The following is a 42394-nucleotide window of genomic DNA, read 5'->3' as shown; positions in this document are numbered from 1 at the left end:
GGCTGCGATCTTTTGATGTTGCTTTTAAGATCAAGATCAAAAGATCGCAGCCTGCGGCAGCTCCTACAGTGGAGTTAAGGCCATGCTACTCCATAGGTTTGGAGGATGGCGTCAAAAAGCCTTGTCGAAGGTGATTTTCGGTTCTTTCCACGGTCCCTTGACGGTGTACTTCACGCTGGCGAAGCGCGCCACACGGTCACCGATCAACTTGTCGATCAGGAACAGTGCCCCACCGATCGCCGGTGCGCCGACGATCAGCGCGGCGATGGGCAGGTTGTTGGTCACTGGCAGGGTCACCAGCAGTTTCGCATCGATCTGATCGGCCACCATATTCAGGGTGCCGTCGAGCTCGATCGTGCTCGATGGACCGGTCAGGCGGATTGGCTCCCGTGTCACGTACACCCCGTTGGTCGCCACCAGCAGGCCCTTGACCCGGTCATAGCTCAGGCCTTTGCCGAACAGGTCGGAGAAGTCCAGGCGCAAGCGGCGGCCAATGGAGTTGAAGTTGAGCAGGCCAAATACACGCAACGCCTGGGCACTGCCTTCGACCTCGACAAACTGGCCTTCCTTGAGCGACGCATCGAGGGTGCCAGAGAGACGCTTGGTCCCCATCCATGCCGGCGAGCCCGGCCAGCGGGCGTCGACATCCATGTGAAATTCCTGGCTGGTGACGCTCGGCGCGTAGCCCCAGCCCTTGAGGACATCCGCCAGGTTCTTGCCGCTGATCCGCCCCTTGTACCAACTGGTGCTGGCACCAGGTGGACCTTCCCATCCGCCGCTGCCTTGCAACAACATGCCCTTGAGGCCCATGTCCAGCGAGTTGAGCGCGATACCCCTGGCCGTCGGACGCACCTTCAGCGACCAGGCGCCCACCAGGTCGTTGCCCTGATATAACTGATTGATGATGATATCCAACGCCGGGATCTTGGTCGGGTCCACCGAGGCCAGGGGATCCGGCGAGTTTTCGTCGGCCAGAACCTTTGGGTCCGGGGCGGGCAGGCGCACCGTTTGCAGGTTGATCACCATCGGCGCAGCCTTGGCATCGGGGATGCTGGCGGCGCCCTTGACCTGCTGGCTGTCGAGTTGCAGGGCCCACGAGGACGGCTTGCGCGTCAGCTGCACCGCTGCCTGATCCAGGGTGGTACCGAAGGCGCTGAGCTTGCCGACCTTGATGTCCGCTCCGCTGAGCAACTGCTTGGCGTTGCCACCGGGGTCTTGGCCGGCATACTTGCTCACCAGGTCCTGCCAGGGGCCGACATCCAGTTCCGAGAGCACGCCACGAATGCGCAAACCCTTGGCCCCGGGCAGCGCGGCCGTGCCATTGCCGAGGAACAATTCACCGCGGCCCCCGGCAAAATTGCCGGCCGGTGCAGCAAACGTGAAGCTCGCCAGCTCCCCGTAATTTGCCCAGTAGCGCCGCTCCGCTCCTTGCAGGGTCATGCGAAACGAAGTGTCGCGCCCAACATCCGCCGCCAGGCCAAAGGGCGCCGGCAGATCGACGGCCACACCCTTTAGACTGGAATTGACCATCAATTGGCTATCGGCACCATCCAGGGTCAGTTGCAGTTGGTACGGGATAACGCCACTCACTGGCAACGGCTGGGTCACGCTCAGCCAGTCCTTGAGTTTCTTGACTTCGACCTGCCCGGAAGCGGTGACCCGGGTGTTGAGCTTGCCTTCACGACCGTCGGCGAAAATTTTCGCAGTGACCGGCTTATCGAAGGCGCGCGCACTGATGTTCTGCCCACTCAAGCCTTTGCTGCTGTCAAAACGGAAGTCACCCTTGAGCTGAGTCAGCTCGAGGGGGGGCTCGGGCAGTTTCAAACGGGCCTTTGCCGTCTTGAAGTCAACCAGGATCTTGGGCTGTTCGCCCTTGGCCAGCGGAATATCCAGCTTCAGTTTGCCTTGCAGATCGCCCTCGCCTTCCCAACCCGCGAAAGTCTCGGCAGTGCCTATCGGCGCTTCCTTGAGGATTTTCAGGCCATCACCCAATCCACCGGCGAACGCACCGTCGAGAAACAGGTGACTGTTTTGCCCGGCGGGCACGTGGGGAATGCTGACGTAGATATCGCGGACCTGGGTATCGAGCAATTGCCCCTTGCTGGCCAGGATCCGTACCCCACTGTCTTCAACGAACACATCACCCGTGACCTTGCTGACATGCGGCCAGCCAGGCTGGAACGCCAGCTCGGCATCGTGGACCTTGAAAAACAGGCTGATGCTGCGTGCCGTTTCCTCCGCGCCGTGGTTCAACGAGCCTTGGTACTGGAAGAATCCCTGGTCCACCGCACCTTTGAGAATCGCCGTGCGCAGCCATTCGTCCAGCGCCGGGCTGAGGACGGTCGGCAGGTATTTGGCGGTGTAGCGACCGTCGCCGTCCACCAGACCAACCCGCAGGTCCATGTAGTCTTCCCGTGCCTCATCGAAAAACAGGCGGATCAAGAAGTCGCCGGCAATCTTGCCTTCCTCGCCCAACACCTTCAGGTACGGCGCGATCAGCGTGAAACTTTCCTTGTCGAGCTTCCAGGTCAAGGTCGCGTTGGCCTGGATGTATTGCCATGGCTTGGCGAAAATCGGGTCCAGGTGCAGCATGAAATCCTTGCTGTCCATGCGCAACTCGCCATGGCCAAGGTCGCCGCTGATGCTGCCCGTGACATTACGTGCCGCTGGGGCACCGTGATACGCGTCAAAGCCGACGCGATCAAGGTTGGCTGCGAAGCTGAACCGGCTGTCATCGGTGGCATTGGGCTTCACGTCGATCAGCACGTTGCGCAACCCACCGGTGACCTTGAGCCGCTCGACCACCGTGGCGACCCCTTCCGGCAATGGCGCCAGGGCGTTGAGCACCGGCGTGAGTGGTGTCAGGTCGAGACGGTCGGCTTGCAGATGCCAGATGTTTTGCGTCTGGTCCGAGGCCGTGACCTGCTTCAATTGCAGTCGTGATTCCCAGCGGGTCTCGCCAAGGTTCATGGCCAGGGAGTCAACCGTTACCAGCATGCCCTCGGCGCTGCGCTGGAAATAACCGTTAAGCGCCAGGTTGTTGATCTGGATCGGCTTGCGTTCGGCATAGGCCCCTTTGAATTGCGGCGCATTCAACCGCACGGCGCCGCTTTGCAAGGCGCCTTTGCCCCAGGTTGCCCACAGCTCGCCACCCGCCTTGAGTTCGGAGAAATTCCACTGCTGGGTCAGGGTTTCGGGCAACCATTTCGACCAGTCGCTTTGCGGCAAGCTCACATAGACTTGCGCCTCGCCGTCCTGCCACTGGCTGGCTCGAATACGGGTACGCACACTCAAGGCCAATGGCTGGCCATCGGGCAGGGTCAAGCGGGCATCGAGTCGTTGGCGGGATGCGCCGGTTTTCAGCGTCGCGCCAACGTACGTCAGGGTCAGCGGCGATTCTCCCCAAGGCTGCAACGTGACCTGGCTGTCGAGTACCGACAGTTGCTGGATCATTTGCATGCGATTGAGTAGCTGCTCCGGCTCAAATGGCTGATCGTCCTTGACCGGCAAGCCTTCCAGCGCCCACGCGCCGTCATCGCCTTGCTTGAGGCTGATCTTCAGGCCATTGAGTTCCAGATTGGCGATGCGCACCTCGCGGGCCAGCAGACTCTCCCACAGGTCCGGGACAGCCCGCACGTTTTCCAGGTGCAGGGCGTTGGCCCCCTCGCCTACGGTCACGTCGTGAGCCGACAGAATGGGCGCGAAGCCACTCCAGCTGCCTTTCAGCTCGCCGATTTGCAGGGGCATGCCCAAGGCCTCGCTGGCCTTGGTTTCGACTTCGCCACGGTACTCGGCCACCAACGGCGCCAGTTCCCGGCCCAGGCTGACGTACAACGCCATCACCACCAAAACCAACGCGCACAGGCCCAGACCCCAGCGGGTCAGTGCGGCCAATATGCGTGTCAGACGCTCCATGTCAGGTGGCTCCCATGGCAAAAGTTCTGCAGACAGCTGAGGCCAGCCATTCAGGAAAATTCAGGACGAAGCAGTTCAGAGCAGCACGACGTCGTATTGTTCCTGGGAATACATGGTTTCGACCTGGAATCGGATGGTGCGCCCGATAAATACTTCAAGTTCGGCGACGTTACCCGACTCCTCATCGAGCAGACGATCGACAACCCGCTGGTTCGCCAATACACGATAGCCTTCCGCCTGATAGGCGCGAGCCTCACGCAGGATTTCGCGGAAGATTTCATAGCAAATGGTTTCCGGGGTTTTCAGCTTGCCACGCCCCTGGCAACTGGTGCACGGCTCGCACAGGACCTGTTCGAGGCTTTCGCGGGTGCGCTTGCGAGTCATCTGCACCAGGCCCAACTCGGTGATGCCGATGATGTTGGTCTTGGCGTGGTCGCGCTCCAGTTGCTTCTCGAGCGTGCGCAGGACCTGGCGCTGGTGTTCTTCATCCTCCATGTCGATGAAGTCGATGATGATGATCCCGCCCAGGTTGCGCAGCCTCAATTGTCGGGCAATGGCGGTCGCCGCTTCGAGGTTGGTCTTGAAGATGGTTTCTTCAAGATTTCGATGCCCGACGAACGCACCGGTGTTGACGTCGATGGTGCTCATGGCTTCCGCCGGGTCGACCACCAGATAACCGCCAGACTTCAACGGGACTTTGCGCTCAAGGGCCTTCTGGATTTCATCTTCGACACCGTACAGGTCGAAAATCGGTCGCTCGCCCGGATAGTGCTCCAGACGATCTGCGATCTCTGGCATCAATTCGGCGACGAACTGCGTGGTTTTCTGGAAAGTTTCCCGGGAGTCGATGCGAATCTTCTCGATCTTCGGGCTCACCAGGTCGCGCAGCGTGCGCAGCGCCAAGCCGAGATCCTCATAGATCACACTCGGCGCGCTGATGGTCTTGATCTGCTCGCTGATCTGGTCCCATAGCCTGCGCAGGTAGCGGATGTCCATGAGGATTTCATCGGCACCGGCCCCTTCGGCGGCCGTGCGCAGGATGAACCCGCCCGCTTCCTTGATGCCTTCCTTGGCCACGCAATCGGTGACCACTTGCTTGAGGCGATCGCGCTCGGCCTCGTCTTCGATTTTCAGCGAAATACCGACGTGGGCGGTGCGCGGCATGTACACCAGGTAACGAGAAGGAATCGACAGCTGCGTGGTCAGGCGCGCACCTTTGGAGCCGATGGGGTCCTTGGTGACTTGCACCACCAGGCTCTGGCCTTCGTGCACCAACGCGCTGATGCTCTCGACGGCCGGACCTTCACGCAAGGAGATTTCGGATGCATGAATGAACGCGGCGCGGTCCAGGCCGATATCGACGAACGCCGCCTGCATGCCGGGCAATACCCGCACGACCTTGCCTTTGTAGATGTTGCCGACGATCCCGCGCTTTTGCGTGCGCTCGACATGAACTTCTTGCAGGACACCGTTTTCGACCACCGCCACGCGCGATTCCATCGGCGTGATGTTGATCAGGATCTCTTCACTCATGGCAGGGTCTCGTTCAGGCATGTTCACAATAATGGCCGGGTACGACGCTTAGCGTGCGTTATTGGGTTGCCAACAGGGTATGCCGAAATGGCCGAGCAGTTGCGCGGTTTCGCACAGCGGCAGTCCAACCACCGCCGAGTAACTCCCAGTGAGCCCGGCGACAAACACTGCGCCCAGCCCTTGAATGCCGTAGCCACCGGCCTTGTCCCGAGGTTCACCGCTGGCCCAGTAGGCCGCCGCTTCATCTGGGCTGATTTCACGAAAACGTACGTGACTGGTGACCACCAACGACTCGCAACGATCAAAATCGAGCAGCGCTATCGCGGTCAGGACCTGATGCTCGCGCCCGGACAACATCTTCAGCATGGCGCACGCGTCGCCTTCATCAACCGGTTTGCCAAGAATTTTTCCATCAAGCACCACGGCGGTATCTGCACCGAGCACGCAGCAGGACGCATCAGACGCGACTGCGCCGCGTCCGGCCTCGGCCTTGCCACGCGCCAGGCGCTCGACATAGGCCGACGGGGATTCATGATTCAAAGGGGTTTCATCGATATCCGCGCTGATGGCGGTGAACGGCACGCCGATCTGCGTGAGCAGTTCACGCCGACGCGGTGAGCCAGAGGCGAGGTACAACCGTTTCATCAAGACCTCTCCCTGTCTAATGCCCGAACGAATTAATTGATTTTGTAGCGTCGACGCAATCCGCGCAAACCGAAGCTGACCCAGGGCCAGAGCAACGCGCTGACCAGTGCCGGCAATACCAGGGCCAGGGTTGGCTGACGATTGCCAGTCAAGGCGCTGAGCCATAGTTGCACCAGCTGGGCGAGGCCGAAGATCACCAGGATCACCAGGCTCTGCTGCCACATCGGGAACATTCGCAGGCGTTGTTGCAGCGCCAGCACCAGGTAGGTGATGAGCGTCAGGATCAATGCATTCTGGCCCAGCAGCGTGCCGTACAGCACGTCCTCGGCCAAGCCCAGGCACCAGGCGGTGACCATCCCGACTTTCTGCGGCAGCGCCAGTGCCCAGAACGCCAGCAGCAAGGCCAGCCACAGGGGGCGCAGGATCTCCATGAATTGCGGCAGCGGCGATACGCTGAGCAACATGCCGACGGCAAATGTCAGCCAGACGATCCAGCCGTTTCGAGAAGCTGTGACACCGACCATTATTCTCGTCCCCCAGTGGTAGCCGGTGCGGAGACAGGCGGTTTGGCAGCAGGCTTGACAGCAACGGGCTTGACGACAGCGGGTTGTGTCGCCGGTGGCTTGGCGGGTGCAGTCGTGGTGGGTTTGGCGGCAGGCTTGGCCGGGGTCGTGACCGCCGGAGTTGCCGCTGGCGTCGCCGGAACAGCCGGAGCCGCGACTGCTGCCGGTACAACCGCCGGTCTCGGCACGGTCGCCGGAATGATCGGCCCCCCACCCTGCGCATCCAGGCTTTCCTGGGCCTGGGCAGCGTCGTTGGCGCGCTCCTCGGCAGTGCGAGTGTCGCTGAACACCAGCAGCAAATAACGGCTGCGGTTCAAGGCGGCGGTCGGTACGGCGCGAACAATGGCGAACGGCTGGCCGGAGTCATGGATCACTTCCTTGACCGTCGCCACCGGGTAACCTGCCGGGAAACGCTGGCCCAGGCCGGAGCTGACCAACAGGTCGCCTTCCTTGATATCGGCGGTATCGGCCACGTGGCGCAATTCGAGGCGTTCCGGGTTGCCGGTGCCGCTGGCAATGGCGCGCAGGCCGTTGCGGTTGACCTGCACCGGAATGCTGTGGGTGGAATCGGTCAGCAGCAGGACCCGGGAGGTGTAGGGCATCAACTCGACCACCTGGCCCATCAGGCCACGGGCATCGAGCACCGGCTGCCCGAGCACCACGCCGTCGCGTTCACCCTTGTTGATGATGATGCGATGGGTGAATGGGTTGGGGTCCATGCCGATCAACTCAGCCACTTCGACCTTTTCGTTCACCAGTGCCGAAGAGTTGAGCAACTCGCGCAGCCGAACGTTCTGCTCGGTAAGGGAGGCAAGCTTTTGCATGCGCCCCTGCAACAGCAGGTTTTCGCTCTTGAGCTTTTCGTTTTCGGCGATCAGTTCGGTGCGGCTGCCAAACTGGCTGGCCACACCCTGCCATAGCCGCTGCGGCAGGTCGGTGATCCAGTAAGACTGCATCAACACCAGCGACATCTGGCTACGCACTGGCTTGAGCAGTGTGAAGCGGGCATCGACCACCATCAGCGCGACCGACAGCACGACCAGCACCAACAAGCGCACGCCCAGTGAGGGACCCTTGGTGAAAAGCGGTTTAATAAGCCGCTCCTCCCAGGCAAATGTTCTCTTTATTCATACGGCATCAAACCGGCCTGGATGCAGACGACAGAAGATAAACGCGAACAGGCAGCACTGCAAAGTGCCGCCTGCGCGCTCACAGCATAGAGGCGATCCGGCGACTTATTCGCTGGAGAGCAGGTCCATGGTGTGTTTATCCATCATTTCCAATGCACGGCCACCGCCGCGAGCAACGCAGGTCAACGGGTCTTCGGCAACGATCACCGGCAGGCCGGTTTCCTGTGCCAGCAGCTTGTCGAGGTCACGCAGCAAGGCGCCACCACCGGTCAACACCAGGCCACGCTCGGCGATGTCGGAAGCCAGTTCCGGCGGCGACTGCTCCAGCGCGCTCTTCACGGCCTGAACGATGGTCGCCAGCGACTCTTGCAGCGCTTCGAGCACTTCGTTGGAGTTCAGGGTGAATGCGCGTGGAACGCCTTCGGCCAGGTTGCGGCCACGAACGTCGACTTCGCGAACTTCGCCACCCGGGTAAGCGGTACCGATTTCCTGCTTGATGCGCTCGGCAGTGGACTCACCGATCAGGCTGCCGTAGTTGCGACGCACATACGTGATGATCGCTTCGTCGAAACGGTCGCCACCTACCCGTACGGATTCGGCATAGACCACGCCATTCAGCGAGATCAGCGCGATTTCGGTGGTACCGCCACCGATATCCACGACCATCGAACCGCGGGCTTCTTCAACCGGCAAACCGGCACCGATCGCAGCAGCCATCGGCTCTTCGATCAGGAACACTTCACGGGCACCGGCACCGAGCGCCGATTCACGGATGGCGCGACGTTCAACCTGGGTGGACTTGCATGGGACGCAGATCAGCACTCGAGGGCTAGGCTGCAGGAAGCTGTTTTCATGAACCTTGTTGATAAAATACTGCAGCATCTTTTCGCAGACGCTGAAGTCGGCGATCACGCCGTCTTTCATCGGACGAATGGCAGCAATATTGCCCGGCGTACGGCCCAACATGCGCTTCGCTTCGGTGCCGACAGCAACGACACTTTTCTGGTTACCGTGTGTCCGAATGGCCACAACCGATGGCTCATTCAGGACGATACCGCGCTCACGCACGTAAATAAGGGTGTTGGCAGTGCCCAGGTCAATGGAAAGATCGCTGGAAAACATGCCACGCAGTTTCTTGAACATGGGAAAGGGACCCTAGGCAACGCGTGGGTAAAAAAGTGCGGCAAACTCTAACAACGACAGGGATTTTGGGCAAGGCGCCAATATGTTAAATTGGCCGTTTTTCTGTGCACCAAACCCCACAATCGCGGCCATATGACCGTAGAAGTGCGGTAGTGTTCCGACAATCTAACACACGGACGCCGTCCGTCTTGTTTTCCACTGGAGAATCCCAATGGCGCTTGAACGCTCCGACGTGGAAAAAATCGCTCATCTGGCCTGCCTTGGCCTCAATGATGCCGATCTTCCACACATCACTTCGGCCCTCAACAGCATTCTCGGGTTGGTCGACGAAATGCAGGCGGTGAATACCGATGGTATCGAGCCGCTCGCCCACCCACTGGAAGCCAGCCAGCGCCTGCGTGCAGACGTCGTGACCGAGAGCAACAATCGCGAGGCCTACCAGTCCATCGCACCAGCGGTCGAAAACGGCCTGTACCTGGTTCCGAAAGTCATCGACTAAAGGGAAAGAGCCTGCAATGCATCAATTGACTCTGGCCGAGATCGCCCGCGGACTCGCCGATAAAAAGTTTTCCTCCGAAGAGCTGACCAAAGTCCTGCTGGCGCGCATCGCCCAGCTCGACCCACAGCTCAACAGCTTCATCAGCCTCACTGAAGACCTGGCGCTCACGCAGGCGAAAGCCGCTGATGCCCGCCGGGCCAATGGTGAGAGCGGCGCCCTGCTGGGTGCGCCGATCGCCCACAAGGACCTGTTCTGCACCCAGGGCATCCGCACCAGTTGCGGCTCGAAGATGCTCGACAACTTCAAGGCACCGTACGACGCCACCGTCGTCGCCAAGCTGGCCGCTGCCGGGGCCGTGACCCTGGGCAAGACCAACATGGACGAATTCGCCATGGGCTCGGCCAACGAGTCGAGCTATTACGGCGCGGTGAAAAACCCGTGGAACCTGGAATACGTGCCGGGCGGTTCCTCCGGCGGCTCCGCGGCTGCAGTGGCCGCTCGCCTGTTGCCTGCCGCCACTGGCACCGATACCGGCGGTTCGATCCGCCAGCCAGCGGCGCTGACCAACCTCACAGGCCTGAAACCGACGTACGGTCGCGTATCGCGTTGGGGCATGATCGCCTACGCGTCCAGCCTCGATCAGGGCGGTCCGTTGGCGCGCACTGCCGAAGACTGCGCAATATTGTTGCAAGGTATGGCCGGCTTCGATCCGAACGATTCGACCAGCATCGATGAACCCGTGCCGGACTACAGCGCCAGCCTCAACGGTTCGCTGCAAGGGCTGCGCATCGGCGTGCCGAAAGAGTATTTCAGCGCCGGTCTCGACCCGCGCATCGCCGACCTGGTGATGGCCAGCGTCGAAGAGCTGAAAAAGCTCGGTGCCGTGATCAAGGAAATCAGCCTGCCAAACATGCAGCACGCGATTCCTGCGTACTACGTGATCGCCCCGGCGGAAGCCTCTTCCAACCTGTCGCGTTTCGATGGCGTGCGCTTCGGCTATCGCTGCGAAGACCCGAAAAACCTGGAAGACCTGTACAAGCGCTCCCGTGGCGAAGGTTTCGGCACAGAAGTGCAGCGCCGCATCATGGTCGGCGCCTACGCCCTGTCCGCCGGCTACTACGACGCCTACTACCTGAAGGCGCAGAAGATTCGTCGCTTGATCAAGAACGACTTCATGGCGGCCTTCAACGAGGTCGACATCATTCTCGGCCCAACCACGCCAAACCCGGCCTGGAAGCTCGGCGCCAAGAACAGCGACCCGGTCGCTGCCTACCTGGAAGACGTCTACACCATCACCGCCAACCTCGCCGGCCTGCCAGGCCTGTCGATGCCGGCCGGTTTTGTCGATGGTTTGCCAGTAGGCGTGCAGCTGCTCGCTCCGTATTTCCAGGAAGGCCGCTTGCTCAACGTTGCGCACCAGTACCAGTTGAACACTGACTGGCACACCCGCACCCCAACCGGCTTCTGAGGAGACACACATGCAATGGGAAGTCGTGATCGGGCTGGAGATTCACACCCAGCTCACCACCCGGTCGAAAATCTTTTCCGGTAGTTCCACCACCTTCGGTTCCGAGCCGAACACCCAGGCCAGCCTCGTAGACCTGGGCATGCCCGGCGTACTGCCGGTGCTGAACCAGGAAGCGGTGCGCATGGCGGTGATGTTCGGCCTGGCGATTGACGCCGAGATCGGCCAGCACAACGTGTTCGCACGCAAGAACTACTTCTACCCGGACCTGCCCAAGGGCTACCAGATCAGCCAGATGGAATTGCCGATCGTCGGCAAGGGCCACCTGGACATCGCCCTGGAAGACGGTACGGTCAAACGTGTCGGCATCACCCGCGCGCACCTGGAAGAAGACGCCGGCAAGAGCCTGCACGAAGAGTTCAACGGTGCCACCGGCATCGACCTGAACCGCGCGGGCACGCCACTGCTGGAGATCGTTTCCGAGCCAGACATGCGCAGCGCCAAGGAAGCCGTGGCTTACGTCAAGGCGATCCACGCACTGGTGCGATACCTGGGCATCTGCGACGGCAACATGGCCGAAGGTTCGCTGCGTTGCGACTGCAACGTATCGATCCGTCCAAAGGGCCAGGTCGAGTTCGGTACGCGCTGCGAGATCAAGAACGTCAACTCGTTCCGCTTCATCGAGAAGGCGATCAACAGCGAAATCCAGCGTCAGATCGAGCTGATCGAAGACGGCGGCAAGGTGATCCAGCAGACCCGCCTGTACGATCCGAACAAGGACGAAACCCGTCCGATGCGCAGCAAGGAGGAAGCCAACGACTACCGCTACTTCCCCGATCCGGACCTGCTGCCTGTCGTGATCGAAAACTCGTTCCTCGACGACGTGCGCGCCACCCTGCCCGAATTGCCACCGCAGAAACGCGAGCGTTTCCAGGAGCAATTCGGTCTGTCGGTCTATGACGCCAGCGTGCTGGCCACCAGCCGCGAACAAGCCGACTACTTCGAGAAGGTCGCGAGCATCGGCGGCGACGCCAAGCTGGCGGCCAACTGGGTCATGGTTGAACTGGGCAGCCTGCTCAACAAGCAAGGCCTGGATATCGAGCAGTCGCCGGTTTCGGCCGAGCAACTGGGCGGCATGCTGCTGCGCATCAAGGACAACACCATCTCCGGCAAGATCGCCAAGGTGGTGTTCGAAGCCATGGCCAACGGCGAAGGCAGCGCAGACGAGATCATAGAAAAGCGCGGCCTCAAGCAAGTGACCGACACCGGCGCGATCTCGGCGGTGTTGGACGAAATGCTCGCGGCCAATGCCGAGCAGGTCGAGCAATACCGCGCGGCAGACGAAGCCAAGCGCGGCAAGATGTTCGGCTTCTTCGTCGGCCAGGCCATGAAGGCATCGAAAGGCAAGGCCAACCCGCAACAGGTCAACGAACTGCTGAAAAGCAAGCTCGAAGGCTGACCGGAATGGAGCCAGCTCTAAAATCTGGCTCCATTTTACTGTGGGAGCGAGCCTGCTCGCGAATGGGGTTTGGCACTCAACACAAAATTGACTGTCAGATTGGCATTCGCGAGCAGGTCGGATCGCCGCACCGTCGCTCCCACTTTTTGTTTCGGGAAAACTTCTATGAAGCGCCTACTTGGACTTTGCGCCCTGCTCTCCCTGCTCGCCGGTTGCGCCAGCACCGACACCGTCGACCCGCACGGCTATGACAAAACCGGCGTTGCCTCCTATTACGGCGCCAAACACCAAGGCAAACGCACCGCCAGTGGCGAGCGTTTCGACAAGAATTCCCTGACCGCCGCCCATCGCCAGCTACCCTTCGGTACACGGGTGAAGGTCACCAACCTGAAAAACGACAGATCCTGCGTAGTGCGCATCAATGATCGTGGCCCGCACACCCGTGGCCGCCTGATTGATTTGTCCCATGAAGCCGCCGAACGACTGGGCATGCTCAAGAGCGGTACCGCGCGGGTTCGCGTGCAAGCCCTCGACTGACCGACGGAGCCCCGACCATTTTCGGACTAGCCGATTTACCCCTGATCAGCGTGATTGAATTGCTCAGCGGGCTGGCGTTGCTGATCGCCGGCGCCGAACTGATGGTGCGCGCTGCCGTGCGCCTGGCAGCACGCCTGCATGTACGCCCACTGATCATCGGCCTGACCATCGTCGCTCTCGGCAGCAGCGCACCGCAGATGGCGGTCAGCCTGCAAGCCACCTTGGCCCACAACGCCGACATTGCCGTCGGCAGTGTGATCGGCAGCAGCATTTTCAACATCCTCGTCACCCTCGGATTGTCGGCGCTGATCATCCCGTTGCGGGTGTCACGCCAACTGGTGCGCCTGGATATTCCCCTGATGATCGGCGCCAGCCTGCTGGTATTCGTACTCGCCTGGAATGAAGAACTGACCCGTGCCGACGGCGTGATGCTGTTGACGGCACTGGCGATTTACCTGGGCTTGTTGCTGCGCCAGTCACGGCATTCGGCGCGCCCGGTTTCGAGCCATGAGCACAACGGCCAGGCGCCATGGCTGAGCAGCCTGCTGATGATTATCGCCGGGCTGGCGATGCTGGTGTACGCCGGGCACCTGCTGTTGGGGGCTGCCGTTGCGGTCGCCACCGATCTTGGGCTGTCGGAGCGGATCATCGGCCTGACCATCGTCGCTGTCAGCACATCACTGCCTGAGCTCGCCACTTCGTTGATCGCCGCGATGCGCGGCGAGCGTGATATTGCCGTGGGCAACGTGATTGGCAGCAATTTGTTCAACCTCCTGGGTGTGCTGGGCCTGACCGCGCTAGTCGCGCCAGCGCCGCTGTCGGTATCGCCAAACGCCCTGGATTTCGACCTGCCGGTAATGCTTGGCGTCGCGGTGCTATGCCTGCCGGTGTTCTATTCCGGTTACCGCGTGACCCGCGCCGAAGGCCTGCTGTTCCTGGGCTTGTACCTGGCTTACGGACTGCACGTGGTGTCGTTCACCACCGGCATGCCGCTGGCCGGCAAGCTTGAACACCTGATGCTGTTTTTCGTCCTGCCAGCGCTCGTGGCGTTCTTGTTGTTCACGTCATTGCGCGCCTGGCGTCGCCAACACCATAAGAGGGAATTGCCATGACCGAGAACAAGAAAACCGGCGTTGAAGTACGTCGCCAAGTGATGGGCGACACCTTTGTCGACCGCGCACTGGGCAACGCTACGGAGTTCACCCAGCCGCTGCAGGATTTCGTCAACGAACATGCCTGGGGCGGAGTCTGGAATCGCGAAGGCCTGCCCTTGAAAACCCGCAGCCTGATCACGCTCGCAGCGCTGACGGCGCTGAAGTGCCCGCAGGAATTGAAAGGCCACGTGCGCGGGGCGCTGAACAACGGCTGCACCGTGGAAGAGATACGCGAAGCGCTACTGCATTGCGCGGTGTATGCCGGTGTCCCAGCGGCGATTGATGCGTTTCGGGCGGCGCAGGAAGTTATCGAGCAATATCAGTAACCCTCCTCGTTTAAAACTTCGTTCGACGGGAACGTAATTGACTGCGGCGCCCCGTCGAATGTTTTCGACTGCCTGAAATCCGACGGATGCATATTTGCACCGATACTTTCCAAATATAAATATCTCGAAAAATAACACGCCCGAAAAACCTTTCCATATCGATAATACAAAGACAATCTTCTCCCATCGCAAAAAAACCGTCACAACAATTCCTAAACAACTTGAAACAAGCGAGAAGATTCAATGCGACCCGCCTTTTTTGCCACGGTCCAGAACATACTGATAACCCTTGCACTGGCAAGCCCCGCTGCACATGCCGAAACCTTGGTAGACAGGTGCTCAGTACCAATCCAAGATTTCAGCGAAGTGCTAAATTGCTATAAAAACCAGGAAGCGTCAAAGCCATTACTCTACGCTGCAAAAGGCACCCAACTCTTTCCGGGCGTAGAAAAGCGCAGCTTTGAGCTTTCGGCTCAGCAGTGGTCACCCGAAGGGCTAGTCAGTCCGAAACAATGGAAACATAGTGTCGATATTTATATCCCGCATAATGCCAACCTTGAGCAAGCAATACTGGTAGCGAATAACGGCACCAATATACCCGCTGGAAACAAGGTCGAAACTGAACCTACGGATTTCACTCAATCCATGGCCCTGGAAGTTGCACGGAGAACTCGGACAATCGTCATCTCTCTCAGTAATATCCCCAATCAATATCTCACTTACGCCGACGACGGGATTGCCCGTACAGAAGACTCAAACGTCGCCCATAGCTGGAAGTTATTTCTCGAAAATCCCGAAGCGCGCCCCTACATGTCCGTTCATTTGCCGATGATGGCTTCCATGGTCAAGGCGATGGACCTTGCCCAGAAAGAACTCAAACCTTGGAAAGTCGAACGATTCATCGCCAGTGGCTTGTCGAAACGCGCTTGGGTGGCCTGGCTCACCGCTATTGCGGATGAGCGCGTCAACGCGGTCGTACCCTTTGTCATTGATATTCTCGGCTCAGACAAAGTGTTCGAACATACCTTTCAAACCTTTGGAAAAAACTGGCCGCTGGCATTCTATGACTATCACCGTGAAGAGGTGATCCAGAGGCGGCACAGCGAAAACTTCCAGAAACTGATGACCATCGAGGACCCCTTGGCTTATCTGGACAGCGCCTATGCCGAGCGGCTGTCAATTGCGAAGTACATCGTCAACGCCAGTAGTGATGACTTTTTCGTTCCAGATAACACAGACTTCTATTTCGACCGTCTGCCCGGGCCGAAAAGCCTACGGGTCGCTCCCAATTCCAGCCACGGCGGGATTCGGCAATTCGTTGAAAGCTCGCTTATTACCGTAGTCAACCGATGGCAGCAAAATCGCCCGCTACCCTCCATGACGACTAGCACAACAACCCACGGCACCGGCAAATCCGTTTCGTTGCAGTTCAGCGAGCCGCCTGCCCAGGTGACTCAGTGGACCGCCGTGAATCCGACGGCGCGAGACTTCCGGGATGCTTGCGCAATTCGCTATCAGCCCCTGCATATCACCCCTTCCACCCCGTTGCAGGCACAGGTGCATATGGAAACACCCGAGCAGGGCTGGGCTGCGACATTTCTAGAGGCGACCTTCGCCGATGGTTTTGTCGTCACCACACCGGTGCAAATCATGCCTGAGCACTACCCGACCGCTGCCCCTCCAGAGAACGGGCCCACGTGTAAAACCCTACCCGACCTGGCCAAGCGCTAAATCCAGCCCCCCCACTGCAACAAAAAGATCCCGACATTGGTGGTCACCGCCGCCATCAGCGTGGTGAGCACAATGATCGCCGCCGCCAGTTCATGATTGCCATTCGCTGCCCGGGCCATGACGAAACTGGCGGCGGCGGTCGGGCTGCCGAAGTACAGGAACAGAATCCCCAACTCCGCACCGCGAAAGCCCCAGAGCCACGCGCCCAGGGTCGCCAGGATTGGCAGGCCGAGCATCTTCAACAGACTTGAACTGAGCGCCATCGAGCCACTTTTTCGCATCGCCGCCAGTGACAGCGTGCCGCCGATGCAAATCAACGCCAACGGCAAGGTGGTTTGCGCCAGATACTGGCCGGACGTCTCCAGCCATCCCGGCAAGCTGATCTTGAAGTAAGCAAAGGGCGCGGCCGCAATCACGCTGATGATCAGCGGGTTACTGATCACGCTTTTGCAGATGCTCCATGGATCGGACTTGATTACCGGGCTGTACACCGCCAGCACAATGGTCGAGAGGGTGTTGTAGAACAGAATCACCAGCGCCGCCAGGATCGCCCCGAGGGATATCCCGTAGTCGCCGTACATGCTCGCGGCCAGTGCCAGGCCGATCACCCCGTTGTTACCGCGAAAAGCGCCCTGGGTGTAGATCCCCCGGTCTTCACGCGGGCACCTGAAGATCGCCCAGCCCCAGGCGATGGCAAAGCACACCAGGGTCGCGAGGGAGAAGTAGATCAGCAGGGCCGGTTGCAATGCGGCGTGCAAGTCGGCGTGCAGGATGCCCAGAAACAGCAGTGCCGGCATGGTGACGTTGAACACCAGGGACGAGGCGGTGTGAATGAAGTTGTCGTTGATCCAGTCGATGCGCTTGAGCAACACCCCCAGAAACAGCATGGCGAACACCGGTGCGGTGATGTTCAGGGTTTCGAGGAAAATTGCCAGCATGCCGGGGAGGACCTTGAGGTGGGCGTCGTTAGGAGGCTAATGATAAGCCACTGAGGACTCCGGCGCCTGCTAGATCGCCTTCGCGAGCAGGCTCGCTCCCACTGGAATTCATTCCACTGTGGGAGCGAGCCTGCTCGCGAAGAACGATAATGCGGTCTCAGGTAATCGGCGCCGGGTTGAACAACGTGATGTCGTTATGCAGCTTGTGCTTTTCAGCCCACGTCTGCTGCTTGCCACTGGCTACATCCAGGTAGTAGTGGAACAACTCCCAGCCAAGTTCCTCGATGGATGCGCGCCCGGTGGCAATACGCCCGGCGTCGATGTCGATCAGATCCGGCCAGCGCTGCGCCAGTTCGGTCCGGGTCGATACCTTCACCACCGGCGCCATGGCCAACCCGTAAGGCGTGCCGCGGCCCGTGGTAAACACGTGCAGGTTCATCCCCGCCGCCAACTGCAACGTGCCGCAGACAAAGTCACTGGCCGGGGTCGCGCAGAAAATCAGGCCTTTTTCCTTGAACCGTTCGCCTGGGCCGAGCACACCCGTGATGGCGCTGCTACCGGACTTGACGATCGAACCCAGGGACTTCTCGACAATGTTCGACAAACCGCCCTTCTTGTTGCCCGGCGTGGTGTTGGCGCTACGGTCCGCTTCGCCCTTGGCCAGGTAACGGTCGTACCAGTCCATTTCCCGTACCAGCTCCTGGGCAACTTCTTTGGTTTGCGCACGGGAGGTCAGCAGGTAGATCGCATCGCGCACTTCGGTGACTTCGGAAAACATCACCGTCGCACCCGCACGCAACAAAAGGTCCGAGGCATAGCCCAGCGCCGGGTTGGCGGTAATCCCGGAAAACGCGTCGCTGCCGCCACACTGCATGCCCAGGATCAGCTCGGACGCGGGCACGGTTTCCCGGCGGCGTTGATCGAGCCTCTTCAAACGGGTTTCAGCCAGCTCCATGATCTGCTCGATCATCTCGGTAAAACCGTGACTGGAATCCTGCAGGCGATACAACCACGGCTCGCTCAGATCCACCGAGGCATCGCCCTCGTGCATCACCTGCCCGGCCTGCAATTTTTCACAACCCAGGCTGATCACCAGCGCTTCGCCACCCAGGTTCGGGTTGCGCGCCAGGTTACGCACAGTGCGAATCGGGATGTAGGCGTCGGTGGCGGTGATCGCCACGCCACAGCCATAGCTGTGGGTCAGCGCCACCACGTCATCGACGTGCGGGTACTTGGGCAGAAGCTCTTCCTTGATGCGCTTGACCGCGTGATCCAGCACGCCGGTGACGCATTGCACCGTAGTGGTGATACCCAGAATGTTGCGCGTGCCGACGGTGCCGTCGGCGTTGCGATAACCCTCGAAGGTGAAGCCTTCAAGCGGTGCCTGCGCGGCCGGCACCTCGGTGGACAGCGGCAGGCTGTCCAGCGGCGGCGCGGTCGGCATGCGCAATTGATCTTCCTTGACCCAACTGCCACGGGGAATCGGCTGCAGGGCGTAGCCGATGACCTGCCCGTAACGAATCACCTGGCCACCCTCGGGAATGTCCTCCAGGGTGACCTTGTGGCTCTGTGGCACGAAGTCGACGGTGACCAGGCCATCGGAAAACTCGGTGCCGGCCGGCACCCCCTGGTCATTGACCACGATCACCACGTTGTCTCGCTCGTGCAGGCGGATGTAGCGCGGCGAATCGGAATGTTCAATCAACTGCATGACGCCGCTCCTCAGGAATGCGCTTGAGACAATTTACCGGATGCTTCAGGACCGTTGACCGGCGGTTCCTTGAGCACCACACGCTTGATCGGACCGACGATCACCAGGTAGCTGAACACCGCGACCAGTGCGTTGCAACCGACAAACACCAGCGCCCATTTGAACGAACCAGTGGAACTGATGATGTAGCCAATGACGATCGGCGTGGTGATGGACGCCAGGTTGCCGAAGGTGTTGAACAGGCCACCGCTAAGACCGGCGATCTGCTTCGGTGAAGTATCGGACACCACCGCCCAACCCAAGGCACCCACGCCTTTGCCGAAGAATGCCAGCGCCATGAAGCCCACGACCATCCACTCAACGTCCACGTAGTTGCACGCGACGATGCTGCTGGAGACCAGCAGGCCGGCGATGATCGGCGCCTTGCGGGCGAAGGTCAGGGAATGGCCTTTGCGCAGCAGGTAATCGGAAATCACCCCGCCGAGCACACCGCCGATGAAGCCGCAGATCGCCGGCAACGAGGCGATGAAACCGGCCTTGAGGATGGTCATGCCGCGCTCTTGAACCAGGTACACCGGGAACCAGGTCAGGAAGAAGTAAGTGATGCCGTTGATGCAGTATTGGCCGAGGTATACGCCCAACATCATGCGATTGGTCAGCAACTGGCGGATGTAGTCCCACTTCGGACCGTCGCCCTTCTTGCCCTTGCCTTTGTCCTGGTCCATGTCAACCATGCCGCCGTTGTCGGCGATGTGCTTGAACTCGGCGTCGTTGATCATCGGGTGCTGGCGCGGGCTGTGGATAACCTTCAGCCAGATGCCCGAGAAAATGATGCCGATCACGCCCATGACGATGAACACGTGCTGCCAGCCGAAGCTGTAGACGATCCAGCCCATCAGCGGTGCGAACAACACCGTGGCAAAGTATTGCGCCGAGTTGAAGATCGCTGAAGCGGTGCCACGTTCAGCGGTCGGGAACCAGGCCGCGACGATTCGTGCGTTGCCGGGGAAGGATGGCGCTTCGGCCAGACCGACGAGAAAGCGAAGCATGAACAGCGCAACCACCGCCGTGGACATGCCGAACTCGCCGACATAACCCTGTAACACGGTGAACAGCGACCAGGTGAAGATGCTCAGTGCATAGATTTTTTTCGAACCGAAACGGTCCAGCAGCCAGCCACCGGGAATTTGCCCGGCCACGTAGGCCCAACCGAATGCGGAGAAGATATAGCCGAGGGTGACTGCGTCAATGCCCAGGTCTTTTTGCAGGCTGGAGCCGGCGATGGCAATGGTGGCACGGTCGGCGTAGTTGATCGTGGTCACCAGAAACAGCATGAGCAGGATCAAATAGCGGACGTGAGTCGGCTTCTTGGTCGATTGCATGTAGATGTACTCCCACTGATTATTTTTATGCGGGTAATAACGTTACTGCCTGTAGGAACGGCCGGTCGACGCTCGATTGCTGGCGATCGCGTCGCCGCGGTGTAAATGACACCCCGCGGTGCCTGCATCGCCAGCAAGCCGGCTCCTACAAGGTATTGCGCTGTATCAGGAGCCGACGTAGGCCGTTTTTACGACCGTGTAGAACTCTTGGGCATAGCGACCTTGCTCACGTGATCCATAGGATGAACCTTTACGCCCGCCGAACGGAACGTGGTAATCCACGCCGGCGGTCGGCAGGTTGACCATCACCATCCCGGCCTGGGAGTGGCGCTTGAAGTGGTTGGCATACTTCAAGGAAGTGGTGGCGATGCCCGCCGACAGACCGAACTCGGTGTCGTTGGCCATGGCCAGTGCGGCTTCGTAATCGGCTACGCGAACGATGTTGGCCACCGGGCCGAAGATCTCTTCGCGGCTGATGCGCATCGAGGCTTGGCTGTCGGCAAACAGTGTTGGCGCGAGAAAGTAGCCTTCGGTGTCGCAGGTCACCAGGCCACCGCCACTGACCAGGCGCGCACCTTCGGACTGGCCGATGTCGATGTATTTCATGTCCTGTTCAAGCTGCGCTTGCGACACCACCGGACCGATGTCGATGCCGGATTTCAATGCGTGACCCACCTTGATCGATTTCATGCGCTCGGCCATGGCTTCGACGAACTGGTCGTGGATCCCGGCGGTGACGATGAAGCGACTCGACGCCGTGCAACGCTGGCCGGTGGAGTAGAACGCGCTCTGTACCGACAGCTCGACCGCTTGCTTGAGGTCGGCGTCGTCGAGAATGATCTGCGGGTTCTTGCCACCCATTTCCAGCTGCACCTTGGCCTGGCGCGACACGCAATTCACGGCGATCTGACGACCGACACCCACGGAACCGGTGAAGCTGATGCCGTCGACTTTCGGGCTGTTGACCAGTGCATCGCCAACCACACGACCGCTGCCCATCACCAGGTTGAAGACACCGGACGGGAAGCCTGCGCGGGAGATGATTTCCGCAAGCGCCCAGGCGCAGCCCGGCACCAGATCAGCCGGTTTCAACACCACGCAGTTGCCGTAGGCCAGGGCCGGAGCGATTTTCCAGGCGGGGATCGCTATCGGGAAATTCCACGGTGTGATCAGGCCGACCACACCCAGGGCTTCGCGGGTGACTTCAACATTGACGCCCGGACGCACCGACGGCAGGTAGTCGCCGGACAGGCGCAGGCATTCACCGGCGAAGAACTTGAATATGTTGCCGGCGCGGGTCACTTCGCCGATGGCTTCGGGCAGGGTCTTGCCCTCTTCCCTGGCCAGCAGGGTGCCGAGTTCTTCGCGGCGGGCGAGGATCTCGTTACCGACTTTATCCAGGGAATCGTGACGGGCCTGAATGCCCGAAACCGACCACGCCGGGAATGCGGCACGGGCGGCGTCGATGGCGGCGTGGACCTGAGCCAGATCAGCCTTGGCGTAATCGCCGATGGCGTCGCTCAGTTCGGACGGGTTGATGTTGACCGAGTAATCGGCACCGGCGACCCATTCACCGTTGATGTAGTTGTCGTAGCGCTTTGTCACGAGTCGTTCTCCTCACGCAAAAAGCCGCTGATCGCTCAGCGGCTTCGGTTTGATCATTGTTATTGCGCGCCCTGCTTGTCGATCAGCGCGGCGAGCATTTCGTACTCTTCGCCGGTCAGATCGGTCAGCGGCGCACGCACTGGGCCCGCGTCATAACCGGCAATCTTGGCCCCGGCCTTGACGATGCTCACCGCGTAACCGGCTTTGCGGTTACGGATGTCCAGGTACGGCAGGAAGAAGTCGTCGATGATCTTGCCGACGGTGGCGTGATCTTCACGGGCGATGGCGTGGTAGAAATCCATCGCGGTTTTCGGGATGAAGTTGAACACCGCCGAGGAGTACACCGGTACGCCCAGCGCCTTATAGGCTGCGGCGTAGACTTCGGCGGTCGGCAGACCACCCAGGTAGCTGAAACGATCACCGAGGCGGCGACGGATCGACACCATCAACTCGATATCACCGAGGCCATCCTTGTAGCCGATCAGGTTCGGGCAACGCTCGGCCAGACGTTCCAACAGCGGCGCGTTCAGGCGGCAGACGTTACGGTTGTAGACCACCACGCCGATATTGACCGACTTGCACACGGCTTCAACGTGAGCGGCAACGCCGTCCTGGCTGGCTTCGGTCAGATAGTGCGGCAGCAGCAGCAGGCCTTTGGCCCCCAGACGCTCGGCTTCCTGGGCGTATTCGATGGCCTGGCGGGTCGAACCGCCGACACCGGCGAGGATCGGCACGCTGGTGGCGCAGGTGTCGACGGCTGTCTTGATGATTTCCGAGTATTCGCTGGCCGCCAGGGAGAAGAACTCACCGGTGCCGCCCGCGGCGAACAAAGCCGAGGCGCCGTACGGGGCCAGCCACTCCAGGCGCTTGATATAGCCAGCGCGATTGAAATCGCCCTGGGCATTGAAATCGGTGACCGGGAAAGACAGCAGACCGGAAGAGAGGATGGACTTCAGTTCTTGTGGATTCATTATTCGAACACCCTGGGTAGCGACGTTGTGTGAAAAACCGTTCAGCCTGCGCTGAAGTTGTAGGTCATCGTACAACTTAAAATACAATCGTCAACTGCATTTCATCGCCAGTGCAAATCCTGTGGGCAAGGGAACCACTGTACGCCACTGAAAACACCTTGAATCACGGGGCTTTCAGGCGCTTTAAGAAAAAATGGATGTGGATTATTTATAAGCCGCTCGTGTGGCACGAGGTCATACGTTGTCGTAATCCCTCTCTCGACAACTGAAAGAATCGAGGAAGCTGTGGTACGGACGCCATTCGTCGTGACTGATATTTCTAACAGTTACGGTCGAAGCGGCCATGGGAGATAAAACGCTCCACGGCCATCAACCTGTGGCCAGACTCGACCAGAAAGAGGCTCGCCATGACGCATCCAGTCCCCGGTCTTAAAGATCTCGCCACCAATGTCGTACTGCTGTCGAAGCTGAAAGGCGCACTGGCAATCAGCATCCCGAATTCGGCTGATATACAACTGGAGCACAATGTCCGTGCCATTTTGGGGGATGATGCCGAGGAACCGGACTGGACCGGTCCCTACGCCCAGTTCGCACGATGGAATGAGGAGTCCGGAGAGGTGGAAAGAGCGCAGGATTTTAGTACGGACGTATCCAAGGATGCGTTAGGGAAATGGGTGAACAAGTTCGTACAGCTACGCTACCAAAGCTGCAACGAGTCAGGTGATGTGACCAGCTCCTACCCTCTCGAGCTACGCATAGAGCCGTAACTCAAGCCGCCGGTTTCAACCGCGCTGCGCCTCAGCCTCTTCATGGGCATGACGCAACCGCTCGCGGCTGTTGGTCAGGTGCAAGCGCATGGCCGCACGCGCCGCATCGGAGTCCTGGCGGGCGATCGCGTCGTAGATCTCTTCGTGCTCGCGGCTCAGGCGATTCATGTAGTGCTGCTGGTCGTCATGGGCCAGTCGCGCGGAGTTGAGGCGAGTGCGCGGGATAATGCTGGTGCCCAGGTGAGTCATGATGTCGGTGAAGTAGCGGTTGCCGGTCGCCAGGGCAATCTGCAGGTGGAACTGGAAGTCCGAGGCCACGGCATCGCTGGCGTGGGAAACACTTTCATTGAGGGCATCCAGCGCCGCGCGCATCAGCGCCAACTGCTCGGGGCTGCGACGTTGCGCGGCCAGGCCGGCGGACTCCACTTCGAGGCTGATGCGCAGTTCCAGGATGGCCAGCACATCACGCAGGGTGACGACGGTCGCCGGGTCGATGCGAAAACCACTCGGGCTCGGGGTATCAAGCACGAAGGTGCCGATGCCGTGACGGGTTTCCACCTGACCGGCCGCCTGCAAACGGGAAATCGCCTCGCGCACCACCGTGCGGCTGACGCCATGGGCATCCATGATCGCCGACTCTGTGGGCAACTTGTCGCCACGCTTGAGGTGACCATCGCGGATCTGCTCGGACAGCACCGTCACCAGTTCCTGAGCGAGGCTGCGGCGCTTGCGAGGGAGGCGTGGTGAGGCGTTCGGGTTTTCCATGGTGAACATCTGTCTCGACAAATTCGGCTGCTGAAACCGCATCATAGCGCAACGCGGTTGTACGATCACCTACAGGGGGCGCGGTGCTTATGCGGTCACGGTCTGATCCACCAGATGGCCGTTCTCGATACGAACATGCCGTGGGTGGAACCGCTTGAGGCTGCTGCGATGCCCGACGCTGACGATACTAAGCCCTGGCAACTCATCGATCAGCGCCTGATACAGCGACGCTTCGTCTTCTTCATCCATCGCTGAAGTCGCTTCGTCCATGTACAGCCATTGCGGGGCGTAAAGCAGCGCACGGGCAAAGGCCAGGCGTTGCTGTTCACCCGGCGACAACATGCGCTGCCAGTGATTGGCTTCGTCGAGGCGCGCCACCAGGTGCGGCAGGCGGCAGGTTTCCAGGACGTGCACGTAGCGCTCATTCGGATAGGTATCGCCGGCCTGTGGATAACTCAGCGCCTCACGCAGTGTGCCGATCGGCAAGTAAGGTTTTTGCGGCAGGAACAGATAGCGCGCCGCTGGCAGGCGAATACTGCCGTGCCCCGCAGGCCACAGGTGCCCCATCGCCCGCAGCAAGGTCGACTTGCCGCTGCCTGAACGACCGCTGAGCATTACGCGCTCACCCTCTTGCACGGTCATGTCGCCATTGGTCAACAGGTGGCGACCGTCAGCCAGGTCGAGGCCGAGGTTGTGCACCTTCAAGGCTGATCCCGAGTTCTGCACGTCGATGGCCGGGGCGCGTTGCTCGTTGTCCGTCATCGCCTGACGGAAGCTGAGCAGACGATCGCAGGTGGCGCGCCATGAGGCGAGGCTCTGGTAGGCGGTAATAAACCAGCTGAAGCTGTCCTGGACATTGCCGAACGCCGAACTGATCTGCATCAGCTCGCCCAGTTCGATCTTGCCCGACAGGTAACGCGGCGCGGCAACCATGAAGGGAAAGATGATGGCCGCCTGCTCGTAACCGGACGTGAAGAAGGTCAGGCGCTTGGACACCTTCATGATGTCCCAGAAATTGTGCCAGACCATCGAGAAGCGATGGGTCAAGCGGCGGTTCTCGTTGGGCTCGCCGTTGTACAACGCGATGCTTTCAGCGTTCTCGCGAACCCGTACCATGGAAAAACGCAGGTCGGCTTCGAAGCGTTGCTGGCGGTTATTCAGGCCGATCAACCGGCGACCGATCAAATGCGTCAGCCAGCTACCTACCACCGCGTAGACCAGTACGCACCAGAACATATAGCCGGGAATGGTCACACCGAACACTTCGATGCTCCCCGAAACACCCCAGAGGATGATCGAGAACGACACCAGGCTGACGATATTGCGCAGCAGCCCAACGCCCAGGCTCAAGGTGTCGGAGGTAAAATTGTTGAGGTCTTCGGAAATGCGCTGGTCCGGGTTATCGGTGTAACCGCCCTGCTCCAGTTGGTAATAGTTCTTGTTGCTCAGCCAACGAGCGAAATGTTTTTCGGTGAGCCACGCCCGCCAGCGAATCGTCAGCATCTGTGTCAGGTAGAGCCGGTACACCGCACCGATAATCGCCACCGCGGCAATCGCGCAGAAATACAGGATCAGCCGCCAGAATGCCGCCTCGTCCTTTTGCTGCAAGGCATTGTAGAAATCCTTGTACCAGGTGTTGAACCACACCGAGATCCCCACCCCCATCAACGACAGCGCAATCACTGCGATCAGCAACGTCCAGGCCTTGACCTTTTCTTCACTGCGCCAGTAAGGCGTGATCATCGCCCAGACTTTTCGGAAAAACTGCCCGCGCACAACATCATTGACCGCGGAGTACTCAGCGTTCTGATTCATGGATAAGGCTCGATAAGAAAAAGTACATGCACGAACCGATCATAGATGATCGGTTCGGTTTGTCGCGAGGAGCGGCCCGCATTCGTTCAGCGCTGGTTCAGCGACGAACCGGGCGCTTCTGCAGTTTGCGCTGCAGCGTGCGGCGGTGCATGCCCAGGGCGCGGGCGGTGGCGGAGATGTTGCCTTCGTGCTCGGTCAACACGCGTTGGATGTGTTCCCACTGCAGGCGGTCCACGGACATCGGGTTTTCCGGCACCAGGCTGTCGAGGTCGGCGTGTTCGGACAACAGCGCGGCCAGCACGTCGTCGGCGTCGGCCGGTTTGCACAGGTAGTTGCAGGCGCCACGCTTGATCGCCTCCACGGCGGTGGCGATGCTCGAATAACCGGTGAGGATCACCACGCGCATTTCCGGGTCCATTTCCAGCAGCTTGGGCAGCAATACCAAACCGGAATCGCCATCCATTTTCAGGTCCAGGGCGGCATAGTCCGGCAGGTCGGCCTGGGCGATGGTCAGCCCCTCTTCAGCGGAACCGGCAGTGCTGACGCGGAAGCCACGGCGGGCCATGGCGCGGGCCATCACCCGGGTAAAGGTCGCGTCGTCGTCGACCAGCAGCAAATGCGGCAGTTCTTCGCCTTCGACTTGGATTTCGTCACTCATGTTGGTCTCCTCGGGCGCCGTGGGGCAGGCGCAGCTCGGTGAGCGTGCCGCCTTCCTCATGACTGTAGAGTTTCACTGAGCCGCCGGCGCGTGTCACGCTGGCCTTGCTCAAAAACAGGCCCAGGCCGAAACCTTTGCCCTTGGTGGTAAAAAATGGCTTGCCGATCTGCTCGGCGATGGCCAGCGGCACACCGGCACCGTGGTCGCGGATGCTGATGGTCAAATCCTCTGCATTCCAGTCCAGGGTAACTTGCAGCCCCTCGGGACAGGCATCCGCCGCGTTGTTGAGCAAATTGAGCAACGCCTGGGTCAGGTCCGGCGGCGGCGCCATGCGCGGCACCGTGCCCTGGCCAAGGCGCTGGAAGCGATAACTGGCTTCCGGGCGCATCAGGTGCCAGCGATTGAGCGCTTCGTCGAGCCAGTCGGTGACGTCCTGCATCTCCACCGCCAGCCGGCGATTGGCTTCCGCCGCTCGAACAAGCTGCTGCAAGGTCTCTTTGCACAACTTGACCTGGTCCTGCAGCACCTTCAGGTCATCCTGCAGCATCGGGTCAGGATGGTCCTGTTGCATCTCCTTGAGCAACACGCTCATGGTTGCCAGCGGTGTACCCAACTCATGGGCAGCGCCCGCCGCCTGGGTGGCGACTGCCAGCAGTTGCTGGTCGCGCAGGCCTTCTTCCCGGCGGATGGCCCGCAACTCTTCCTGGCGACGCAGCTCTTCGGCCATGCGCGCGGCGAAGAACGTGATGACTGCCGCCGCCAGGGCGAAGCTCAACCACATCCCGTACACCTGCAGGTTTTCCCGGGCGATCGGGAAGGTTTGCAGCGGATAGAAGCGTGCGAGCAGCAAGGTATACAGGGTCAAGGCGATGCCCGACAGAATCACCGAGTAACGCCATGGCAAGGTCACTGCCGCGATGGTCAGCGGCACCAGGTAATAAGAGACGAAGGGGTTGGTCGACCCCCCCGAGAAATACAGTAATGCGCTGTGGATAAACAGATCGCAGGCCAGTTGCACCGCGTATTCGAGCTCGGTGACCGGCCAAGTGGTGCGCAGCCGAATGGCCGTGAAAGCACACAGCAGCATCGAACAGCCGAGCGTCGCGGCCAGTTGGAACCAGGGCAGTGGCAGCAGTTCGAGCCAGTAGGCCAGGCCTACGGAACCGGCTTGAGCGGCCAGGACCAAGGTGCGGATAAACGTCAACCGCCAGAGATTCTGGCGCGTGGCGGAAGTAATTTGGACGGGGGCGAGCATGAGCTCTCCTGATGAGCGCTCCAGGCGGATCGACGGGAGTATAACCAAGCGCGGGGGCTGACAGGCGAAAGTGCGGCAAACGGCCACATGTAGGAGCGAGCACGCTCGCGATGATCGTCAACGATAACGCTGGGAATCTGGCACCCCGCGGTGCTCTCGGGTTCATCGCGAGCATGTTCGCTCCTACAGGGGGTGATGTACACCTGTATAGAAGTTGTAACTGTGCGAACCAGATCATCAACGCTAGAGTCTGATGGGTTCACGCAGGGACACAACCTGCGCACCCACTTAGGAGCCTTCATGCACACATTCCGCCGTAGCGCCGCCCTCCTCGCCCTGAGTGCCGGCACTCTCGCCGCCCTTCCGGCCCTGGCCGCCGACGAGCTTCATTACAACCAGATTTCCCTGCGCGCCGAAGTCAGCCAGGAAGTGGCTCGCGACCTGATGATCGTGACCCTCTACACCGAAGAGCAGAATACCGACCCGGCCAAACTTGCCGCGGACGTCAGCACCACCATGAACAAGGCCCTGGCTCAGGCCAAGCAGGTCAAGGACATCACCCTGCGTCAGGGCAGCCGCAACAGCTACCCGATCTACGACACCAAGGGTCAGAAGATCACTGGCTGGCGCGAACGCGCTGAACTGCGCCTGGAAAGCTCGGACTTCGCCGCACTGTCGAAGCTGACCGGCGAACTCCTCACCGACCTGAAAATGGGCGGCATGGACTTCGCCATCGCCACGCCAACCCGCAAAGCCAGCGAAGACGCCCTGCTCAAGGACGCCGTTAGCGCCTTCAAGGCCCGTGCCCAATTGGCCACCGACGCCCTGGGTGGCAAGGGCTACAAAATCGTCAACCTGAACCTCAACAGCAACGGTTATCCACAACCGTATATGCGCGGGCCGATGATGATGAAAGCCGCCAGCATGGATGCCGCTCCAGTGACGCCGGAAGTGGAAGCCGGCACCAGCCAGGTCAGCATGACGGCCGATGGCTCGATTGAAGTGCTGATGCCTTGATTCGATGACATGAATTACAAAAACGGCGATCACTCAACTGATCGCCGTTTTTTTTGCGCCCCCTGCAGGAACTGACGCAGTCTCGGGCGCGTTCGGGCGATCTTTTGATCTTGTTCTATGCTCTCAAGGACATTTCAGTGGCGACCGAAAGATCGCAGCCTGCGGCATCTCCTACAGAGATGTCGTACAAGCCGAAATGAAAAGTTGCACCTTGTACAACTCGCACCTTGCGATCAGTACCCGTGCAACGATAACCACTTCGATTAACCGCCACACACCCCTCAAGGACGGGGTATAAATAGGTAACACCTTGCCCCACCCACGGGCACCCCAAGGCTTCAACGCACCAAAAAAGTGCGCCAGTTGCACTACAAAAAGGCCGCGCAAACGATCAAATGCGTCGAGTTTTATACAATTGCGACATTAAGGTACGTTCGTGCCACTGTTTAAGGCTTGTAGTCGCTCTGGATCTTGCATTGGGTATGGCCCCTGCATAAGTATCCGCAGGCACGACTCACGAGGTCGTCCTCAAAATCAAAAATGACAACAAATCATGAGGCCACCATGCTTAAACACGCGGTCATTCCGTTTTTAGTCGGCGCCAGCCTTTTGGCTAGTGCGCCGTTCGCTCAAGCTGCGACTAACCTGGTGTTCTGCTCCGAAGGGAGCCCGGCCGGTTTCGATCCAGGTCAATACACCACCGGAACCGACTTCGACGCCTCTGCCGAAACCATCTTCAACCGCCTGACCCAGTTCGAGCGCGGCGGCACCGCCGTAATTCCTGGCCTGGCGACCAGCTGGGACGTCTCCGATGACGGCCTGACGTATACCTTCCACCTGCGTGACGGTGTCAAGTTCCACACCACCCCGTATTTCAAGCCGACCCGCGAATTCAACGCCGACGACGTGCTGTTCACCTTTAATCGCATGATTAGCAAGGATGACCCGTTCCGCAAAGCGTACCCCACCGAATTCCCGTACTTCACCGACATGGGGATGGACACCAACATCACCAAGATCGATAAAGTCGACGACAAGACCGTCAAGTTCACCCTCAAGGACGTCGATGCCGCGTTCATCCAGAACATGGCCATGAGCTTCGCCTCGATCCAGTCCGCCGAATACGCCGCCCAGCTACTGAAAGAAGGCAAGGCCGCCGACATCAACCAGAAGCCGGTCGGCACTGGTCCGTTCGTGTTCAAGAGCTACCAGAAAGATTCCAACATCCGCTACACCGGGAACAAGGACTACTGGAAGCCGGACGACGTCAAGATCGACAACCTGATCTTCGCCATCACCACCGACCCGTCGGTACGTATCCAGAAACTGAAGAAAAACGAATGCCAGGTCACCCTGTTCCCTCGTCCAGCCGACCTGAAAGCGCTGCGCGAAGACAAGACCCTGAAGCTGCCTGACCAGGCTGGTTTCAACCTGGGCTACATCGCCTACAACGTGATGGACAAGGTCAAGGGCAGCAATGAGCCAAACCCGTTGGCCCAATTGAAAGTGCGCCAGGCACTGGACATGGCAGTCAACAAGCAACAGATCATCGACTCGGTGTACCAGGGCGCTGGCCAACTGGCCGTCAACGCCATGCCTCCGACCCAGTGGTCCTACGACACCACCATCAAGGATGCGCCGTACAATCCTGAGAAAGCCAAAGAGCTGCTCAAGGAAGCCGGCGTCAAGGACGGCACCGAAATCGTTCTCTGGGCCATGCCGGTACAGCGTCCGTATAACCCGAACGCCAAGCTGATGGCAGAAATGCTGCAGTCCGACTGGGCGAAGATCGGCCTCAAGGTCAAGATCCAGAGCTACGAATGGGGAGAGTACATCAAGCGCTCCAAAGGCGGCGAGAACCAGGCGATGCTGATTGGCTGGAGCGGTGACAATGGTGATCCGGACAACTGGCTGAACGTGCTGTTCGGTTGCGACTCGCTGGAAGGCAACAACTTCTCGAAATGGTGCTACAAGCCGTTTGACGACATCGTCAAGCAAGCCAAGCGCACTTCGGATCAAGGCAAGCGCACCGAACTGTACAAGCAGGCGCAACACATCCTTAAAGACCAGACGCCGATGACACCTATCGCTCACTCGACGGTGTTCCAACCCATGCGCGCCAATGTGCAGGACTTCAAGATCAGCCCGTTTGGCTTGAACTCCTTCTACGGCGTCAGCGTCAGCAAATAAGGTTTGGTAACGGCGACGTCCATGACGTCGCCGTTACTTTGCCGACCGAGAAAGCAGGAAATTACCTACATCCAAATCGCCCACTGACTACAGGCGGGTGCTAGGACGCGTCGTCTTTTCCCACAAGTCTTTCGGACTTTTCGTATTTACTGCCGGACCCACGGTGCCTACCGTCGGGATCTGACCAGCGAATGCGTGGGCCCTCGGTTTTCTTGCTGCACGCCATGACTGGAACCAGTGACCCTCCCCGTCTGCGCACGGGACGAAGGCTCATTGACACAACACTGAACAAGAGAGAGAGCGTCATGCGTCATACCTTGGTTTTATCCGCATTGCTGGGCACTGGCCTGTTGGCCGCCACGTCCATGAGTCAGGCTGCCTCCAACAGCCTGGTGTTCTGTTCCGAAGGCAGTCCCGCCGGTTTCGACACTGCGCAGTACACCACCGCGACCGACAACGACGCCGCCGAACCGCTGTACAACCGCCTGGCAGAGTTTGAAAAAGGCTCAACCAACGTCGTACCCGGCCTGGCCACCAGTTGGGATATTTCCGAAGACGGTCTCACGTACACCTTTCACCTGCGCCCAGAGGTGAAGTTTCATACAACCAAGTACTTCACACCGACCCGCGACTTCAACGCCGATGACGTGCTGTTCACGTTCAATCGCATGCTCGACCCGCAGCAACCTTTCCGTAAGGCTTACCCGACCGAATTCCCCTATTTCAACGGGATGAGCCTGAACAAAAACATCGCCAAGGTCGAAAAGACCGGGCCGCTGACCGTGGTCATGACGCTCAACAGCGTGGACGCCGCGTTCATCCAGAACATCGCCATGAGCTTCGCCGCGATCCTCTCCGCCGAGTACGCCGACAAGCTGCTCGCCGAAGGCAAGCCGAGCGACATCAACCAGAAGCCGATCGGCACCGGGCCGTTCGTGTTCAAGAGTTACCAGAAAGACTCGAACATCCGCTACACCGGTAACAAGCATTACTGGGACCCGAGCCGGGTCAAGCTCGATAACCTGATTTTCGCCATCAACACCGACGCTTCGGTGCGCGTGCAGAAACTCAAGGCCAATGAGTGCCAGATTACCCTGCACCCACGCCCTGCCGACGTCACCGCGCTGAAAAACGACCCCAAGCTGCAATTGATCGAAAAGCCCGGTTTCAACCTCGGCTACATCGCCTACAACGTCCGTCACAAGCCATTCGACCAGCTCGAAGTGCGCCAGGCGCTGGACATGGCGGTGAACAAGCAAGGCATTCTCAATGCCGTTTACCAAGGTGCAGGGCAACTGGCGGTCAACGCCATGCCGCCGACCCAATGGTCCTACGATGAGACAATCAAGGACGCTGCCTATAACCCGGAAAAAGCCAAGGAACTGCTCAAGGCTGCCGGCGTGAAGGAAGGTACCGAAATCACCCTGTGGGCCATGCCCGTACAGCGCCCCTACAACCCCAACGCCAAGCTGATGGCCGAAATGCTCCAGGCTGACTGGGCGAAGATCGGCCTCAAGGTCAAGATCGTCAGCTACGAATGGGGCGAGTACATCAAGCGCACCAAGAATGGCGAGCACGACATCAGCCTGATCGGCTGGACCGGTGACAACGGTGACCCGGACAATTGGCTCGGCACGCTGTACAGCTGCGATGCCATCGGCGGCAACAACTACTCCATGTGGTGTGATCCGGCTTACGACAAGCTGATCAAGCAGGCCAAGGTCGTGACTGACCGCGACCAACGCACCCTGCTCTACAAACAGGCGCAGCAGTACCTCAAGCAGCAGGTACCGATCACGCCGGTCGCACACTCGACGGTCAATCAGCCGTTGAGCGCCAAAATCGAAGGGTTCAAGGTCAGCCCTTTCGGTCGCAACGTTTTCTCGGGTGTCAGCATCGAAAAATAAAACCGTGTAGCTGAAAACGCTTGGGGGCGCATTGCGCCCTCCCGCAAGCGTATTGCCGTAATTCGCCAATTTGGCACCAGGCAAACGTTTGCAACGCGTCAATGAGTTCAAAAGCAAATAGCCGAACCACCAAAAAAGGCCGGCATTAATAATAGAAACCAAGGAGCTTCACCCATGAAACTGAGCAGCACCGCGCTACTGGCCCTGGCCATCAGCAGCATTACCGCCACGGCATACGCTGAAACCCAGAGCCAGGCGTACACCCCGGTGACCGTGAATGAGAAAAGTGCCCAGAGCGAAGCCACCGGCTTTCTCGAAGGCCAGTCGATCACCGGCACCACTCGCAACTGGTACGCCAACGAACAACTGAAGCGGGGCGCCAATTTCGCTTACAAGAAAAATGGTGTTTCAACGCCAACTGACCGCCGTATCAACTGGGTCCAGGGCACGATCCTCAAGTACAACTCGGGCTTCACCGAAGGCACCGTTGGCGTCAGCACTGAAGTGGCGGCCTACAACGCCATCGCCCTGGACCAGGACCGCAAGGACCTGGCGTCCAACAACGGCGGCGCACCGGGCACTCGCCCAGGCGCAGGCAACAACCGTACCCTGACCGAAGAAGGCGGCGACGCCGTTGGCCAGTGGAGCAAGTTGGGCCTGGCGAACGTCAAGGCACGTATTTCCAACACCACCCTGACCGCCGGTCGTCAGAACTTCAGCAGCCCGATGGTCGACGTCATCGGCAACCGTGCGCTGCCTTCGAGCTTCCAGGGTGTGGCGATCCACAGCGAAGAGCTGAACAACCTGGCGTTCGACCTGGCCACCTTCGATCGCAATTCACCGCGTACCGAACAAAGCCAGCGCAAATTCCGCACCGAATACGCCAATGGCATCGTTGAAACCGACCACGTCTACACCGGCGGTATCACCTACACCCCGTTCGCCAGCCTGACCACCAGCCTCTGGGCCACCCAGGCCGAAGACATCTGGAACCAGTACTATTTCGGCGCCACCCACGTACTGGGCGACAGCCAGGTACTGAGCCTGACCACCGGCCTGAACTACTACAAGACCCAGGAAGAAGGTAAGGCGCTGATCGGCGACATCGACAACGACACCTATTCCCTGTCGTTCGGCCTGACCCACCAGGCTCACAGCCTGACCTTCTCGTACCAGGAAGTGAACGGTAACGAGTACTTCGACTACCTGCACGAAACGAACGGCATCTACCTGGCCAACTCCCTGCTGTCGGACTTCAACGGTCCGAACGAGAAGTCGTTCCAGGTTGCCTACGGCTTGAACATGGCCGAATACGGCGTACCAGGCCTGAAGTTCAACATCTACCAGGCGCGCGGCTGGGGCATCGACGGCACCCACTACACCGGCAACAAAGGTGTGGCCGACAAAGGCTACGACGGCATCCAGTCGCAAGACGGCGAACACCATTACGAATACGGCATCGGTGCCACCTACGCTGTACAGAGCGGCCCGTTCAAGGCCACCACTATTCGTGGTACCTACACCGCGCACCGCGCCAGTGAAAACCAGGCTGATGGCAGCATCAACGAGTTCCGTCTGGTGACCACGGTTCCGTTCAACATTCTGTAAATACGCCAACCCGACGGCCGGCTCGTGACCAGTCGGCCGCCAGGTTTTCCAAACCAACCGATTGCAGAGGGTTCTTGATGAAAATGCTTCCCCTACGAGCGGCCATCGCGGCCGCGTTACTGAGTGTCGCTGTTGGCGTATCGGCCAAACCCCTGGTGGTTTGTACCGAAAACAGCCCCGAAGGCTTCGACATGGTCCAGTACACGACTGCAGTCACAGCCGATGCGGTGGCCGAGACCATCTTCAATCGCCTGGCGGACTTCAAGCCTGGCACCACTGATGTGATTCCGGCACTGGCCGAATCCTGGGACATCAGCGAAGACGGCCTGACCTACACCTTCCACCTGCGCCAAGGCGTCAAGTTTCACACCACCGAATACTTCAAGCCCACCCGCGACATGAATGCCGACGACGTGGTCTGGAGCTTCCAGCGTCAGCTGGACCCGAACCACCCGTGGCACAAACTGTCGAGCGTAGGCTTCCCGTACTTTGAAAGCATGGGCTTCAAGGAACTGCTGAAAAACGTCGAGAAGGTCGACGACAACACGGTCAAATTCACCCTGACCCGCCGCGAAGCACCGTTCCTGGCCGACATTGCCATGGCGTTCTCCTCGATCTACTCCGCCGAGTATGCCGACCAACTGCTCAAGGCCGGCAAGACCGGTGAACTGAACAACAAGCCGATCGGCACCGGCCCGTTCGTCTTCCAGCGCTACAACAAGGACGCCCAGGTTCGCTTCAAGGCCAACCCGGACTACTTCCGTGGCAAGGCGCCGGCCGACTCGTTGATCTTCGCCATCGCCACCGACAACAACGTGCGCCTGCAAAAGCTCAAGGCCAACGAATGCCAGGTTGCGCTGTATCCAAAGCCGGATGACATTCCGAGCATCAAGAAAGACGCCAAGCTGAAGGTTGATGAACTGAATGCGATGACCGTCGCGTACATCGCCATCAACACCCAGCACAAATACCTGAGTGACGTGCGCGTACGTAAAGCCATCGACATCGCCTTCGACAAGGAAGCGGCCGTCAACGCGCTGTTTGGCAAAGGCAATGCGACCGCGGCAGTCAACCCGTTTCCGGACACCCTGCTGGGCTACAACCACGACATGAAGAACCCTGTCCGTGACCTGGACAAGGCCCGCGCCCTGCTCAAGGAAGCCGGCGTGCCGGAAGGCACCGTGTTCACGCTGTTCACCCGCAACGGCGGCGGTGCGACCAACCCCAACCCCATGCTCGGCGCGCAGATGATGCAGGCTGACCTGGCCAAGATCGGGATCAAGATCGACATCCGCGTCATGGAGTGGGGCGAAATGCTCAAGCGCGCGAAAAACGGCGAGCACGATATGGTTTCCGCCGGATGGGCGGGCGATAACGGCGACCCGGATAACTTCCTGACGCCTATGCTCAGTTGCGAGGCGGCAAAGAACGGCGAAAACTACGCACGCTGGTGCAATGAAAAATTCCAGGCCCTGATCGACCAGGCCCGTGAAAAAACCGACCCGGCCGAACGTGCAGCACTGTACGAACAGGCTCAGGTTATCTTTAACCAGGACCAGCCATGGATCAGCCTGGCGCACACTAGAATGTTTACCGCAATGCGCAACAACGTAGAGGGCTACCACATTAGCCCCCTCACCACGAATAACTTCGCCACCACCCAGGTGAAGTAGATAAGAAACTCCCGGCATTCCAGACCCAGGCATGCCGGGCACGCCTAACCGGCTGATGAGGTACACCTTACGATGTTTAGTTTTATTGCCCGCCGACTGGGGTTACTGATCCCCACGTTCTTCGGCATCACCCTGCTGACTTTCGCGTTGATTCGCATGATCCCTGGCGACCCTGTGGAAGTCATGATGGGCGAACGCAGAGTCGACCCGGAAATGCACGCTCAGGCAATGGAACGCCTAGGTCTGAACAAACCCCTGTATGCCCAGTACCTGGATTACATCGGCAAACTGGCCCACGGCGATCTCGGGGAATCCCTGCGTACCCGTGAAAGCGTCTGGAACGAGTTCACCTCCCTATTCCCCGCGACCTTGGAACTGTCCATGGCCGCCCTGTTGTTCGCCGGTATCCTGGGCCTGCTGGCCGGGGTGATCGCGGCACTCAAGCGAGGGTCCCTGTTCGACCATGGGGTGATGGGTGTCTCCCTGGCGGGATACTCGATGCCGATCTTCTGGTGGGGCCTGATCCTGATCATGTTCTTCTCGGTCTCCCTGGGCTGGACCCCGGTGTCCGGGCGGATCGACCTGCTCTATGACATCGAGCCGCGAACCGGCTTCATGCTGATCGACACGCTGCTGGCCGATGACGTCGGCGCGTTCTTCGATGCCCTGCACCACCTGATCCTGCCGGCCATCGTGCTCGGCACCATCCCGCTGGCTGTTATCGCGCGGATGACCCGTTCGTCGATGCTCGAAGTGCTGCGTGAAGACTACATCCGTACCGCCAAGGCCAAGGGCCTGTCGCCGTCGCGCGTGGTGTTCGTGCACGGTCTGCGTAATGCGTTGATTCCGGTGCTGACCGTAGTCGGCCTGCAAGTCGGCACCCTGCTGGCGGGCGCGGTCCTGACCGAGACCATCTTCTCCTGGCCGGGCATCGGCAAATGGCTGATCGAAGCCATTGGCGCCCGGGACTACCCGGTCGTGCAAAACGGCATCCTGTTAATCGCCTGCCTGGTGATTCTGGTCAACTTCGTAGTGGACATCCTCTACGGCTTTGCCAACCCACGCATCCGTCATCAGCGCTGAGGTCAAACCCCATGAGCACTCCAACATCCTCAGTAGCCACCACCACGTCCGCCGTGGATCAAAGCCTGCTGTATCCGTCGCCGTACAAAGAATTCTGGCAAGCGTTTTCCAAGAACAAAGGTGCCGTCGCCGGCCTGATGTTCATGCTGCTGGTGATTTTCTGCGCCATCTTCGCCCCGTGGGTTGCACCCCATGACCCGAGCGAGCAGTACCGCGACTTCCTGCTCACCCCGCCAGCCTGGCTGGAAGGTGGGCAGATCCAGTTCTTGCTGGGTACCGATGAACTGGGCCGCGACCTGCTGTCGCGCCTGATCCAGGGTTCGCGCCTGTCGCTGCTGATCGGTTTGTCGTCAGTGGTGATGTCGCTGATCCCGGGGATCCTGCTGGGCCTGTTTGCCGGCTTTTTCCCCAAAGCGGTCGGCCCGACCATCATGCGCCTGATGGACATCATGCTGGCCCTGCCGTCCCTGCTGCTGGCCGTGGCGATCGTCGCCATCCTCGGCCCTGGCCTGATCAACACCGTGATCGCCATCGCCGTGGTGTCCCTGCCGTCCTATGTTCGCCTGACCCGCGCCGCGGTCATGGGCGAGTTGAACCGCGACTACGTGACCGCCGCGCGCCTGGCCGGTGCCGGCCTGCCGCGTCTGATGTTCGTCACCGTGCTGCCCAACTGCATGGCGCCGCTGATCGTTCAGGCGACCTTGAGTTTTTCGTCTGCGATTCTCGATGCCGCCGCCCTGGGCTTCCTCGGCCTTGGCGTACAACCGCCAACCCCTGAGTGGGGCACCATGCTGGCCTCGGCCCGCGACTACATCGAACGCGCCTGGTGGGTCGTCAGCCTGCCTGGCTTGACCATTTTGCTCAGCGTGCTGGCAATCAACTTGATGGGTGACGGCCTGCGCGATGCGCTGGACCCGAAACTCAAGAACGCCGCCTGAGGAGATTCCAATGTCACTGCTAGAAATCAAGAATCTCAACGTTCGCTTCGGCGACAAGAACGCTACGCCCGTGGTCGATGGCCTCGACTTGAAAGTCGACAAGGGCGAAGTGCTGGCCATTGTTGGCGAGTCGGGTTCGGGCAAGTCCGTGACCATGATGGCGCTGATGGGCCTGATCGAGCATCCAGGTATCGTCACCGCCGACTCGCTGAGCTTTGACGGCAAGGACATGCTCAAGCTCAACAATCGCCAGCGTCGTCAAATCGTCGGTAAAGACCTGTCGATGGTCTTCCAGGACCCGATGACCGCGCTGAACCCGAGCTACACCGTCGGTTTCCAGATCGAAGAAGTGCTGCGCCTGCACCTGAAAATGTCCGGCAAGCAAGCGCGCAAACGCGCCATCGAACTGCTGGAAAAAGTCGAAATCCCGGGCGCCGCCAGCCGTATGGACGCCTACCCGCATCAACTGTCGGGTGGCATGAGCCAGCGCGTTGCGATCGCCATGGCGATTGCCGGCGAACCGAAACTGCTGATCGCCGACGAACCGACCACCGCACTGGACGTGACAATCCAGGCGCAGATCATGGACCTGCTGCTGGCGTTGCAGAAAGAGCAGAACATGGGCCTGGTGCTGATCACCCACGACCTCGCGGTCGTGGCTGAAACCGCCCAGCGCGTGTGCGTGATGTACGCCGGCCAAGCGGTCGAAGTCGGCCAGGTGCCGCAACTGTTCGACATCCCGGCCCACCCGTACAGCGAAGCGCTGCTCAAGGCGATCCCAGAACACAGTCTGGGCGCCTCGCGCCTGTCGACCCTGCCGGGCATCGTCCCGGGTCGCTACGACCGTCCGCAAGGCTGCCTGCTCTCGCCGCGCTGCCCGTACGTGCAGGACAACTGCCGCGTGCAGCGTCCAGCCCTTGACCCGAAAAGCAACAGCCTCGCCCGCTGCTTCTACCCGCTGAACCAGGAGGTGGCGTAATGGCCGTCGTTCTTACCGCCCGCGACCTGACCCGTCACTACGAAGTGTCCCGTGGCCTGTTCAAGGGTCACGCCACCGTACGCGCCCTCAACGGTGTGTCGTTCGAGCTGGAAGCCGGCAAGACCCTCGCCGTCGTGGGTGAGTCGGGCTGCGGCAAATCCACCCTGGCCCGGGCCCTGACCCTGATCGAGGAACCGTCCTCCGGGTCCCTGAAAATCGCCGGCCAGGAAGTCGCCGGCGCCGACAAGGCCCAGCGCAAGCAACTGCGCAAAGACGTGCAGATGGTGTTCCAGAGCCCCTACGCGTCGCTGAACCCTCGGCAGAAAATCGGTGATCAACTGGCCGAGCCTTTGCTGATCAACACCAACCTGTCGGCCACCGAGCGTCGCGACAAGGTCCAGGCGATGATGAAACAGGTGGGGTTGCGCCCTGAGCATTACCAGCGTTATCCGCACATGTTCTCCGGCGGTCAGCGCCAGCGGATCGCCCTGGCTCGCGCCATGATGCTGCAACCGAAAGTGCTGGTGGCGGACGAACCGACCTCGGCGCTGGACGTGTCGATCCAGGCGCAGGTGCTGAACCTGTTCATGGATTTGCAGCAAGAGTTCAACACTGCCTACGTGTTCATCTCCCACAACCTGGCGGTGGTGCAACACGTCGCCGATGACGTGATGGTGATGTATCTCGGTCGCCCGGTAGAAATCGGTCCGAAAAACGACATCTACGCGCGTCCCCTGCACCCGTACACCCAGGCCTTGCTGTCGGCCACCCCAACCATTCACCCAGACCCCAGCAAGCCGAAGATCAAGATTGTCGGCGAGTTGCCCAACCCGTTGAACCCGCCGCCCGGCTGCGCCTTCCACAAGCGCTGCCCGTATGCGACTGAGCGTTGCAAAACCGAAGAGCCAGCCCTGCGCCCTCTCGATAATCGTCAGGTGGCTTGCCACTATGCCGAGCAGTTCGTGCACGGCGCGGCATAAAAATGTGGGAGCGGGCTTGCTCGCGAAAGCGGTCTATCAGTCGACAACGATAGCGACTGACACGCTGCCTTCGCGAGCAAGCCCGCTCCCACAGGGATTTTGCTCGTTCATCCAACCCCTTCTATTTCGATTGCGCATTAATCGGGAGAGACGGGGTTTTCTTTTGTCTGCGATTTACGTCTGGCTGTCACCTTCTTCATCATCGGAGTCCGGCTCATCGGTGGTCGAGTCATCATCGTTGTCGGCACCACCCTGCCCCTTATCGCCCGGTTCCGATTCGGACTTGGCGATCATCAGATCACCATGGGTTCCCTGCCCGCTCGACGCCTGGGTTTCGTGATCCTCGCATTCGGCCCAGACCGCAGAGCTGCCGAGTGCCAGCATCAGCAAAACCTTCAACAGCAACACAATGCGTAGCAACCTGTTCATAGTCGAATCCATCCTTTTGCAGGTGAAATTTCTGTGCCTGGCTGGCGCTCTGTGAAATCTAGTTCCGATCAGCCGGGTTCTCCAGATAGGACGCTAACGGCTGGGCGGAAATGCCGTGGACAGGGAGAATGGTTGGCAATAAGCGTTATGCCGAAAAGATCAAACGATCGCAGCCTTCGGCAGCTCTCACGCAGAGCGTGGGAACGATCGGGCCCCCAACAAAAAACCCCGCAGCTTTCGCAACGGGGTTTTCGGTGTTTCAAGTCAACGCTTAGTGGTGCTCACGCGTTGCACGGAATTTCACGTCCGGCCAGCGTTCTTCCATCAGTGCCAGGTTGACCCGGGTCGGCGCGAGGTAGGTCAGGTGACCACCGCCGTCCAGTGCCAGGTTTTCCACGGCCTTGTTGGAGAATTCCTCAAGCTTCTTCTTGTCGCTGCATTCGATCCAGCGCGCGGAGTACACGGTGATCGGCTCGTAGGAGCACTCGACCTTGTATTCCTCCTTCAAGCGGCTGGCGACCACGTCGAACTGCAGCACACCGACGGCGCCGAGGATGATGTCGTTGCTGCGCTCCGGGAAGAAAACCTGGGTCGCACCTTCTTCGGCCAATTGTTGCAGGCCCTGGCGCAGTTGCTTGGATTTCAGCGGGTCCTTGAGGCGTACGCGGCGGAACAGTTCCGGGGCGAAGTGCGGGATGCCGGTAAAGCCCAGGACTTCGCCTTCGGTGAAGGTGTCGCCGATCTGGATGGTGCCGTGGTTGTGCAAACCGATGATGTCGCCGGCAAACGCTTCTTCCAGTTGCTCACGCTCGGAGGAGAAGAACGTCAGCGCATCGCCGATCCGCACGTCCTTGCCGGTGCGCACGTGGCGCATCTTCATGCCTTTTTCGTACTTGCCGGAGCAGATACGCATGAAGGCGATACGGTCGCGGTGTTTCGGGTCCATGTTCGCCTGGATCTTGAAGATGAAGCCCGAGAACTTCTCTTCCACCGGCTCCACGGTACGCTCGTTGGCCACTCGTGCCAGCGGGCGCGGCGCCCAATCAACGACGGCGTCGAGAACGTGATCGACACCGAAGTTACCCAATGCAGTACCGAAGAACACCGGGGTCAGTTGACCGTCGAGGAATTCCTGCTGGTTGAACTCGTGGCAGGCGCCCTGCACCAGTTCCAGTTGCTCGATGAAGCGCTCGTACTCGTCACCCAAGTGGGCGCGGGCTTCATCTGAATCGAGCTTCTCGATGATCTTGGTTTCGGTGCGTTCGTGACCGTGACCGGCGGTGTAGACAATGATGTAGTCGTCGGCGAGGTGGTACACGCCCTTGAAGTCACGGTAGCAGCCGATCGGCCAGGTGATCGGCGCAGCCTTGATCTTGAGGACCGCTTCGATTTCGTCGAGCAGTTCAATCGGGTCGCGAATGTCACGGTCGAGTTTGTTGATGAAGCTGACGATCGGCGTGTCACGCAGACGGCAGACGTCCATCAGGGCGATGGTCCGTGGCTCAACGCCCTTGCCGCCGTCGAGGACCATCAAGGCCGAGTCCACTGCCGTCAGGGTGCGGTAGGTGTCTTCGGAGAAGTCTTCGTGGCCCGGGGTGTCGAGCAGGTTGATCATGTGCTCGC

At 59.9% G+C, this 42394-nt stretch carries 34 protein-coding genes (1 of these 34 running past the window's edge); 17 read left to right on the top strand and 17 right to left on the bottom strand.

The features are described from left to right. Nucleotides 1–111: 111 nt before the first annotated feature. From AC3WWR_RS05295 to mreB, 6 genes are all read right to left on the bottom strand, one after another. Nucleotides 112–3915 (bottom strand): YhdP family protein, encoded by a 3804-nt coding sequence (locus tag AC3WWR_RS05295; RefSeq protein ID WP_492598540.1) that lies wholly within the window; start codon nt 3913–3915, stop codon nt 112–114. Between the two features lie 75 nt (nt 3916–3990). Continuing rightward, complete coding sequence (gene rng, locus AC3WWR_RS05290) at nt 3991–5448, bottom strand: ribonuclease G (RefSeq protein WP_020796631.1); 1458 nt, start codon at nt 5446–5448, stop codon at nt 3991–3993. Nucleotides 5449–5496: 48 nt separating this feature from the next. Then, nucleotides 5497–6093 (bottom strand): Maf family protein, encoded by a 597-nt coding sequence (locus AC3WWR_RS05285; protein ID WP_033040138.1) that lies wholly within the window; start codon nt 6091–6093, stop codon nt 5497–5499. Nucleotides 6094–6125: 32 nt separating this feature from the next. Next, nucleotides 6126–6617, bottom strand: a complete 492-nt coding sequence (mreD, locus tag AC3WWR_RS05280) for a rod shape-determining protein MreD (RefSeq protein ID WP_008054347.1) — start codon at nt 6615–6617, stop codon at nt 6126–6128. Then, nucleotides 6617–7750, bottom strand: a complete 1134-nt coding sequence (gene mreC / locus AC3WWR_RS05275; RefSeq protein WP_080725290.1) for a rod shape-determining protein MreC — start codon at nt 7748–7750, stop codon at nt 6617–6619. Before mreC ends, mreD begins: the two co-directional genes overlap by 1 nt. 141 nt (nt 7751–7891) lie before the next feature. Further along, nucleotides 7892–8929, bottom strand: coding sequence for a rod shape-determining protein MreB (mreB, locus tag AC3WWR_RS05270; protein WP_002555108.1), 1038 nt, complete (start codon nt 8927–8929; stop codon nt 7892–7894). Between the two features lie 211 nt (nt 8930–9140). Between mreB and gatC the strand changes: the two genes are divergently transcribed. From gatC to AC3WWR_RS05235, 7 genes are all read left to right on the top strand, one after another. After that, nucleotides 9141–9428, top strand: a complete 288-nt coding sequence (gene gatC / locus AC3WWR_RS05265; protein ID WP_008054345.1) for an Asp-tRNA(Asn)/Glu-tRNA(Gln) amidotransferase subunit GatC — start codon at nt 9141–9143, stop codon at nt 9426–9428. Nucleotides 9429–9444: 16 nt separating this feature from the next. Further along, a complete protein-coding gene (gatA, locus tag AC3WWR_RS05260; RefSeq protein ID WP_020796627.1) occupies nt 9445–10896 on the top strand; it encodes an Asp-tRNA(Asn)/Glu-tRNA(Gln) amidotransferase subunit GatA in 1452 nt (483 codons plus the stop codon). A 10-nt stretch (nt 10897–10906) separates the two neighbouring features. Then, on the top strand, nt 10907–12352 hold the full coding sequence (gatB, locus tag AC3WWR_RS05255; protein ID WP_020796626.1) for an Asp-tRNA(Asn)/Glu-tRNA(Gln) amidotransferase subunit GatB: 1446 nt from the start codon (nt 10907–10909) through the stop codon (nt 12350–12352). Between the two features lie 165 nt (nt 12353–12517). Next, on the top strand, nt 12518–12889 hold the full coding sequence (locus AC3WWR_RS05250; protein WP_020796625.1) for a septal ring lytic transglycosylase RlpA family protein: 372 nt from the start codon (nt 12518–12520) through the stop codon (nt 12887–12889). Between the two features lie 50 nt (nt 12890–12939). Further along, entirely contained in the window at nt 12940–14001 is a 1062-nt protein-coding gene (locus tag AC3WWR_RS05245; RefSeq protein ID WP_033040132.1) for a calcium/sodium antiporter, read from the top strand. Continuing rightward, nucleotides 13998–14369 (top strand): carboxymuconolactone decarboxylase family protein, encoded by a 372-nt coding sequence (locus tag AC3WWR_RS05240; protein ID WP_020796623.1) that lies wholly within the window; start codon nt 13998–14000, stop codon nt 14367–14369. The genes AC3WWR_RS05245 and AC3WWR_RS05240 overlap by 4 nt, the downstream gene beginning before the upstream one ends. A gap of 243 nt (nt 14370–14612) precedes the next feature. Then, nucleotides 14613–16100: a PhoPQ-activated pathogenicity-related family protein gene (locus tag AC3WWR_RS05235; RefSeq protein ID WP_033040129.1), complete on the top strand. Its 1488-nt coding sequence runs from the start codon at nt 14613–14615 to the stop codon at nt 16098–16100. On the opposite strand, the gene AC3WWR_RS05230 is transcribed toward AC3WWR_RS05235, so the two are convergent. The 5 genes from AC3WWR_RS05230 to kdgD form a co-directional block, all read right to left on the bottom strand. Beyond that, entirely contained in the window at nt 16097–17038 is a 942-nt protein-coding gene (locus AC3WWR_RS05230; protein WP_020796621.1) for an AEC family transporter, read from the bottom strand. The two genes, AC3WWR_RS05235 and AC3WWR_RS05230, sit on opposite strands and share 4 nt — an antisense overlap. Before the next feature lie 157 nt (nt 17039–17195). Further along, nucleotides 17196–18749 carry a galactarate dehydratase gene (gene garD / locus AC3WWR_RS05225; protein WP_020796620.1) on the bottom strand — a complete coding sequence of 518 codons (1554 nt, stop codon included), beginning with the start codon at nt 18747–18749 and terminating at the stop codon, nt 17196–17198. A gap of 11 nt (nt 18750–18760) precedes the next feature. Then, on the bottom strand, nt 18761–20131 hold the full coding sequence (locus tag AC3WWR_RS05220; protein ID WP_168757235.1) for an MFS transporter: 1371 nt from the start codon (nt 20129–20131) through the stop codon (nt 18761–18763). A 165-nt stretch (nt 20132–20296) separates the two neighbouring features. Continuing rightward, complete coding sequence (locus AC3WWR_RS05215) at nt 20297–21736, bottom strand: aldehyde dehydrogenase family protein (RefSeq protein WP_168757234.1); 1440 nt, start codon at nt 21734–21736, stop codon at nt 20297–20299. 59 nt (nt 21737–21795) lie between these two features. Beyond that, nucleotides 21796–22707 carry a 5-dehydro-4-deoxyglucarate dehydratase gene (gene kdgD, locus AC3WWR_RS05210; RefSeq protein WP_020796617.1) on the bottom strand — a complete coding sequence of 304 codons (912 nt, stop codon included), beginning with the start codon at nt 22705–22707 and terminating at the stop codon, nt 21796–21798. A 407-nt stretch (nt 22708–23114) separates the two neighbouring features. On the opposite strand from kdgD, the gene AC3WWR_RS05205 reads away from it, so the two are divergent. Continuing rightward, nucleotides 23115–23474, top strand: a complete 360-nt coding sequence (locus AC3WWR_RS05205; protein ID WP_042955293.1) for a hypothetical protein — start codon at nt 23115–23117, stop codon at nt 23472–23474. Between the two features lie 15 nt (nt 23475–23489). On the opposite strand, the gene AC3WWR_RS05200 is transcribed toward AC3WWR_RS05205, so the two are convergent. The 4 genes from AC3WWR_RS05200 to AC3WWR_RS05185 form a co-directional block, all read right to left on the bottom strand. Further along, on the bottom strand, nt 23490–24239 hold the full coding sequence (locus AC3WWR_RS05200) for a FadR/GntR family transcriptional regulator (protein WP_042955306.1): 750 nt from the start codon (nt 24237–24239) through the stop codon (nt 23490–23492). 87 nt (nt 24240–24326) lie between these two features. Beyond that, a complete protein-coding gene (locus AC3WWR_RS05195; protein WP_033040125.1) occupies nt 24327–26054 on the bottom strand; it encodes an ABC transporter ATP-binding protein/permease in 1728 nt (575 codons plus the stop codon). Nucleotides 26055–26151: 97 nt separating this feature from the next. Beyond that, nucleotides 26152–26712 carry a response regulator transcription factor gene (locus tag AC3WWR_RS05190; protein ID WP_008057484.1) on the bottom strand — a complete coding sequence of 187 codons (561 nt, stop codon included), beginning with the start codon at nt 26710–26712 and terminating at the stop codon, nt 26152–26154. Then, entirely contained in the window at nt 26705–27967 is a 1263-nt protein-coding gene (locus AC3WWR_RS05185) for an ATP-binding protein (protein WP_020796613.1), read from the bottom strand. Before AC3WWR_RS05185 ends, AC3WWR_RS05190 begins: the two co-directional genes overlap by 8 nt. A gap of 300 nt (nt 27968–28267) precedes the next feature. Between AC3WWR_RS05185 and AC3WWR_RS05180 the strand changes: the two genes are divergently transcribed. From AC3WWR_RS05180 to AC3WWR_RS05140, 9 genes are all read left to right on the top strand, one after another. Next, nucleotides 28268–28984 (top strand): SIMPL domain-containing protein, encoded by a 717-nt coding sequence (locus tag AC3WWR_RS05180; RefSeq protein WP_020796612.1) that lies wholly within the window; start codon nt 28268–28270, stop codon nt 28982–28984. A gap of 564 nt (nt 28985–29548) precedes the next feature. Further along, nucleotides 29549–31174: an ABC transporter substrate-binding protein gene (locus AC3WWR_RS05175; protein ID WP_492598539.1), complete on the top strand. Its 1626-nt coding sequence runs from the start codon at nt 29549–29551 to the stop codon at nt 31172–31174. A gap of 305 nt (nt 31175–31479) precedes the next feature. Continuing rightward, on the top strand, nt 31480–33081 hold the full coding sequence (locus tag AC3WWR_RS05170) for an ABC transporter substrate-binding protein (RefSeq protein ID WP_020796610.1): 1602 nt from the start codon (nt 31480–31482) through the stop codon (nt 33079–33081). A gap of 174 nt (nt 33082–33255) precedes the next feature. After that, nucleotides 33256–34689: an OprD family porin gene (locus AC3WWR_RS05165; protein WP_020796609.1), complete on the top strand. Its 1434-nt coding sequence runs from the start codon at nt 33256–33258 to the stop codon at nt 34687–34689. A 77-nt stretch (nt 34690–34766) separates the two neighbouring features. After that, nucleotides 34767–36362, top strand: a complete 1596-nt coding sequence (locus AC3WWR_RS05160; RefSeq protein ID WP_083348220.1) for an ABC transporter substrate-binding protein — start codon at nt 34767–34769, stop codon at nt 36360–36362. Nucleotides 36363–36434: 72 nt separating this feature from the next. After that, complete coding sequence (locus AC3WWR_RS05155) at nt 36435–37445, top strand: ABC transporter permease subunit (protein ID WP_020796606.1); 1011 nt, start codon at nt 36435–36437, stop codon at nt 37443–37445. An 11-nt stretch (nt 37446–37456) separates the two neighbouring features. Next, nucleotides 37457–38383, top strand: a complete 927-nt coding sequence (locus AC3WWR_RS05150; RefSeq protein WP_020796605.1) for an ABC transporter permease subunit — start codon at nt 37457–37459, stop codon at nt 38381–38383. A 10-nt stretch (nt 38384–38393) separates the two neighbouring features. Continuing rightward, complete coding sequence (locus AC3WWR_RS05145) at nt 38394–39362, top strand: ABC transporter ATP-binding protein (RefSeq protein ID WP_020796604.1); 969 nt, start codon at nt 38394–38396, stop codon at nt 39360–39362. Further along, nucleotides 39362–40342, top strand: a complete 981-nt coding sequence (locus tag AC3WWR_RS05140) for a peptide ABC transporter ATP-binding protein (RefSeq protein WP_020796603.1) — start codon at nt 39362–39364, stop codon at nt 40340–40342. The genes AC3WWR_RS05145 and AC3WWR_RS05140 overlap by 1 nt, the downstream gene beginning before the upstream one ends. A gap of 174 nt (nt 40343–40516) precedes the next feature. On the opposite strand, the gene AC3WWR_RS05135 is transcribed toward AC3WWR_RS05140, so the two are convergent. Both AC3WWR_RS05135 and AC3WWR_RS05130 read right to left on the bottom strand, forming a co-directional pair. After that, the gene (locus AC3WWR_RS05135) at nt 40517–40771 is read right to left on the bottom strand and encodes a hypothetical protein (RefSeq protein WP_033040114.1); all 255 of its coding nucleotides are present in this window, start codon (nt 40769–40771) and stop codon (nt 40517–40519) included. Nucleotides 40772–41042: 271 nt separating this feature from the next. Next, nucleotides 41043–42394 carry the 3' portion of a peptide chain release factor 3 gene (locus AC3WWR_RS05130; protein WP_033040112.1) on the bottom strand. It continues 232 nt past the right edge of the window, so 1352 of the gene's 1584 nt are visible here — the last part of the coding sequence; the start codon falls outside the window, past its right edge — the gene reads right to left on this strand; it ends in the stop codon at nt 41043–41045.

The organism is Pseudomonas sp. EB271-G4-1 (assembly GCF_058791355.1).
Note: the sequence above shows the minus strand (reverse complement) of the source record. Positions and strands in the feature narration are given on the sequence as shown.

Excerpts from the sequence above, each read along its gene's own strand:
- AC3WWR_RS05295 (WP_492598540.1), bottom strand. The coding sequence starts at position 3,915 with ATGGAGCGTCTGACACGCATATTGGCCGCACTGACCCGCTGGGGTCTG.
- rng (WP_020796631.1), bottom strand. The coding sequence starts at position 5,448 with ATGAGTGAAGAGATCCTGATCAACATCACGCCGATGGAATCGCGCGTG.
- AC3WWR_RS05285 (WP_033040138.1), bottom strand. The coding sequence starts at position 6,093 with ATGAAACGGTTGTACCTCGCCTCTGGCTCACCGCGTCGGCGTGAACTG.
- mreD (WP_008054347.1), bottom strand. The coding sequence starts at position 6,617 with ATGGTCGGTGTCACAGCTTCTCGAAACGGCTGGATCGTCTGGCTGACA.
- mreB (WP_002555108.1), bottom strand. The coding sequence starts at position 8,929 with ATGTTCAAGAAACTGCGTGGCATGTTTTCCAGCGATCTTTCCATTGAC.
- gatC (WP_008054345.1), top strand. The coding sequence starts at position 9,141 with ATGGCGCTTGAACGCTCCGACGTGGAAAAAATCGCTCATCTGGCCTGC.
- gatA (WP_020796627.1), top strand. The coding sequence starts at position 9,445 with ATGCATCAATTGACTCTGGCCGAGATCGCCCGCGGACTCGCCGATAAA.
- gatB (WP_020796626.1), top strand. The coding sequence starts at position 10,907 with ATGCAATGGGAAGTCGTGATCGGGCTGGAGATTCACACCCAGCTCACC.
- AC3WWR_RS05250 (WP_020796625.1), top strand. The coding sequence starts at position 12,518 with ATGAAGCGCCTACTTGGACTTTGCGCCCTGCTCTCCCTGCTCGCCGGT.
- AC3WWR_RS05240 (WP_020796623.1), top strand. The coding sequence starts at position 13,998 with ATGACCGAGAACAAGAAAACCGGCGTTGAAGTACGTCGCCAAGTGATG.
- AC3WWR_RS05235 (WP_033040129.1), top strand. The coding sequence starts at position 14,613 with ATGCGACCCGCCTTTTTTGCCACGGTCCAGAACATACTGATAACCCTT.
- AC3WWR_RS05230 (WP_020796621.1), bottom strand. The coding sequence starts at position 17,038 with ATGCTGGCAATTTTCCTCGAAACCCTGAACATCACCGCACCGGTGTTC.
- garD (WP_020796620.1), bottom strand. The coding sequence starts at position 18,749 with ATGCAGTTGATTGAACATTCCGATTCGCCGCGCTACATCCGCCTGCAC.
- AC3WWR_RS05220 (WP_168757235.1), bottom strand. The coding sequence starts at position 20,131 with ATGCAATCGACCAAGAAGCCGACTCACGTCCGCTATTTGATCCTGCTC.
- kdgD (WP_020796617.1), bottom strand. The coding sequence starts at position 22,707 with ATGAATCCACAAGAACTGAAGTCCATCCTCTCTTCCGGTCTGCTGTCT.
- AC3WWR_RS05205 (WP_042955293.1), top strand. The coding sequence starts at position 23,115 with ATGACGCATCCAGTCCCCGGTCTTAAAGATCTCGCCACCAATGTCGTA.
- AC3WWR_RS05200 (WP_042955306.1), bottom strand. The coding sequence starts at position 24,239 with ATGGAAAACCCGAACGCCTCACCACGCCTCCCTCGCAAGCGCCGCAGC.
- AC3WWR_RS05195 (WP_033040125.1), bottom strand. The coding sequence starts at position 26,054 with ATGAATCAGAACGCTGAGTACTCCGCGGTCAATGATGTTGTGCGCGGG.
- AC3WWR_RS05190 (WP_008057484.1), bottom strand. The coding sequence starts at position 26,712 with ATGAGTGACGAAATCCAAGTCGAAGGCGAAGAACTGCCGCATTTGCTG.
- AC3WWR_RS05185 (WP_020796613.1), bottom strand. The coding sequence starts at position 27,967 with ATGCTCGCCCCCGTCCAAATTACTTCCGCCACGCGCCAGAATCTCTGG.
- AC3WWR_RS05180 (WP_020796612.1), top strand. The coding sequence starts at position 28,268 with ATGCACACATTCCGCCGTAGCGCCGCCCTCCTCGCCCTGAGTGCCGGC.
- AC3WWR_RS05175 (WP_492598539.1), top strand. The coding sequence starts at position 29,549 with ATGCTTAAACACGCGGTCATTCCGTTTTTAGTCGGCGCCAGCCTTTTG.
- AC3WWR_RS05170 (WP_020796610.1), top strand. The coding sequence starts at position 31,480 with ATGCGTCATACCTTGGTTTTATCCGCATTGCTGGGCACTGGCCTGTTG.
- AC3WWR_RS05165 (WP_020796609.1), top strand. The coding sequence starts at position 33,256 with ATGAAACTGAGCAGCACCGCGCTACTGGCCCTGGCCATCAGCAGCATT.
- AC3WWR_RS05160 (WP_083348220.1), top strand. The coding sequence starts at position 34,767 with ATGAAAATGCTTCCCCTACGAGCGGCCATCGCGGCCGCGTTACTGAGT.
- AC3WWR_RS05155 (WP_020796606.1), top strand. The coding sequence starts at position 36,435 with ATGTTTAGTTTTATTGCCCGCCGACTGGGGTTACTGATCCCCACGTTC.
- AC3WWR_RS05150 (WP_020796605.1), top strand. The coding sequence starts at position 37,457 with ATGAGCACTCCAACATCCTCAGTAGCCACCACCACGTCCGCCGTGGAT.
- AC3WWR_RS05145 (WP_020796604.1), top strand. The coding sequence starts at position 38,394 with ATGTCACTGCTAGAAATCAAGAATCTCAACGTTCGCTTCGGCGACAAG.
- AC3WWR_RS05140 (WP_020796603.1), top strand. The coding sequence starts at position 39,362 with ATGGCCGTCGTTCTTACCGCCCGCGACCTGACCCGTCACTACGAAGTG.
- AC3WWR_RS05135 (WP_033040114.1), bottom strand. The coding sequence starts at position 40,771 with ATGAACAGGTTGCTACGCATTGTGTTGCTGTTGAAGGTTTTGCTGATG.